Raw genomic sequence first — 56,890 nt, 5'->3', positions numbered from 1 at the left:
CCGGCGATGATGGAAATGAAGATAATATTGTCAATGCCGAGCACGATTTCCAGTGCGGTGAGCGTTACCAGAGCTATCCATGCTTCCGGTTGTGATAACCATTCCATAGTGAAAAGTTGTACGGTTTGTTGATACATTAAAAGAAAAAGCAATGTAATGAATGATCGCAGAGGTGCATAAGAGTCTTGTGGCGGTATTATAGCACAACTCGGTCGGGTCGCTTCTGATCAAGCGGGAAGTTTTCGATACCAGGTGGTATTACGGGACCAAATCTCTCGTTTATGAAAAACGATAAAGAAAGAGATATCGCTCGTCATGTTTCGGAACTGATGCATGAACTCCGAGAGTGTTTTGACAGTGGGACGACTCGTTCATATGAATGGCGCAAAAGTCAACTTCTTGGACTGAAGTGTTTTCTGGATGAACGTGAAAAGGATATTTACGATGCGCTGCAGAGTGATTTCCGTAAGCCTCGAGCTGAGGTGTTTTTTACAGAGATTCACTATCTGATGACCGAAATACATGTTGCACTGAAGCATCTGAAATCCTGGATGAGGACCCGAAAAGTCATTACCCCCTTTCGATATCAGCCGGGCAGAAGTTATTATTTCCACGAACCATACGGTGTTGTGCTTGTAATGGGGGCCTGGAACTATCCGTTGCAGCTTGCGATTGCACCGGCGATCAACGCGATCGCTGCCGGAAACTGTGTGCTGATCAAGCCTTCCGAACAAGCGCCGGCAATTTCGGGGTTGCTTGCAGAAGTTCCCGGACGGTATCTTGATGAGAGGGCGATAAAAGTATTTCTCGGAGGTGTCGAGGAAAGCAGTAAGCTTCTTGAAACATCGTTTGACTATATATTTTTTACCGGAGGAGGCAGTGTCGGTAAACAGGTTATGGAAAGGGCTGCGAAGCATCTTACCCCGGTCACCCTGGAACTCGGAGGAAAAAATCCCTGTGTTGTCGATCGGCACACCAATGTCCCCGTGGCGGCGAGAAGAGTTGTCTGGGCGAAGTTTCTCAATGCCGGGCAAACCTGCATCGCTCCGGATTATGTTTTAGTGCATCGGGATGTGGAAGAAGAATTGCTCGACTGCATGAAAGGTGCAATCGATGCTTTTTATGGAGCGAGGCCGGAGCTCAGTACGGATTATCCTGCGATTATAACTCCTGAACATCTTGAAAGGCTTGCTGGATATTTTGCCGATGGTGTCGTGGTGACGGGCGGTTTGATTGATCCCGAGCGTCTTTACTGTGCTCCAACGGTTCTGCGTGCGGTTTCTCCTTCTTCGCGGGTTATGAAGGAGGAGATTTTCGGCCCCATATTGCCGGTGTTGGGCTATTCAGAGCCGGATGAAGCGTTAGCTGTAATGCGTTCGTTCCACCACCCGTTAGCCGTGTATATTTTTTCCGGGGACCGTTCTTTTCAGCAGTATATGCTCAAAAATACCCGTTCCGGTGGGGTATGTATCAATGATCTCATGTTTCAGGCTGCAATTCCAGCTCTGCCATTTGGAGGAGCTGGAAAGAGCGGGATGGGCGCATACCATGGGGAAGCAGGTTTTGAAACCTTTTCCCGTTCGAGAAGCGTTCATGTAAAAAGAACGCTTCCCGAAAACATTTTGCGTTACCCTCCTTTCAGTGAAATGAAATTCAAATGGTTGCGAAAACTGTTTCGTTTGTTCGGATGAACTTTTCCCACATTGAGCACCGGCTCCGCAAGCGAAAGAAAGAGCGGGGAGATGAAACGAAGGCGGTGAACAGGTATGGATAAAAAAGCGTCAATCGGTCTTGCACTTGGAGGAGGAGCTGTGCTCGGAGCGGCACACGTCGGGGTATTGCGTGCACTTGACGAGCTTGCTATCGAGGTACATGCGTTATCTGGTACAAGCATCGGGTCGTTTATCGCTTCTCTTCGTGCTTTCGGTATGGGTTGGCGTGAGATTGAGAATATCGCTCTCGATCTTGACTGGCTTGATCTCAGCGGGCTTACGCTTTCACAGTTCGGTTTGTTGTCCAATAAAAAGTTTGGTCGTATTGTCAGGAAGCTTTTGGGGAAAAGAAGAATCGAAGAGGCTTCCGTCCCGCTGGCAATTGTTGCGACCGACATCGGTAGCGGTGAGAAAATTGTTTTGAAGCAAGGTGATGTTGCAGAAGCGGTGATGGCCAGTTCCTGTATTCCCGCTGTTTTCAAACCGGTTGAGATCAGTGAACGTATGCTGGTTGACGGAGTGTTGATGGAAAATGTTCCGCTTTCCCCTTTGCTTGAACTTGGACGGCGCCCTTTTGTTTGTGTGGATCTCATGGGCAGCCACATTTTCAGAAAACCGGATAATATTGTCGACCTGCTGCTTAATGCTTTCTACAGTACGCTGAAAGCGACAACCGCCATGCAAACAGAGGAAGCGGATCTGAAAATCGAGCTTGATTTGGGGGCGTTCAGCCTTGTCGATACCCGTCAGGTACCTCAGCTTATCGAAACGGGTTATCGTGACTCATTACCTTTGCTTAGGCAGTTGAAAGATGACGGAAACTCTTGATTTTCGGAGCTTTTTTGAGTAACATCGTTGATAGGAACACGTTCATTTGTTCCGGTTGTAACAGCTAATCAAACGGAGAAATACCATGAAAAAGTTTACGAGCCTATGTGTTGCTCTGCTGGTTTTTTTTGCATCGGCACCGCTTGCTCGAGCGGCAACCCCTTATGTGAGTGCTTCGGCAGGTCTTGCTCTGCTCAGTGATTCCGATATCGAAGAATGGGGTGTGACAACCGAGGAAGCCATTGAGTACAAAGCCGGTTTTGCGGTCAATGGTGCATTGGGCCTCGATGGAGGAATGTACCGTATTGAAGGTGCTGTAGGATACCAGGTCAATGATTGGGATGAGGTTAATGGAATCGAGCTTGCCGATAATGTGGATGCAGAAGTCTCCATTCTTTCTTTCATGGCCAATGGCTATCTGGATATCGAAATGCCGGTTTCGATAGTTACGCCATACCTGACAGCTGGCGCAGGTGTTGCAAACGTTAGTTTCGACTATGGAGATGATGACAGCGATGATGATACGGTGTTTGCATACCAGTTCGGTGCAGGGGTCGGCATCGCTGCGGTACCGAACGTCATGCTCGATCTTGGTTACCGGTACTTTGCGACAGAGGATGTAAGTCCTGCCGATGACGTCGAGGTCAGTATTGCGAGCCATAACATCATGGCTGGTGTCAGGGTGAATTTTTAAGGTTTTAAACGCATGGTTGCGGCTTTTTAAGAGGCTGCCTCATCAGTCCTGTAGTTTGTTGTTATGTAGTCATCCCCGGGCCGAGCCCGGGGATTCATTTTCCAAAGAAAGTCAGTATGGAGGCCGCATTCAGTGCGGCATGATTGTGGAGGTGGATGGTCTCTTCTTTTCGTGTTTGGCTTTTTGTGACCGCCCCTTTTTATTTCTTTTTAACCCGTTCTTTTAGGTTTTTTCCTCTGAGTACACGTAAATTATTGTCATTGCATGTTTTCTTCAGTGTGCTCGATGCGGTGTTTACCCGTTTCAGGTGCATAGGCTTGGTGGGAGACATTCATCAAACGTCAGAGGAGGAATAATTATGCCGATACGCAAGATCAGGGATTTTCTCGACAGTCATCACATCAGGTACTTCATTATCAGCCATTCGCCTGCCTACACGGCTCAGGAAATCGCGGCTGCCGCACATGTTCCGGGAAAGGAACTTGCAAAAACCGTTATGGTGACCATTGACGGTAAGCTGGCCATGGCAGTGCTTCCGGCCTCGAACAAGCTGGATTTCGACAAGCTCAAGGATGCTGCCGGTACAGGAAATGTGACGCTTGCTTCTGAAGAGGACTTCGCTGATATGTTCCCCGGCTGTGAGGTTGGAGCCATGCCGCCTTTTGGAAATCTTTACGGCATGAAAACCTATGTTGCCGAAGAACTTGCCGAGGATGCGGAAATTGTTTTCAGCGCAGGTAATCATAAGGAGCTTCTCAGGCTTTCATATACGGATTTCGAGCGCCTTGTCAAACCGGATGTTATCGCAATGTCTGTCTGATCTTGACGGGCTTTTCACTGTATAATCATAACCCCGTGGTTTTGGGTATATCGTGGGTTTTTACCCTGGAAATGTTACATTTTCCGGCAAAGGTTTGCGGCAGTGGGCTTTTTTACGGTTGAGTTCTCTTGGATGTCCTGCCGCTGATTCAGGAATTGTAACGATGTTTTGCAAAGGGTATGAAAATAGCTCTCTATGCCGGGACGTACGTAAAAGATAAAGACGGTGCAGTCAGATCCATGTATCAGCTCGTTACCTCCTTTCTCGAGGCAGGGCACGAGGTGATGGTATGGTCGCCGGATGTTGCTTCGATTGACGAGCGCCATGAAAAGGTAATTGCCATACCTTCGGTGCCTATTCCTCTTTACCCCGATTACAAATTGGGTTTTTTTACAGCCTCGACAGAAACGCAACTGGATGATTTCGGTCCGGATATTGTACAGATTTCAACACCGGATATCGTTGGAAACAGGTTCCTGAAATATGCGGAAAAGCGAGGGTTGCCTGTTGTCAGTGTTTACCACACGGACTTTCCTTCCTATCTTGATTATTACAAACTCGGTTTCACCAAAAATTTTGTCTGGAAGCATTTACGGAAGTTTTACAATGCCTGTGATGCTTTGTTTGCTCCTACCTACGAGATGAAGACCAGGCTCGAGTCCAAAGGGATGCATAGCGTTGATGTATGGGGTAGAGGTATCGACAGGACGCTTTTCAATCCTGACCGCAGGTCCGATTCACTGCGTAATTCCTGGGGCGTGGGGGAAAAGACCGTGATTGCGTATGCAGGAAGATTTGTATGGTACAAGGATATCCGGATAGTCATGGAGGTGTACGATGGTTTCCGCAGAAGCAGCCTTGCAGACGACGTATTGTTTGTCATGATCGGTTCCGGTCCCGAGGAGGAGGAACTTCGGCAGAGGATGCCAAACGCAGTGTTTCCCGGATACCTTGTCGGTACCGATCTGCCTGAAGCGTACGCAAGCAGCGATCTTTTTCTGTTTCCTTCTACAACTGAAGCGTTCGGAAACGTTGTTCTGGAAGGGTTTTCATCAGGGCTTCCTGCAGTTGTTTCCAATGTCGGAGGGTGTCAGGAACTTGTTCGGCATTCAGACGGGGGGTTTGTCGCTGAAGCAGGTAATCATGAGCAATTTTTTGATTTCTGTACGAAGTTGATCCTTGATAAAGGGCTTTACAGAAAGAAGCGGCAGAATGGTCTGGAGTTAGCGGAGAAAATGTCCTGGCCTGTTATCAACGGGGCTCTGATCGAAAAGTACGAGGAAATTATCAGGAGAAAGGCAAAGAAGAAAAGTTAAAAGTCAAAAACGTATAATCCCGATTCGCTCTCGTTTACTCCTGACAGTAATCCCCCTGGTGCTTCGCTTACATGGAAGACGACGGCACAGAAAGAAGATTCCCTTTGTTCGCTCTGCCTGTATTTTCCAGCTTCTTGCTGCTTATCAACGTTCGGTAAGCCTGCAACGTGTTAACCAATTCCTTATCGAAAGCCGGTTATCGTATTTGCTCATCGATCGGATATGGTTCCATGATGTAGCCGAAACAATCCTGGTGGATAATCGTTTCGTTTTTCGTGAACATCGAAGGGATAAGTTCTTTTCTGGTTACAATGTCGTGATTTTCAACACGGAAATACTGATCTGTTACATCTCTGCTGCTGTTATCCATAACCGTCAAGCAGCTGTGGTTTTTTCCTGAAATGCCAAGTCTTGTCCCTTTGGGTACGGAAGTGAAATTCAATTCTTCCAGGTCGTCTCTGAAGCATATGTCGACGTTCTGCTCACAGTTTCCGAATCCAAGATGCGAATTTTCGGGAACGGTTATTTTTGCAATGGTATGATAGATATCGTTGTGCTTGTTCGACGGCGGACCGAAAAGCTCTTCTGCAGGCATCGTGAGGCATTGAACAAGGTAGTTGTAGACATGATTGAAACCCTCGGTTTTACCTGAGAATCCACACTCGAGGGTGACGGAAGGGCAATGACGGGAGAGGGCCATTGAAATGACCTCGTGAGGCTCTGTAAAATAAACGATTGTTTTACTGAATCTGCGGGCTAGATGTATAAAAGCAGGATCTGTTTTGTTGATACAGGCGTAGTGAGGGTTTTTACCTGTGTTGTTGTGTATGTCAATGGCAGCATACAGTTGCTGCTGAGAGAGCTTTGCAAGAACAGCCTTGGCCAATTGGTGTTCCGGAAGGCTTTCACCATTCCAGATACGGTTATAGTCGGGTTCATTTTCAAGTCTGCGTACACCTTTTTTTGCCGCTGCAATATTTCCGATAAAAAGAATAATATCTCTCGGGGCTGGTTTGGTGGTGAGGTTCAGTTCTTTGATGAGATGCTGGATGGCAAGAAAGCCCGTTGTTTCATTGCCATGCAGCAGTACCGAAATGAAAATGGGTGGGGAGATATTGCCTTTGATTGAGATGAGCGATGGACCGGGAAGGATCGAATCTATTTCTTCGACCCGGATGTCGGCAAGGTATTCCGGGATTGTATTGTAAAGGTTAAGTTGAGGTTTAGCCGTTACTTGGTTTAGATTTTCCATGAGTGTACTGGTAGCTGTTTATTTTGGTTCTCATGATATGCATGGGTCATCTCCTGAAACTGCGGGCCGTGATGATCAATATACTCTTTTTGCCAGGTTGAGCCGGTTTTTCCGGTGATGACACGAGGTTTGAGTATTTCATCAATAGTATACCGTATCTGTTCAAGATCAATTCCTTTTTTCTCTAAAGAGCAGCTTGCTCCAATAAGGAGATCTTCCAGCAGAATTTCCCTGACAGTCGATCGCTTTCTTGATTTCCATACGATGTGGGCATCGAGTCCCTCTTTTGCAGCCAGATAGAAGTTTTTTCTTGCGTCTTCAAAGGGAATGTCCTGCTCAGGAGGCTTGTCCTCTTCGAGCAAGTAGCACATTGCCCCATAGAAAAAGAGGATGTTTGCTATGACATCCGGAATAGACGGGCCTGCAGAGGGGATGCGATGCTCGATTCTCAAGTGAGGCGTTCCTTTGTCGTTGAGACCAATCAATGGACGGTTCCATCTCCAGATAGTGCCGTTATGAAGTCTCAGATGATTCAACCAGTTGAAATCTTCATCGAATATTTCAGGAAGAAGTATGGGGAAGCCATCGAGATTTTCGAGAAATATTTCTTTTAGAGAGCTACGGACATAACCACTTCCGAATGTCACTCTTGAAATGACCCTGCCGGTCTTGTCGTAAAAGGACGGCAGCTTGACAGCCTGTTCGAAAAGCGGTATTCTGGTTTCATTCCAAAGCTTCTTGCCAAAAAGAAAGGGCGCGTTGGCCGTGAGTGCAACCATAGGAGCGGATAGTATCTGTGCTATATTGTATTGGCGGGCGGCAGTGGTGGGTGAAACCTGCAGGTGTATCTGCAACGATGTCGTTGCAGCCTCGGCCATAACATCATGATGTGTGGCATCGAGTGTTTCGAGTTCTCCCTCGATATGGATTTTCAGTGGCTTGCGTTCTCTTGAACGCAGTATCTCTCGGTTCAGGGCTGCATACCGCTGCAGATGAGAAATGTGTTGCAAGGTAAGCATTCGGTCCTCGATAGTTGGGAGAATACCTATCATGAGTATTTTGCAACCCATGGTTTCTGCATTGGAAGCACAAGATCGCCAGGTTTTTGACAGCTCTTGCCGCAAATAGACCGGGAGATTTTTATCGAAAGGTTGAGGAGTGGTATTTATTTCAAAATTATACTGCGATAGCTCCGGTACGACGAGGTGGCTTTTGACCCTTTTAAGAAACTCCTCGTTTCGAGGGGCAGGGGTGTAGTTTTCGTTTACCAACCAGCCTTCAAGCTCAAAACCGCACATGTCGCCTTTTTTTTCGAAAACATCCGAAGAAAACCAGTCCATCAGGATTTTTGTTTCTTTTCTCAGGTTTTCCCGGAACTGGCGAAAATCCGCGTCTTTGAAAACATCGTGGTCGATATTACTGCCCATAATCTATTACAGTTGAATACCTGTGAATAGAACACCGTAGATGCACCTCTCTATGAAAATCTCAACAATCGTTTAATGAGATGCAAATTTATTAGCGATGAACGAACTTTGTTGAGTCATTTATCCATATGTTTCACTGGAGCCATAATTGTTTTCAGTCGAGCGGTAACTGTAAAAAATGTCTTTTTCATTTCATGAGGTATAACCCTTTGGTTTCAGCAAAAATAGTAAAGAATGTGAGCACAAAGGAACTTGATGGTGAGCGATAGAAAAATGCAGCAATTTCATAACTTATTACCGTAGAGTGCAAGCTAACAATGCAGATTCAGGTCTCATGAAAGAAAAACGAATAGCAGAATCTTTTATACTGGGAGCTTTGCTTTGTGTCGGGCTCATTGTATCGGCATATGTCATTGCCGAAGGATTCACTCGCTTCAAGGCATATGAAAGAACAGTGAAGGTAAAAGGATTGGCTGAGCGTGAGGTTCATGCCGATATTGCTATCTGGCCCATTACTTTTTCGGTTACAGCCGATGAGCTTTCATTTCTCGTCGAGGCATTGACAGAGCAAAATGATAGTGTTAGGGATTTTTTGCTGCAAAAAGGTTTTTCAGAGAAAGAAATTTCAGTCTCTCCACCATCGTTTACCGACCGTCAAGCGCAGGGGTATGGTGATGCAAGCCGTTACAGGTTTCGTTATACAGGGCGGTCGACGGTGAGCGTTTATAGTGAGGATATCGAACGGATAAGACAGGCAAGGGGAAACCTCAGTGAACTTGGAAGCAAGGGAATCGCCATTGCCGGAGAGAATTATGAAGCCCGTACCGAGTATCTGTATACGAAGCTCAACGAAGTCAAACCTGCCATGATAGAGTCGGCAACGAACAACGCCAGAGCTGTTGCCGAAAAGTTTGCGGCTGATTCAGGCAGCCGCCTTGGAAAAATCAAACGTGCAAGCCAGGGGCAGTTTTCTATTACAGATCGCGACAGTAATACTCCCCACATAAAAAAAGTTAGAGTCGTTTCCACCCTGGAGTATTATCTGGTCGATTAGATATTACGTAATTGCACTTCCGTCCGACAGTTCTCTCAACGAAAGAATCAACGGTTCTCTGTTGGATTATACTGTATCCAAAAACGGTGTTATTTGATTCTTTTCAAATATCTCAACTATGCTTTTTGATTCTTATCTTCGGCTATTTTAGGGCTCGGCAAAGGTGGGAATAATGCATAAAATAAGTATTTTGCGTAAGCTAAAGTTTCCCCCGGTATCTCCAGGTATAGCAAGCAATCATCATTCATACGAGTTTTTTCTTGGATGAGAAACGGGATAGCTTATCCGCATGGGGGTAGGTTGAAATGCTCAACTGAAGTATCAAAAAAATGTCTGCATTAACCGTTGGTGTTGGGACGAGTCATCTTGAAAACTCTCATGATGCAGGTGCAGAAGCGTGCAAGCTCGCTTTTGAAAAAACAGAAGGAAAAGCAGATGTTCTGATTGTTTTCGGAGCAATGCGGTTTGACCATAAAGCTTTGTTGTCAGGGATTAATGCCGTAGCCGGAGAAGTTCCAATGGTTGGTGGAACAACTGCCGGAGAAATTTCGCCGGAGGGTTTTTCCGAAGGATCGGTTGTGGTTATGGCAATAACCTCCCCGATGTTAACATTTGATCCGGGAATCGGATTGCATATGAGCAATGATGAAGATGCCTGCGCCAGGGCGTTGATTGCTGATATCTGTTCCGGTGCCGTTATCGAAGAGGCGTCTTCTCTGCTGGTGTTTCCTAACGGAATGGGTGGTGATGGGTTGAAAGTGCTTAAAGGTCTTCAAGACGTTCTTGGAAAAAGCTTTGAGATTGTCGGAGGGTATCTCGGTGATGATATGCGTTTCAAGCATACGTTTCAATATTATAACGGCAGGGTTTACCGGGATGCCATTGTTGGTCTTCTTGTTTCTCTGAAAGGGGATTTTCGAACCGGTATAGGTGTGAGAAGTGGTTTTGAGTCCATAGGCAATAGTTTCTACTGTACTTCTTCGGAAGGGAACGTTGTCAAAGAATTCGATAATGTCAGCGCCTTGGGTTTGTATCGTGAATTTCTTGGTGAAGAGCGTTTCAAGAGACTGCCAGGGATCTGTATGGAGTATCCATTCGGGCTGATCGATGAAGATGCGGGTTCCTCTGGTGAAAGGTATTTTCAGCTTCGTTGCGGCTTGAACGTGGATAAGAAAGAAGGGACTATTACTTTCACAGCTTCCATACCTGAAGGCAGTGCCGTAACGCTTACATCCGGTTCAAGAGGAGATGTTATCAACGGTGCACGTGAGGCAGCTCAACAGGCAATGGGACGTCTTCGAGGCGTAAAACCGGAACTGATCGTCATGTTCAGCTGTGTTGGACGAAAACTTGTACTTGGCAGAAGAACTTCCGAAGAGGTTGAGGTCGTCCGGAAGTGCCTCGGATACGACGTACCGATTATAGGTTTTTATACTTATGGAGAGATCGGGCCAATCGATAGCTCTGTTGAAAAGCTCGCAGAAGCCAAGTTTCATAATGAAACCGTGGTTCTATGGGTGCTTGGATCGGCATAATCCTTTCTCAAACAAATGGATAGCAGGAAAACTAGAAAGCCTTCATATGAAGAACTTGAGCTGCAGTTGAATATTTTGCAGTATCAGGCTCTTGAGAGTAAAAAGATAGAGCAGGAACTGCTTGAAAAGCAGAATGCTCTCAGGGATCAGAATATAAACTTGATTAGAAAGTCCATAGAGTTATCTGATTTGAGAAGACAGCTCGAGGACAAAAACTATGAACTTGAGCTGTCGACAGAAAAACTCGATGCCACGCTCATATCGCTTCGTAAAAGTGAAAATACTCTGGGCTCGATACTTTCTAACAGTCCTGATACGATCGTTGCTGTCGATGCTTCCCACAAGATCATTTACCTCAACCGTGGTATGCCAGGTCACGGGAAGGGAATGGCGGTAGGAGAACACTTCTGCGAGCATATTGCCGGGGATCAGCGCGAGATTTACCATACTACGATTGACAGGGTTTTCAGGACGGGTAAACAGGCGAAGCTGGAAAGCAGAATCGAGCTACAGAATGGCACGGTTGTTGATGTCGAGTCACGGTTTGGGCCTTGTGTTCAAGATGGGAGCGTGACCTCGGTTGTGATGATATCTACCGATATTTCCGAACGGAAGAGAATAGAGAAGGAGCTTAAACGTTCGCTCGATGATCTCGAGCGATTCAATCGGTTTATGGTTGGCAGAGAACAGCGGAATCTCGAGCTTAAAGAAGAGGTTAACAGGCTTTGTGCCAAGCTTGGTGATCCCCCGCTTTACGCTGTAAGCAGAGAAGCCAGAAATAACAAAGGCGGTTATTCTGAAAAAAAGCAGCACGAAAAAAATGTGGATCCCGAGATCCTCAAGCGGCAGCAGAGGGATGCGCTTATAAATCTTGTCGAGGATGCTAACAGGGCAAGAAACGAGCTGATGACAGCGAACCGGAAGCTGGAGGAATCGATCTCTCGTGCAAACCGAATGGCAACCGAGGCAGAAGCGGCAAATCGGGCTAAAAGCGAGTTCTTGGCGAATATGAGCCATGAAATTCGCACACCGATGAACGGGGTTATCGGTATGTCTGAGCTCCTCCTTGAGTCCGGGCTTAATGCAGAGCAGAGAAAGTTTGTCGAAACGATCAATGCAAGTGGGAAAAACCTGCTTTACCTGGTAAACGACATTCTTGATTTTTCAAAAATAGAGGCTGACAAGCTTGAAATCGAGCAGATCGATTTCGACCTGCTGGATCTGTTGGAAGAGATCATGGAGATGTTTGCATATAGAGCCAGAAAAAAAGGGATCAACTATACTTTTCTACCTGATTACAATATTCCTTTTCGTTTAAAAGGAGATCCAAGCCGAATCAAACAGATACTTGTCAATCTCATCAGCAATGCTGTCAAGTTTACTCATGAAGGTGAAATTCTGGTGAACGTAGAGCTCGAAGAAGCATCCGGAGACCATGTACGGGTGCGTTTTACTGTGTCCGATACCGGTATCGGTATTGACGAAAGCCGTATAGAAGCAATTTTTGAACCTTTTGTGCAAGCTGATGGTTCAACTATCAGGAAGTATGGTGGAACAGGACTTGGGCTTTCCATTTCAAACAAGCTCGCCAAAAAAATGGGCGGGAGAATACACTTAAGAAGCGCTCTTGGCAAGGGCTCCATGTTTTGGTTTTCGATTGACCTTGTCAAGCAGAGTCGATCGGAAACGCATGCGAATGAGAAAAACGTCCAGCTTTCTGGTGTGAGGGTTTTTCTGATCGATCCCTGTATGGCTTCCAGAAAATTGATTAAAATATTTTTTTCGCTCTGGAACTGTTCTTTTGATGAGGCTGTGGATTGTGGCTCCGGCTTGAAGAAAATTAAACAGGATGCAGAAAAAGCTGTGCCCTGGGATATTGTTTTGATTGCCGTATCGAGCTATGATCGCAAAATAAAAGAGACCATTCAAACAATAGGAGGGGTGCTTAAAGAAAGCTCTCTTGTTGTCTTGACCCCTTCAGAGCCGACTGCAGATCTACAATGGATTCCGTGGAAATATGTAAGTGCGCATTTGCAGAAGCCTATACGAGGGAAGGAACTCTATGCATGTGTTCTTGAGATCATGAAGTGTAAGGGTTCTGTTCCGGAGCGTTCGGAGAGGGTTGTCAGAGGTGTTTCCGGAATTCCGAGAAAGAAAAGGCAGAAGTTCAAGATACTTTTGGTTGAGGATAGTCAGGTGAACCAGTTGGTGTTGCTTTCGATGCTTCAAAAAGAAGGATATAATGCCGATGTTGTGCACAATGGGGTCGAGGCTCTTCAGGCTATGGGTGCGGTTCGTTATGATCTTGTTTTGATGGATTGTCAAATGCCTGAAATGGATGGATACGAAACAGCGAAACGTACAAGGCAGGGAAAGCACAATGTAAAAAACCCGCAGGTGCCTATCATCGCGATTACAGCAAATGCAATGAAAGGCGATCGAGAAAAATGCCTTGATGCGGGGATGGATGACTACATGGCAAAACCGGTAAGAAAATCCGAGTTTACGCTACTGCTCGAGAAATATCTTGCGGAAAAGTCCTCATTCACGCTTTCTCTCACTACGACACATGAGAATAACAACTCCAATGATAGTATGATTGACGATAGCGCTATCTTTCAGGAAAAAGAAATGCTTGGGAGACTAAAAGAGGACAAGGATGTTGCTGGCGTTATTATTGAAAATTTTCTTGGCGATGTTCCCCGGCAGATTACGGTATTGAAAGCTGCCATCACAAAGAATGATGCTGAAAAAGCATATTTGACAGCCCATGCTATAAAGGGCGCAGCGCTTCTTGTTGGTGGACAGCTGTTTTCGAAAGCAGCAGCAGCGATAGAAACTGCAGCGAGGTCGGGAGATCTTTCTAAAGCATTTCGATTATTGCCGTATTTTGAGGAGCAGTTTACCACTTTAAAAGAAAAAATCGAATCTGCAGGATGGATGAAGAAAGGGAATGTAGAAAGCGGAGGAATATAATCGATGAAACTGGGGTTTGTGGGACTAGGGAAAATGGGCGAGAATATGGTAGAAAACATTCTTGCTCACCGACATGAAGTGGTTGTGTATGATCTTTCCGAAGAAGCTGTTGAAAAGCTTGCTGGAAAGGGGGCTTCTCCTGCTGAGTCACTTGAAAAAATGGTTGCTCAGCTTGCTGTTCCAAGGGTTTGCTGGCTTATGGTTCCATCAGGTGAGCCAGTTGATAGGACGCTAGATTCTCTTTTACCGTTACTTGAAGATGGTGATGTTGTCATAGACGGCGGAAATTCCAGCTATCATGACACTGTCAGAAGGAGTAAAACGCTTGCCGAAAGAGGGATCAGTTTTATGGATGTTGGCACAAGTGGTGGTCTTGAAGGTGCGAGAAACGGGGCTTGTATGATGGTCGGCGGAGATCGGGAGGTTTTTTTGTCGCTAGTTCCTCTTTTCAGAGATATGTGTGTATCCGGTGGTTATGGATATATGGGGGAAAGTGGGGCAGGACATTTCGCGAAGATGGTTCATAACGGCATTGAATATGGTATGATGCAAGCTATTGGAGAAGGGTTTGATGTTCTCCAGAACAGCGGATTTGTATTTGATCATCAGGAAGTTGCAAGAGTATGGGCGAACGGTTCGGTTATAAGAGGTTGGCTTATGGATCTTGTAGCGAGAGCTTTTGAGAAGGACGGAGAACTCGGTTATCTTTCCGGGGAAATTGCCGATTCCGGTGAAGGAAAATGGATGGTTGAGACCGCCCTTGAAAAGGGGGTTGCCATTCCTGTTATTGCAGATGCTTTGTTCCGGAGGTACCGTTCGCGATCGAAAGACAATTTTTCGGATAAAGTTGTGGCGGCTCTTCGTCATGAATTCGGCGGGCATGGATTTACTCCGAAAGAAAAATAGTATCGGAACTCATGGACCAGCAACTCGACAATTTCACCTTTGTTTTGTTTGGTGCCGAAAGCGATCTCTCGTCGAGAAAGCTTTTGCCGTCACTGTATCAGCTTGCCCGCTGGAAACAGTTGCCTGAGAAGTACAGGGTTATAGGCGTGGCCCGTTCAGCGATTGATCATAAAGGGTTTCGGGCTTATGCCAGACAGAGCGTTCAGGCACATGCACCTGATTCCCTTGCAAATACCGAAACTCTTGACCTGTTTTGCAACAACCTTTTCTATGTTCGTGCCGATTTGACCGAAACTGAAGGGTATATTCTCTTGCGGCATGAAATAGACAAGGTGGTTATGAGCGACTCTTCATGCAGCAATCTGCTTTTTTATCTTGCGACACCGCCCAGCCTGGCGCCACACATTATTGATAATCTTGAAAAAGCGGATCTCGGAGGTAAGAGTGAGGCTTGCAGGGGATGGCGCAAAATAGTGGTTGAAAAACCCTACGGGTTTGACCTCACGAGCGCTCGTGAGCTGAATACCATAGTTGGCCGGGTTTTTCATGAAGAGCAGGTATACCGTATAGACCACTATCTTGGTAAGGAACCGGTGCAGAACATTCTTGTGTTCCGTTTTTCCAACGGTATGTTCGAACCGTTGTGGAACAGGCAATATATAGAGAATGTCAGTATTACAATTGCTGAGGATTTCGGTATCAGAACCAGAGGAGCATATTATGAAAAATCAGGCCTGCTTCGAGACATCATACAAAATCATGGTCTTCAATTACTCGCGGCAATTGCTATGGAGCCCCCTGTCGATCTGAGTGCAGACGCTGTGCGTGATGAAAAAGAGAAAGTCTTCCGTTCGCTGCGGCCATTGACAAAAGACAATGTCCGGGATCATGTTATGCTTGGACAATATGACGGCTATAGAAATGAACAGAATGTGGCTTCTGATTCGACAGTTGAAACATTTGCTGCCGTTCGATGGTATGTCGATAACTGGCGGTGGAAAGATGTCCCTTTCATCATGAAGGCCGGCAAGAATCTTGCAAAACAGGTGACTGAAATAGTTATTACATTCAAGTGTCCCCCGCAAAACTTTTTCGGTCCTCCTCAAAGTTGCAGCTACACTGCAAATCAAATTATCATACAAATCCAGCCTGAAGAAACGATCGCTATTCGGTTTGGATCCAAAAGACCCGGTAAAGAATTGGTGACCGATCCGGTTTTTATGAAATTTGATTATAAGACATCTTTTGAGCACGAGCAGATGACGCCCTATCAGCATCTACTCCTCGATGCAATGGCCGGAGACCAGATGAATTTTATCCGCCAGGATGCAGTGGAGAGCAGTTGGCGTGTCATTGACGGCATCCGGGACTCATTCAAACATGTCGAGCCCGACCCCTATCCGGTTCATTCATGGGGGCCATATACCGAGTGGTGACAGCTTTTTTCCCATGATAGAGACTCTTACAAGCCTAACGTGATGAGGTCATGAATGTGGATAATTCCGACCGGGTGGTTGTCCTTGTCACAGACAAGCAGTTGTGTTATCCTGTGCGATTCGAGAATTCTTAAGCATTTTTCCGCTAGAGTGTCCGCAGTAACTGTTTTGGGACCTTTTGTCATAACGTCCTTTGCCTGTAATGAAAGAATGTCTTTTTTGCTTTGAATGAGTCTTCGAAGGTCTCCGTCGGTAAAAACTCCCGTAAGTCTTCCTGCATTGTCTGTTATTCCACTCATTCCGAAACGCTTCGATGTCATTTCAAGAATAATATCGGTAAGCAGGGCTGTTTCTTCGACAAGCGGTAACGCCTCGGCGGTGGCCATGATATCCGATACTTTCATGGTTAATCTTTTACCAAGAGATCCTTTTGGGTGGGTCACGGCAAAATCATGATGCGTGAACTGTTTCATTTTCATCAGACACATTGCCAGTGCATCACCCATGGCAAGCATGGCTGTTGTCGATGTTGTCGGTGCTAGGTCGAATGGGCAGGCTTCCTGCTCTACACTCACATCGAGAACGATATTGGCTTTCTCCGCAAGGTATGAGCGTTTGTTGCCGGTAAATGCCAGGATGGAAACCCCTATTTTTCTCAATGCAGGGAGAATGAAGTTCAATTCTTCAGTCATACCGCTTTTCGAAAGGCAGATGACGCAGTCCTCTTTCGAAACGACACCAAGGTCCCCATGCGCTGCTTCAGCAGGATGCATGAAGAGTGCGGTAGTACCTGTCGAAGAAAGCGTTGCTGCGATTTTCTGACCTATGATGCCGGATTTTCCCATTCCGGAAATAATGATTTTCCCCTTGCATTGGCTGAGAAGCTCTGTGGCATCATAAAAATTATGATCGAGCAGTTCAGCGATGCGGGAGAGTGCGTTCGCTTCTTGACGGATGGTTTGTTTTCCTGTGTCGATAACTTCGGTTTTCTCTTGAGAAAAGTCCATGGTCGGTATCTGTTATTTATGGATCTCTCCATCAACCAGCTTGCTTGCCGGGATGAGCTGCTACGGATTCCCGATACAGTAATGATTGATAGCGAGCTTTGCATGTGAAATATTTATAAAAACTACTTAATATTGATATTTTATTGCAATCAGGCTGATTGTAACTGATTTTGCGTTTTTTTCAAAAAAACATCAGGATTTATGAGTTGGCTCATCATTTTATCTTTTGCTTTGCCGATTTTTTTCGGTCTTCTTTTTGTTATGTCAAAGTTTGTCAAGCATATGAAAGAAGAGCAGAATATGGAAATCGAATCGATCAGGGACACGTTGATTGATGAAAATAACCCGGTTGGTTTGTCCGGCGAGGAGCTTGAAAAATTGAAGCAGCAGCAGGCTGAGGCTCAAAAGCATTTAAGAGATGTTATTTCAAAGATTCCCGTTGAGGAAAAAGATGGCAGGTTGCGGCCGGCTTTCGACAAGATGAAAAAACTTCAGGATGAACCTCCGGAGAAAGCTGTCGGTAACGGTAAGGGTGCGAGTAAGCGCTGAGCGAAAGGGGAGACAATAAAGCTGGAGTTCTATGCTCGACAAGCTGAAACTTCTGGCAAAAGATACCGCTATTTATGGTTCAAGCACGATTCTGGCTCGAGGTCTGAACTATGTGCTCGTTCCTTTGTATGCGAATCTTCTCAATACCTTTGACAACGGGGTGCATGCACTGATATACGCGAACATCGCCCTTGCAAATGTTCTGTTCGCTTACGGCATGGAGACCTCCTACCTAAAAGTTGCTTCAGATGATGCCCGGTCAGGAGGCGACAGTGCCCGGTGTTTTTCAACGGCAGTTATTTCACTTCTTCTGACTTCCACCGCATTTACCGCCTGTATTTTGTTTTTTGCTCCTGGAATTGCCGAGTTGATAGGCTTGTCGGCTAATCAAAAGGAATTTATACGCTATGCAGCGATAATTCTCTGGTTCGATGCGATGCTGGTTATTCCTTTTGCCGATCTCCGGTTGAAAAGAAAGGCCGTTCAGTTTGCAATCGCGAGGGTGTTCGGAGTCGTGGCTGTGGTTATCACGGCGTTTGTATTGATCGTGCATTTCAATGCCGGTTTGAAAGGAGCTTTTATTGCCAATATTGTGGGGTCATCGATCAGCCTGCTGATCGTTTTACCGGTGTTCAGACAGTTCCGGCGTTTTTTTTCTTCCAACACGCTACGTGAGATGCTGAGAATCGGGTTGCCCTATGTTCCTACAGGGATTGCCGGGTTGCTGGTTCATCTTATAGACCGGAACGTTCTTATACGAATGAGGCTGGAAGACATTGAAAGAATTTACGGATCAGGATACGCCCAGTCCGATATTGTCGGGATTTACGGCCGCGTTGCAGCATTCGGTATTCTACTTCAACTTTTCATTCAGGTATTCAGATTCGCGTGGCAGCCTTTTTTCCTGCAGCATGCCGAGGACCCCGAGGCAAAAAAACTTTTTCGTTACGTGCTGAGCATTTCGACCGTATTTGCCATGGTTATCGCTCTTGCCGGGACTTTTTATGTTCCGGATCTGATACGGTACCAATATTTTGATCGGTTGTATATTCTGCCTCCTGCATACTGGATAGGGCTTTCAATTCTGCCCTGGATATTTTTCAGTTACATTTTCGATATGATCTCGACCAACCTTACTGCCGGTATCCTGATTACCGGGAGCACCAGATATCTGCCGGTCGTTACTTTCGCTGGAGCAGGTGTTACAACGGTGGTTTGTCTTTGGCTTGTGCCGTTGATGGGAATGGAGGGTGCCGCGGTCGCAATACTTGCTGGCACGGTTGTGATGAGTATTTGTATGGGGTATTTCTCGTTGAAAGTGTACCCCAACAGGTACGAGTGGAGGAAGTTGCTGCTTTTGTTTGTGATCGGGGTTGTTTGTACGCGTCTCCCGGTTATTGCAGGAACGCAGGATATATGGTTTGAGACCGTTTTGACGATCTGCTATTTCGGGGTTATTCTTGTTGTGTTCAGGAATGAAGTGAACTATGTTCTCAAGCTGCTCGGTTCAAAGGTGAAAAGCAAAGCCAACAATGAATAACTAATCACAGATAAAAAGGGTAGGCACAATATCAACCGTAAAATCCAGGTTGATGCTGTAATGCTCGGTATAGCCGCAGACTGCAAGGGACTTTCAGGGTTATTGCAACCAGAGAGAAAGCCGAAAGAACGGAAAAGAGTCTTTCTCGGGAGTCGATACGTCACCGTCTGTTTTTTCCCTGCCCTTTTCCCATACCGGGTTTCGGGGAGGCGTTGATGCCTAACAGTTCGTATACTTTTTGTGCTGACGTATTGTTTTCACGTGCTATGCTTTCAAGCGTCTGGTCCAGAGACGGGGCGGCAATACCAGCCATTTCAAGTTTTTCTTGCAGTGATTCAGGGCTTTGGCCTCTGGTGAATCTTTCGGCGACTTCCCTCAAAGTCATTCTTTCCGTATGAGGCACCGGAGGACTTTGTTGCGGCTCTTCCCACGATGCCGAGAGAAATTCACCGAAATCGATTACTGCCGAGAATGGTTGAATTTTCAGTTGTGTGCCGATTCCAAAAAGCAGCGCAAGAAAAAGAATGCTGAAGATTTCGATAGGCCTGCCGAGTCCATCGTGGGTTTTTGTAATGATATAGGACCAGAAAGCTTTCCAATTAATGGAAAAAAGGTGAAAGATAGAGAGGATGATAAATGCAAGACCGAATAACGTATGCTGATTTTGCCAATCCGGCTTGCTGAGCCCGAGTATTTGCCAGTTTGTCCAGTTTGCGACTCTACCGGGAGGAGCAAAAAAGAGCACGATTCCTGAAACAAGTAACATGAGAAATGCTATGAAAAGACCGATACTGATGAATGCTCTCCAGCTGAATGGTTTCTTTTTCATTGTGGCGTTGCCTCTGATTGTTTGCCAGGATCTTTGCCCATAGTTGTATCTTGCTCTGCGACGTTTTTATCCTTGATCGGGGTAAGTCGTATTCGTTTGAGAAACAACCTGCTCTTCAATTTATACGGCTTTGCTGTTACTTTTTCAAGGACGCTTTGCAGTGTATCCCGCTGTTCGGGTGAGCATACGTTTGAAAGACCGTTGAAATGCCATGCGAGCCTGTACTCTATGACTGCCTGTAATGATCCGATGCGTTCGGCAAGGGCTTTGATTTCGAGTGTATCAGGCTCATTCTTGATCGCTTCCTGAATCAGCTTGCGCTTGAGGCTTGAGATCGTTACGAGAGCTGGTAACGTTCCCTGAAAATGCTGCTGTCTTAGTGCCTTGAACTCCTTGCTTTGTTCGTCGGTCAGGTTCAGTTCTTTTTCGAAAAACGACTGTTTTTTTGTGTCTTTAAGGGCTTTGACCGCTTTTTCGTTTTTCGTTGGAGCTTTGACGTTTTGCCACCAGAGCGTTCCGAGCAGGGCAAGATTTAAAACGATCAGTATTGCGAGCGTAATTGAGATGAAACGTTTGGATGAAAGAAAATCCATACGAAAATTGTTTGGTTCAAACTTGTATGTGCATGTGATGTCAGCTTCTCATTGCAGAACGCGTATCGGTTGAAGTCAGATGTTTATTCATTAGGATCCTCAACGCTATTGTCGTTATCCAGGTAATATGAAAGGGCGGGATTGCTGTATTCGTTCGTCAGGCTTTCCAGAGGGTCTTGCTTACTGAATGTTTGCTCTGTATCGTTCGAAAGCATAAGAACAAGTGCGGATCCGATATTGATAATCAGCAGAAAAGCCATCAGCGCAAATTTTACACTTCGCATGGCGGGGTTGGCTTGCTGCGGGTGCGTCAAAGCTTCCTGTGAAATTCGTTCCATTACCTTTGCCCTGAAAAGGTAGTGCGCTTTCAACTCAGGCAGGTTGTCAAGCGCTTCGATGGTTTTCTGGACTTGGGTATCTATGTGAGCTTTTTGGTTCATCATAGTCATAGTTTGTTCCATTTACTTTGACGTTCCTGAGTTGAAATCCTTGCACAGCAGGATGAAAAAAGTAGTTGTCCCTCGATTTGTTGCTACAGGACATGAACGATGTACTGAGAAAATGTTAAAGATACCATGAATAGCCATTATTTTTTATAATGTTTTTGGAGCTTTTTCTGGAGATTTTTTTTTGCTCTGTGAACAAGAGATTCGACCGCGGACACCGTAGTGTGCAGCACCTCTGCAATTTCCTGGTTGGAGTAACCGTCGTATTTACTGAGGAGAAAAGCGGTTTTCTGGTTTTCAGGAAGGGTGTCAAGGGCATGCTGTAGAACCTGTGTTTTTTCACTTTCGGTAAGTACTTCTGCAGGGCTTTCTTGAGAAGAAATGGGGAGCTCTTCCACTGGATCATTGACTCCTATAACCCGTTTCAAAGAAGAAAATCTTTTTTTACGTTTTTTCTTTCGAAGATGGTCGAGGGACTTTGTTACAGCGATCCGGTAAATCCAGGTGGAAAGCTTGGATTCCTGTCTGAAACTCCCGAGAGAACGATAGGCTTCAAGAAAAACCTCTTGTGCAATATCTTCGGCATCCTCTCTGTTCAGCACGAAACGGTAACAGGTATTGAGCACCATATCCTGGTGTTCGGCGACGATAGTACTGAATTCATCTTCCTGTATTGAATGCCCGTTTTGCTCCAAGCTTTGCTCTCTTATGTGTAAAGATTAAATGCTTTATCGTTTTTGTTCGTTCCATGCAAAAGTATAATGACCTTTTGTCTATAGTCCTAACGTGATTGTATCCAAATAGTTATTTCGGGTTTTCCAAAAATGAAGGATTTGAGCGGTAGTACTTTGCAGAGTAACGGTTTTCTGTATTTTCGCATACAATGTTCCGGGGGTTGGACGCTTTTTTCGAGAGAATCTTGTGCCTGCAACTGTTTTTTTGAACGATCACCAGGTTTGAAGTTTTTTGCCGATTTTAAGAATGATCGGCCAGATTATCTTTCTTGATAATGAGGGATGCCCCCATGCTGAAAGCAGTTTTGGAACAATCCGTTCGACCGGGTTTTTACCATACCGTTCTCTGTAAGGGTCCAATGCAGACCATGTTTGAAGGTAGCCGATCAATTGGTCTAGAGACCAGCTTGTTTTCATACTGAAAGACGGTGAGGGGAGTATGGTAAAAGGAAAATAAAGTTCTCGGTATTCCGAAAGAATGTGTGAGATCTCTTTTTCCCAGAATTGGCCCAGGATTTCGGAATAGAGGGTTTGAAAGATGCCATCAATTTCCAGGTCTATTGTCGGGAGATGATATGCCCATGCGGCAACAATTCCATCTTTTTTAAGAACCCGGCAGACTTCGCGGTAAAAGCGTTCGTTGTCAAACCAGTGGATTGCCTGCGCTACAGTTACCAGGTCAACGGAGTTGTCAGGTAATGGCGCTGAGTGAGCCGGAGATACGGAGTAGATGATATTGGGCTTCTGTATTGCATGGGTTATTTGTTCACGGCTTGCATCGGTAGCATAGACCTGTTTAAAGAATTTGGAGAGACAGATTGCAGACTGGCCATTTCCCGTTGCGCAGTCCCAGGCGCTTTCCCGCATCGGTGCCAGTGAAGCAAGGTGCTCGAAAAGCGCAGCAGGGTAGAGTGGGCGATAAAGACGGTATGCTGAGGCGTGATTCGAAAATCTGTCTTTGAAATTGCTCATTATCTGGCTGCTTTTTTCCATGGGCTCTGAAAAAGGTTGCAACTCTATTAAAAAGGAGCGTTATTCAGGATTCCGGTGGCAGTTGTTCGAGAAATCTTGCCTTTATTTCCCCTGTTGGTATCATACAGCTGTCCTTTTTGCCGAACCATTTATATCTGTTTCTTGCGATGAAAGCATAGAGTTGGTCGCGTATTGCTGAAGGTATCAATGAAAATAGCTGAAGGCCATTCCAGGGAGGATCCAGTTCGGATGCTATTTTCAGCGCAGCTGTGCTGCGTGAATAGAGCTTGTTGTTTGTAACCAGAACAACCGTGTCAAGACTGTCAGCGTTTATCTGATGCTGCTGCAGGAGCATTTTGCCGAGAGGTGACTGCGAGGGTGTAAAAGTAAACTTTCCGGTTCGGTCTCTTTCATAGATGAAGTTGACCGAGAATTCACACAGGTTGCATACTCCATCAAAAATAACGATTCTTTCCGGTAAGGGGTTTTGTGTCATGATATCTTCTGCTTCGAATTGAACGTTACGATTACCAACGGCGGGTTGATCGATCATGATGTTTGCCGCTTTGTCGCCTGCAGAACCTCACAGTCATGCCATTCCGTGTAAGTTAAAGCATCTGTTTCACAGGGCTGGTCCGAAGATGACCGGCAGAAAAATGTCAGGCGAGATTGGCTGCAAAATGCAGAACGGCTGTAACTTTTTCCGGAGAATCGGCTTCGCAATACAATCGCAGAACCGGTTCTGTACCGGAGGGTCGTATCAAGACCCATCCACCTTCAAAATGGTATTTATAACCGTCAAGATTATTGAAATCGTCAACCTTGTAACCGGCAATGGTTTTTAGATCACCTTTCGAGGCTCGGGAGATGATAGATTTTTTTTGTTCTCCGTCGATATGAAGGTCGATTCGATTATAATAAAAGCGGCCATACTCGTTAAAGAGTTCCTGGACCAGTTGGGAAAGACTCTGGTTTTTCATGGCCATGATTTCCACCATGAGAAGGCCGATGAATATACCGTCTCTTTCCGGCAGATACGAGGTGATTCCTATGCCACCCGATTCTTCACCTCCCATAAGAATATCATGGGTTGTCATGAGTTTACTCACATGTTTGAATCCCACCGGAAGGAGGTGCAGGGGGAGGCTGTTTTTCCTGCAAATCCTGTCTATGATGTCGGTGAGGGCAAATGTCTTGGCTACCTCGCCAGCTTGCTTTTTTTCTTCTGCAAGGTATTTGAGGATGATGGAGAAAAGCTTGTGTGAATCTATGAACGAGCCGTTTTCATCCAGCATCCCTATTCGGTCGGCATCACCATCGTTAATGATGGCCACATCAGCGCTTATTGCTTTGAAGAAATTGACAAAATCACCAATGTAGCGCGGTATCGGTTCCGGATTGATTCCCTCGAAGCTCGGGTTGCGGCTGCAGTGGTAACAGTTGACAGCCGATTCATCGAAAAGCCGGGTTACAATGTTTTGTCCGGCCCCGAACATTGCATTGTGAGCGATTGTACGCTTTGATCGGCTGATGGCGTCGAGGTTGATATGTTTTTTAATATGATTGAGATAGGTGCTTATGATATCTGCTTTTTCAATCAGCTTCTTTTCAGGCCGGATCGGTTTTCGGGGATTTATCCCAGTGAGGTTTTTCTCGATGAGAGCGATGGTTTCCGGCAGGGCAGAGCCTCCATAGGATGCTTTTACTTTGAATCCATTATATATCGGAGGGTTGTGAGATGCGGTAATCATAATGCCGCCGGCAAGCTGTTTTTCCCTGCAATAGAGTGATACGGCAGGAGACGGTACGAAGCTGTCCGAAAGAAAAACATGAAGTCCGCAGGAAGAAAGAATCTCTGCCGTGTAGGTTGCAAACTCTGAAGACATGAAGCGGGTGTCGTAGCCTACGCAAACACCATTTTTGCAGTCAGGATGATCGAGAAAATAGGCCGCGGTGGCCAGTGTTGCGAGCTTGAGGTTATCAAACGTGAAATCCTTTGCTATAATTGCTCTCCACCCGTCAGTGCCGAATTTAACTTGCATTCTCTCTGTAATTTGATATAATTTGAGCGGGACAGGATTATTGCCTTGGCATAGCGTAACAATAACAAATGACCTGTGTAATTCATCATCTATCGGAATATTGCGAAACGTTTAGACAGGGTTCGGAGAAGTTATTGTAAAATATGAAATTATGGAGACACCCCTCTTTCTAAGATACAGTTTGCCGTTTGATGTTCCAATTGAGTTGACTTATGCGAGATAAGAAACTGTTTGTTCTTGCAGGAGAGGTTTCAGGCGATCTCCACGCTTCGGAAGTGGTGAAGGTTGTTCATGAGCAGTGTGCTGGACTGAGAGTTTTCGGCACAGGAGGTAAACGATTACGTGCACTCGGTGCCGATTTGCTCTATGACGTCGATGATCTCAGCATTATGGGCTTTGTTGAGGTTCTCAAACAGGGTTTTTTTCTTCGAAAGGTAATGAGCGATTTGAAGCGGAAGATTTCGGTGGAAAAACCTGATGTGGCGCTGCTCGTGGATTATCCGGGAATGAACCTCGTCATGGCCGAGTATCTTCATCGTCTCGATGTTCCTGTTATCTATTATATTTCCCCAAAGGTCTGGGCATGGAAAGAAAAGCGGGTCAGGAAAATCAGGGAGTATGTCGATCACTTGATGGTGATTTTCGGTTTTGAGGTCGAGTTCTATCGACGTCACGGTATGGAAGCGGAGTTTGCCGGTAACCCTGTTGTAGAGGAAGTCGAAAAGCATCATCTCCCACCGAAAGAAGATTTTCTTCGTAAGCATGGTATAATGGAAGAACAAATGCTTATCGGTCTTCTGCCCGGTAGCAGAAAGCAGGAGATAGCGTTTGTATTTCCCGAAATGCTCAGGGCGGCAGAGATGCTGCAGAAAAAATACAATGTGGTGTTTTTACTCGGCAAGGCCTCCCATGTCAATGGTCGTCTCTATGATGACTATTGCAGGGATTCCCGGGTTCGGCTTGTCGATTGTTCGGCATATGAGGTAATGAAATATAGTAATCTATTGCTGGTTACATCCGGAACTGCAACGCTTGAGGCTCTTTGTTTCGGAGTACCGATGATCGTTCTCTATAAAACAGGTTGGTTGAATTATGCTATCGGAAAGCGTCTTGTCCGCTTGCACAGCATTTCTCTTGCGAATCTTGTAACGAAAGGGTTGTATCTGAGGGAACAGGTTGTTCCCGAGTTGCTGCAGGATGATATGACCGCTGAAAAAATTTTCGAAAAGGCATCGTATCTCCTCGACAACGATAAAGCTGCTTGGGAGATGCATCAGGAACTGCTTGCAGCAAAGGAGAGGCTGGGAGTGGCATCTCCCTCGAAGAAGGTTGCATCTGCAATCTGCAGATACGTATAACATTCTTTACACGATATATATGGAACAGGTTATCTCGTTGCTGGTTGAAAATCCACTGTATCTTGTCATTGCGGTTATTCTCTCTATCGTGGTGCTGCTGCTGTTTTTGAGAAAAATTCTGAAACTGCTTGTCATCATCGCAGCTGTCGGTATTCTTTACGTTGCTTACCTGTACTGGTCGGGTGAAAATATTCCGGAAGTTGTTAAAGGCATTGAACAGGTTCTTGATCGAGCGCTTCAGAAAGGTGTCGAGTTTTTAAAACAGTTTGCCGATCAACAATGATTTTTTAGGTTTTTAGTTTTTTTTTCTGAAAAAATAAGGTTTTTCATTTTTCTTTTCTCTTTTTTTTATTTATTCGTTATGTTCTTTTGGGAATAACGAATAAGCGGATTATAAATTTTTCACGGTCACCGTTATGGAGAAGAAAAACGGTTTCATGCTGTTCACATTATTGCTTGCATTCGTGCTGATGCTTTCATGTGCAGGCGAGGAGCGTAAAAAGGTTAAGCAGGATGTTCTGCATATCGCTGCAGCGGCAAACCTAAGCTATGTTATCCCCGAGCTTGTTGATGTTTTCGAGAGAGAGTATGGTGAAGGTGCAGGCATGGATATCCGGGTGACGAAAGCATCGAGCGGTAGTCTGACGGCGCAGATTCGAAACAGTGCACCGTTCGATCTGTTTCTCGCGGCAGATACCGGTTACCCTCGGGCACTCTACAGAGATTCACTCACAGTTGGCGAGCCAGTAGTCTATGCGGCAGGGATTCCTGTAATGGTGTATCGGCCGGAGGTCGAGGGTGATGTCGGTGTCGCATGCCTGACAGATCCATCGGTTGAAAAAATTGCAGTTGCACAACCCGATCTTGCTCCTTACGGTAAAGCGGCAATCGAGATTCTTTCAGGTTCAGGTGTTTTGCAACAGGTGGAAGGCAAGCTTGTATATGGAATATCGATAACCCAGACTTTTCAGCATGTCATTACAGCAGCCGATGCAGGTTTCATTGCCGCTTCCCTGCTGCATGGAGAAGGTGGCCGGGAGTTGAAAAAAGCCGGTATGGAATGGATCGAATTTCCACTGGATGCATACGATCCGGAAGGATTGCAGCAGGCAATGGTTCTTCTGGATCCCTCCAATGCGACTGCAGTTGCTTTTTTCAAATTTATGCAGGGAGAGAAGGCGGAGGAGATACTGAAAAAAAACGGATACCGGATCGAATGAACAGTATACGGGCGAAAGTGGTCGGGATAGAGTCCAGTGAAAATCTGCACAGGGTGATGCTGTCGGCGGGAAACCAGATTTTTACCGTAATAACCCTTGAGCTTGCAGATGACTATACGGTCGGTGCAATGGTCGATATTCGTTTTAAGTCGGCACATGTTGCGCTCGCAAAAAACATTACCGGTGAGGTGAGCATTGCAAACCGTCTGCAGGCAACGGTGCATGATATGCAGAAAGGGAAGATACTTGTCGACATGCAACTCGAGAGTGACGCGGGAAACTTTTATGCTCTTACAACAACTGAAGCGGTTGAGCGGATGCGTATTGTGCCTGGAGATGTTGTGACTGCTCTCATGAAAGCAAGCGATCTTTATCTTTCAAGGGTGGAGGGTGCATGAATTCGGGGTTTGACATACAACCTTTTCTGCTTTCGTTCAGGTTGGCAGCCATAACTACGGTAATGTTGTTCATCATTTCCGTTCCACTTGCCTGGAAACTCTCTCAAACCAGATCCAGGTCAAAGCCTTTTGTCGAGGCACTTGTCAGCATGCCCATTGTGCTGCCTCCCACTGTGCTTGGTTTTTATCTTCTTGTTTTTCTGTCCGATAGATCGCCTCTTGGTGGATTCATCAAAGAGATACTCGGGCTTGATCTTGTTTTTACTTTCGAAGGAGTTCTTGTCGCTTCCTGCATTTACTCGTTTCCGTTTATGCTGCAGCCTCTTCAGTCGGGAATGGAGCAGGTGCCGGTGAAACTTCTGGAGGCATCATATACGCTGGGAAAGTCGAAGTTCAACACGTTGTTTCATGTGATATTACCGAATATCAAACCATCGCTGTTAACCGGACTTATTATAACGTTTGCTCATACCGTAGGGGAATTCGGGGTAGTACTTATGGTTGGGGGCAGTATACAGGGAGAGACAAGGGTTGCCTCGATAGCGATCTATGAACTCGTCGAACTGTTGGATTACCGAACGGCGCATATCTATTCTCTTATTCTGATCGCGTTCAGTTTCATTGTACTGATGAGCGTCTATATCCTCAATCACCGAAAAAAGAGCACTGGTTGACGCGTATGATCGTCGCTTCATTGAAAAAACAACTCGAAGGTGCTGGTGGGACGTTCGTGTTGGAAACCGATGTTACCATCGAGCAGGGGGGAATAACTGCCATTGCAGGTCCTTCGGGGAGCGGAAAAACCACATTTTTAAGAATGCTTGCGGGGCTTACTTCTCCAGATGAGGGGCTGTTGGAAGTGGTCGGCGAAGTTTGGTTTCGAAAGGATACCGGGAAAAAAACGCAGGTGAACCTGAAACCGCAACAGCGAAGGGTAGGGGTTGTTTTTCAAGGGTATGCTCTTTTTCCGCACATGACTGTTCTTGGAAATCTGCTCTATGCATCCAGGGACAGGGAAATGGCTGAAAAGCTTCTGAACATGGTCGGTTTACTACAGCTTAAACATGCAAGGCCGTCCAATCTGTCGGGTGGTCAAAAACAACGGGTGGCCCTTGCCCGTGCGCTAATGCAGCGGCCTCGCATTCTTCTGCTTGACGAGCCACTGTCCGCGCTCGATGAGTCCATGAAAACACTTTTGCAGGATGAACTGTTGAAGGTTAACAAGGAGCTTGGAGTAACGATACTTATCGTCACGCACGATTCAAGCGAAATGTACAAGCTTTGTGATCGTGTTCTTTTGTTTGAGATGGGGCGCATTGCTGCCGATACTTCCCCCCGAAAGCTCTTTGTTGAAAGACAGACAACCCAGAAATTCGCATTCAAGGGCGAGATTCTCGAAATAAGAGCGGTCGATGCCGTGTATATCGCTGTTGTAGCAATCGGTAACAACCTCGTCGAAGTCGTGATCGACTCGGATGAAAAAGAAGGGCTTCAGTCAGGAGACAGTGTTATTGTCGGTACGAAAGCGTTCAATCCAACTGTGAGAAAGTTTGCTTCGAAGGATTTTGACATTTCGAGGCTTTGAGGTGAAAAAAAGTATTATCAAAGAGTGCTGCGGAAGATTGTCAATCAGCTCAGCGCTCCGGTCGGGCAACGCTCCACAAGGAGCTTCATAGCGGTCGTTTCCTCCTGGCCGATTTCTTCGAGTGTTCGTACACAGATGCCGCAATCGACGCATTTTTCCCTTTCAAACCTTACTCCAGCCCCCCGGTCGACCGAGAAGTCCTCATGTTCTTCTTTTCCGCATTCCTGCGAGATGTCATAGGCCGAGGCAAGTTCACGCAAACGGCAATCGTTTTTGCTAACGCAACTGCAACGCAAGCATCGTTGAGCCTCTTCTCTTGCCTGTTCTTCTGAAAAACCAGCAGAAACTTCGTCGAATCCACTGACTCTACGATGCATGGAAAGCTCAACAGCCATCGCCCTCGATGAAGGGGTTGCCCGCCGGTAAAATCCTTCTGGTGCAAGGTCTCTGGGGCCGTAACTTGAGTGGAAAGACTTGGCTGGTACTTCCTGCGGCTTTTTACTGAGAAACCCGTCGATCGTCTTTGCAGCCAGTTTCCCTTGCCTGACGGCGTTCACGGCTGTATCGGCACCGGTTACGCAGTCCCCACCGGCAAAGACCCACGGTATTGATGTTCGTAACGTTGCCGGATCTACAAGTACCGTTCCGTTTTTTGTCGAGGTTAATCCCTGTTTTTCGTGAACGGACTTGTCAACGTTCTGCCCGATGGCGGTAATGACCATGTCTGCAGAAAGGGAGCACTCCGAATTTTCAAGTGGAACAGGACGGCGTCTTCCGCTTTCATCGGGTTCACCCAGGGTCATTTTTACAGTGCTGACCAGAAGATTGTTCTCTACATTTTTTATACCTGTCGGTGCAGTAAGGATGTCGATTGAAATACCTTCATGCAGTGCTTCCTCAATTTCTGTACGATTTGCCGGCATTTCCTCCATGGTTCTGCGATAAAGAATACGCACCGATCCTGCACCTAACCGGAGTGCTGTTCTTGCCGCATCTATGGCAGTGTTTCCGCCGCCTATCACGAGCACTCTGTTGCCTGGATTGACAGTACCGCCCGAAGCAAAGCTGTTGAGAAAATCAATGCCGGACAATACTCCTTGGGTTTCTTCACCCTTTATGCCAAGGCTGCCGGGCTGCTGTGCGCCAACAGCAAGAAACAGTGCATCAACCCCATCTTGTTTCAGGCTATCAAGGGTGATGTCCTCCCCAAATACAGTGTTGCAGATAAAATCAGCACCCATGGATCGGATGGGTTCGATATCCGCCTCTATGGTTGCGACGGGTAACCTGAAGGGGGGAATGCCATAACGCATCATTCCGCCAGGGGTATCGTGAGAATCATACACTGTTACATCGTGACCTTCTTTCAGCAGATAGTATGCCGCAGTGAGCCCTGCCGGTCCGGACCCTATTATCGCGACTTTCTTTCCGGTTTTCGGTTTGCAGAAAGGAAGGTGGCGATCTCCGGATTCGATGTCCTTGTCGGCGGCAAAACGCTTCAAGGTACATATGGACAAGGGCTCGTCGACGCCGTGACGTCTGCATTCATCCTCGCAGGGGGCGTGGCATACCCTGCCGAGGATGCCCGGGAGAGGAATGTCGTTCTTGATGATTGCTATGGCTTCGCTGTCGTTGCCTTTTGCTATAGCCGATACGAAAGCTGGAATGTCACAGCCGGCCGGACACGAGATCTCACATGGACCGCTGCAATCGCCACAGTGATGTTCGAGAAGACGTTCAAGATTTTTCTTGCGGATCGCATAGAGTTCGGGGGTGTCGGTTTCGACAGCTATGCCCGGAGTGATATCGGTGCTGCATGCAGGGACAAAACGATGTTTTCCCTTGATTTCAACAATGCACATCCAGCATGAGCCGAGAGCATGGAGCGACTCATGATGGCATAAGGTGGGAATGGTTGTGCCGTTTTGCCTCGCTGCTTCAAGAATGGAAACCCCGGCTTTAGCGGAAACTTCTGTGCCGTTCAGAGTGAAAGTGACAGTATTCATGATGATAAACAAATATCGTGAGGCATTCAGGAAGCGTAGTGTTTTTCAATGAACCGTGCAACTTTTTCCAGAAGCCACATCGGTGTTGACGTCGCTCCGCAGACTCCTACATTTTCAACAGTGCTTCCATTGTCAGAAAACCATTCGTCCTGAAGGTCATTTTCATTTTCGATGAAATAGCTGCGAGAGTTGGACTGTTTGCAAATGTTGAAAAGGACCTGCCCGTTGGAGCTTTTTTTCCCGGCGACGAAAATAATCATGTCGTTTGCCGCTGCGAAATCATGCAGCTTGCTGTTTCTGCTCGAAACCTGGCGACAGATGGTGTCTTTGTAAACAAGGCGGGGCAAAGGACGCACTCCGGTCATTTCCGCCGTAAGGTCGATATCCCGGATATCTTTCCATGATAGAGCATCACTTCGTCCGGATGAATCCACCTTTTCACTGAAAAGATGTTCAAGATTTTCTTTCAGTGTATAAAACCCGGGTACATCCATCGTTGTCTGTGATATCAGTGCGGTTCTGCGGGTGAAGTCAATGGGAGCTGCTTCTTCGGGAACCGAGAGATCCGCATGCTTGATGATGATTGCTTGATTGTCACACTGGCCGTTGATACCGATAACTTCCGGATGTGCTTTTTTTCCATAAATGATGATTTGAAACCCCAATTCGTGCAGTAGCCTTGCCGTGCGTTGCAATTTCGATACAACCGGACAGGTAGAGTCTGTAATCGAGAGTTCGTTGATTTCCGCTGTTGTATAGGTGGATGGGGGTTCTCCATGTGCTCTTATAAGCACAGGAGCATTCCTGAGCCGGTTGTACTCATCGTTGTCTATGGTTATCAGGCCAAGATCTTCAAGACGTTTTACCTCAACTTCATTGTGGACAATGTCTCCGAGGCAGTAAAGTTTGTTATCGAGTTCCTGGAGTTTTTCTTCGGCAAGGTGTATGGTTCCCTGTACTCCTATGCAGAAGCCCGACGATGTTCTGTCCAGATTTACTTTCACAGTCTGCTTTGTATTAATGGTGTGCTCTTGAGTGATTCGAATATAGCAAGTGCAACATCAACTGCCAACTGTTGGTCGGTTACCGCTTTCAGTTTGTTACCGGGCTTGATAACGACTTTTCTCACGTATCTTTGCCGGGCTTCATCTTGCTGTCGAGGTAGTGTTTCAGGTAGCTGAATGCCAGGTCTTTGCTTGAACGCAGAACATCTATACCGATCGATGCGACGGCGCTTTTCAGTTCGGATGGCTCGTTTTTTGACTGTGCAGCCGGTTCGGCACTGGCATGAGAGGGGTGGGAAACAATGGCGCGAATAATTTTTCCGGAGAAAAAACCAAACAGCAGTGATGCTCCGGTTGTTTGCAGAGGGTATTTTCTTATCAACTCGGTAGGGGAGAGTTCCGCCTGAAGCTCTTTTTTAAACTGCCCTGCTCTTTCTTTGAGCTGTCGTTCTCGTTCATGAATGCTGTTTTCAAGTTCGTGAATTCGCGCTTCTATGTTTTTCAGTGGTTCAGCTTTTTTTTCCATGAGAGGAGAGGAGAATATTGTGAATTACATTTTTCAAGAGTTCGGGTCGTATTTTTGCAAACAGCAGGAATGTGAAAAGGAAAACGGAACTGACAATGAGATAGCCGAGATAATAATGACCGAGAAGTTCGCCGATAAACAAGGCAATGGTTGTAATCAAATAAACCAGGCCGGCGATAAAAAGGATTGCGATGATGACAAGTGCCGCGACCATGGCGAGTTTCTCGGTAATTTCGATTTTGATGAGTTCCATCCGGGCTTCGATAATTGCCAGAAGATCTTCGTAGCTCGATGTTACCGTACTATCGATCAGTTCGGTGATGCCTTTTCCTGGCTCTTCTCGCTGTTCGTCGGTCCTGTTTTGTTCTCTGGGCATAAGGTTCGCTAATTGGCCGGTTATTATCGTTTCCTGTGGAATAACAATCCGAGAATGATGCCGGTTCCAAGAGAGATCAGTACAGAGGGAACCGGATTTTCTTTTATGTATTCTTTGACCTTTGAGGCTTTGTCCTGAATTCCCTCGTATTGTTCGCTTTCTTTGAACTGGTTGTACATCTTGGAGATGTTGTCACTGATAACTTCAACCTGTTCGGGGATATGAGATTTAACGGAGCTGTTTGGTTCGGATTCTCCGTTTATGTTTTGATTGCCCGGTATTTCCTGCATCATGATACTTGCGTTGTAGAGCACCTCGAGTCATTGTAATCGATACAGAGGTGTTCAAGTGTTAAGGTGATGTTATTGTAAAATAAAATATATACAAATCAGCTCTCATGGTTAAATCAGTTTAGCAAACGGCCTCCTTCAACATTGATTACCTGCCCGGTTACATAGTTGCTTGCTGTCAGGAACAGTATTGCTTCCATGATGTCAGCTGGCTGTCCAATGCGTCGCAGCGGTATGTTTTTGGCAAGTTCATCTTCAGGGCCGTTATTCCATTCAGGGTTGATTGTCACAGTTCCGGGCGCAATGGAATTTACCAGAATGTCCGGTGCAAAAGCTTTCGCAAAAACTTTTGTAAGATGCTGAACAGCGGTTTTCGAGGCAGTATATGGTGCGAAACCTTGCCATACAAGGTCTGCAGAAATATCGGTCATGGTAATGATTCGCGATACGAAAGGCTGATTTCTCATGATTCTCGCTCCAGCCTGCATTGTAAAGAATGTACCTTTCAGGTTTGTGTCGACGAGGCTTTCCCACTCTGATTCGGTGATGTCGGGCAGCGTTGCGCTGTAAAAGTTCGAGGCGCTCGGAATCAGAAGATCAAGTCTTTTGAATTGCCCTGTGAAAGTTCTGAACGCCTCCTCGATATTGGCTACTTTCGAAACGTTGCATTGCACCATTGCCGATTCAGGGGCGAATGTGCGAACAGTGTCAAGGACGTTCTCCGCTTTTCCCTGTGACATGTTGTATGTAAAGAATATAGAATAACCCTTTCGGGCCAGTGAAATCGCAATTTCACTGCCAAGGCGTCCCGTTCCGCCGGTAATAAAGCACACTTTTTTTTCGGAGGCAGCCATCAGTCGGATAAGAGGTTTTCTGGAATCACCCTATATTGTACGGTTATTCGTTTTTTTCTGTAGTACTTAAAAGAACAGGTAAGGTCTCATATTTTTTATGGTTGTGCAATTCGAAAACAATTTGAAACGTTCAGTCAAGAGTGTTCTATTGAACGATACCAAGACATAAAAAGTTGTTGCCGGTCTTAAAAAAGCATTTTCACAACCAGTCCCTGCAGGAACCGTTTTCGTGGTTCGCGTAAGTTTTTTTGCTTATTATAAGAGCCGGTCAGCCGGCTTTTCCGGAAGCGATAATACCTGATTCCGCCAGGCTGCGCGGAATCAGGCACTGTCAATGTCAATCAGCATGTTCGATACCCCTTGGCGATGAACAAACCTGCCATTCTCAAACTTATTTCTGTCAGAAGGGAGCTCGAACTGTCCCGTGACATTCGTCAAACCATTATTCCCGGACTTTCTCTTGAGATTGAAGAAGGAGAATTCATTTCGATCACCGGTCCGTCCGGTTCAGGTAAGTCGACACTTCTTTATATTATGGGCGGACTGGACAAGCCGACATTCGGGGAGGTTTGGCTCGACGGCATGAACATTACCGATAAAAACGAGAATGAGATGTCGATAATTCGGAATCGGAAAATCGGATTCATCTATCAGTTTCATTTTCTGCTTCCGGAATTCACCGCTCTCGAGAATGTCAGTATGCCGATGATGATCAACAATAGCAAGACAAGGGCACAGATACGTGAGAGGGCTGAAATGCTGCTTGAAAAGGTAGGTTTGAAAGACCGCCGTGATTACAAGCCCAGCCAACTTTCAGGCGGACAGCAACAGCGGGTCGCCGTTGCCCGTTCCCTTGCCAACAATCCGAAAATCGTTCTTGGTGACGAGCCGACCGGTAATCTCGATTCAAAGTCGGGGAACCAGGTGTATGAGCTGTTTGAACAGTTGAACCGGGAGTTCAATCAGACGGTTATTTTTGTTACCCACGATGAAGAGTTCGCCCGCAGGGCCAGGCGGCGTATTCATCTTGTTGATGGAAAAATAGAAAGTGATACCCGAACGGAGGGGTAGTATAAAATCGAGGAGCAGCGACAATGTTTGACAGAATAAGAACTTCTCATCCTTTGGTGTACAGGTATTTCTCCAAACTCGAGGATGGTGAAAAACACTTGAGACGAGTTATCGAACTCGATCGCTACTGGGAGCATCTTCAGAAAGGGGTCCCGAAGGAAGTAATTCTTCCCGGAAGCTCGCTTCCGGACGGAATAACCTTGGATGGAGAGTATGATATTTTTTACGTCGGCGGTACTCTTGGCTTGATGCATGCAGCGGTCATGGCGGGACGCTATGGCTACAAGGTTATGCTGATAGACCGGCATGTTTCAGGGAAATCCACCAGAGACTGGAACATATCACGCAGCGAGCTGGACAAACTCGAAGAGACCGGGGTTTTTTCTGCCGAAGAAATTGAAGCGTTTATCGTCCGCAGATACAGAACCGGCTGGGTTGAATTTTATGTCGAAGAAAAGCGCCAAAAAAAGCTCTACATGGATGACGTGCTGGACTGCGCAGTCGATACCGATCGGCTTCTGAGTGCGGCCAAACAAAAAATACTCGCTAAAGATGGGTGCGATGTTGCTGACCAGTCAACCTTCAGATGTTGTTACCAGTTTCCCGACCATATTGTCATAGAAGTCGAGGGAGCGGATGGCAAACCTCTTTTTTTCAAAGCCAGGGTGCTGGTGGATGTAATGGGGATTCTTTCCCCGATAGCCATGCAGCTTAACAAAGGACGTCCTCAAACCCATGTCTGTCCGACCGTGGGTACTGTTGCGAGCGGTTTTCGGGATGCCGATTACGAGGTAGGGGAAATACTTGCAAGCAACGAACATGCCGATACTTCCGCCGGGAGCAGCCGGCAACTTATCTGGGAAGGGTTTCCCGGTTCAGGAAAGGAGTATATTACGTACCTCTTCTTCTACGATGCAATTGATTCCGATAATGACAAGAGCCTTCTCGGCCTTTTTGAAACCTATTTCCAAAAACTGCCCGACTATAAGGCCCTTTCGGATGATTTTCAGATTCATCGTCCTGTTTTCGGAATCATTCCGGCCTATTCTCACAGAGGATTTACGCGAGAGCGGGAAATCGCCGATGACCATATTCTTCTTTTCGGTGATGCGGCGAGTCTCGGTTCACCGCTTACCTTTTGCGGCTTCGGTTCAATGGTGCGTAATCTGCCGCATCTTACAGGTGCTCTCGACAGGGCGTTGGCCGCTGGGTCACTTTTGCGTGCCGATCTCGAAAAGATCAGCGCTTACGAGCCCAATGTTGCATCGATGGCAAACCTCATGAAGTATATGTGTTACGATGCGCAAACCGATGCACCCGATTTCGTCAATGAGCTGATGAACGAAGTGATGATCGTGCTTGACGGTTTACCGCAGCGTTATAGACAGACCATGTTTCGTGACGAGATGCGTCTGGATGATTTCGTGACCGTTCTCCTCAAAGTTGCCTGGCGTTACCCGAAGGTATTGAAAGCGACCTACGATAAACTGGGGGTTGGCGGTTCGGTTTCTTTTATCAGTAATCTTGCAGGTTGGGCTTTGTCTGCAACCAGAAGCAGGGTATAGGGGGGAAATATATGCATAAAGAAAGCGCGGTTGCGGAAGCGGAGCGTTTGCGTAAAGAGCTCGACCGTCATAACTACCTCTACTATGTACTTGCCAAACCGGAGATTTCGGATTATGAGTTTGACAAGATGCTTGAAAAGCTTATTACGCTTGAAAAAGAGTTTCCGGATCTGAAAACCTCCGATAGCCCCACCCTGAGAGTAGGAGGGTGGATTACCAAAGAGTTTCCCACTGTCAGGCACCGTGAACGTATGCTTAGTCTTTCCAACACCTATTCGGTAGAGGAAGTTGGTGATTTTTACAAAAGAGTGCTCAGGCTTTTGCCCGATGGTTCAGCGCATCAAAATGGACCTGCATTTGTCGCTGAACTGAAGTTCGATGGTGTTGCGGTCAGCCTGATATATCGTGATGGCAAACTGATGCAGGCCGCAACGAGGGGTGATGGGGTTCAAGGTGATGATATCACGCCCAACATCAGGACGCTTCGCTCGGTGCCTCTCCACCTCGGTTCGTTTACCGGAGGAGCGTTGACTTCCGCCGAAAGTGATGCAGAGATAGAGGTTCGAGGGGAAGTGTTTATGCGCAAGGAAGATTTTAAGGCTCTCAACGAAACTCGCCAGGAGGACGAGCAGTTTGCCAATCCGAGAAATGCCACGGCCGGAACCCTCAAGCTACAGGATTCGGCTGAAGTTTCACGTAGAAAGCTATTTTTTGTGGGCTACTATCTGAAAGGGACTCCTTTTGACGATCTGACGCATCATGAACGATTGGAAAAGCTGGAGACGCTGGGCTTTTATACCGGCAAGCACTATCGGTTATGTTACAATCTCGAAGATATCCACAAATTCATCGACAGTTGGCATGACCAACGCTGGGGTCTTCCTTACGAGATAGACGGTGTCGTGCTCAAACTCAACGAAGTTTCTCTCTGGGAAGAACTGGGGGCGACATCGAAGAGCCCGAGATGGGCCATAGCCTATAAATATCCGGCTCAGAGAGCCAGAACCGTTCTTAAAGATGTTGTATTCCAGGTCGGCAGGCTTGGGACCGTTACTCCAGTAGCCCACCTTGAGCCGGTGAGGCTGGCTGGAACAACCGTTTCACGTTCGACGTTGCACAACCTCGATGAAATAGAGCGTCTTGATGTACGGCTGAGCGACACGGTGGAGATTGAAAAGGCAGGTGAAATAATACCTAAGGTGATCAGCGTCGTCAAGGAAGAGCGCCCGGAAGACGCCAGGATTATAACCGTTCCGGAGGTTTGTCCTTCCTGTGGTGCAGTCCTTGAAAGACCGGCTGACGAAGTGAACTTCTACTGCCCGAACGAGGAAGCGTGTCCGGCACAGGTTAAAGCTCGTCTGGAGCATTTCGCTTCACGCAACGCAATGGATATCAACGGGCTGGGTAAGGCGATCGTAGACCAGCTTGTCGACAGCAAACTGGTCTATGATCCAGGAGATCTTTACAGTCTGACACTCGAAGATGTGCTGAAACTCGAGCGTCAGGGTGAAAAATCAGCGGCAAAACTCTTGAACGCGATTGAAAAAAGTAAAAAGCAGGGATACGACCGCTTATTGTTTGCGCTGGGAATCCGTCACGTTGGCCTTGCGACAGCTCGTGAACTGTCGGTATCATATCCTTCTCTGGAAAAACTGCGTGCCGCTACGGTCGAAGAGTTGGCGAATGTTCCCGATATCGGGCCGGTGATTGCCGAAAGTGTCCACGCATTTTTCAAAAAGCCTTATGCACAGGCAATGATCGAAAAGTTCAGAGCTGCGGGCGTGAAATTGATGACAGATGCCTCAACGACATTGGTAAACCGGATTTTTGATGGCATGAAGGTGATTTTTACCGGCGGGTTGGAACGCTATACCCGAAACGAGGCTTCAGAGCTGGTACTGGAGCGGGGAGGGAAGATAGTTTCGTCGGTCAGCAAAAACACCGATCTGGTTGTTGTGGGAAAAGAGCCCGGCAGTAAACTGGAAAAGGCCCGGAAACTTGGAGTGAAAGTGGTCTCCGAGCAGGAGTTCGAGGAATTGCTGAAGCGGAATGAATATGAAACCCAGGAGGGCCACATTGATGCAGCGACGAAATCTGTATAACGACAGAAAGGGCAAAACAATGGATCCGCATTATCGTGTGGCGATTTTCGGCTCTGCCCGCATTAAAAAAGGCGATCAGGAATACAAAGATGTCTTCACCATCGCAAAGGCCCTTGCTGAATCGGGTTTCGATGTTGTTACCGGTGGTGGGCCGGGACTGATGAATGCAGCCAATTCAGGTCACAAGAGTGCCAATTCAGCTACTCATTCCATCGGTTTGAATATCAAGCTACCGCATGAGCAGGTCGCTAATCAGTATCTCGATATCAAGCATGAATTCGATCGTTTCAGTAATCGGCTCGATACATTCATGTCGTTGTCGGATGCGGTTATTGTCGCTCCCGGTGGAATCGGAACACTGCTTGAACTGTTTTATGCATGGCAACTGGTCCAGGTAGAGCATATTTGTGAAACTCCGATTATTTTGTTTGGGCCCATGTGGGGGCCTCTGCTTGAATGGCTCAGGACGGAAGTGCTTTCCAGGAAAATGATCAGTGAAAGCGATATGAGAGTGATTTTTTATATCAACGAAGTCGAAAAAATCATTGCGCTTATCAGGAAAATACACAGCGACCGCTCGGCAGGCGGTCATGTTTGCGACAATTTTGAAAAATACAAAGTTGATTTTGACCTGCGGGATATGCCGTAAAATCGGGGGAAAAAACCGAGTTTATTTCTTTGCTATGTAAAGTATCGATGTTTCAAAAGTCATCGGACGGTATTCGGCTTCACGGAATCCGGCATCTTTTAGAATCGACAGAAAAGCCTCATCCTGTGGGAATTCCTCGACCGAATGCGGTAAGTAGTCATAGGCGAAGCTTGATTTGCTGAAAAGCCCCGCTATTTTCGGAAGAACTTTTTTGAAATAAATCAAATAGAGCTTTTTCAACAGAGGGTTTCTGGGGATCATGGGTTCGATGATGAAGGCATGCCCGCCAGGTTTGAGAATTCTGTGAAATTCTTTGAGTCCTTGCAGCAGGTTCTCGAAGTTTCTTGCGCCGAACCCTGCACTGACGATATCGAACGACTCGTTTTCAAAGGCAAGATTTTCTGCATATCCTTCGCTGAAGGTGATGGATTGATATTTTTTTCTTGCAATTGCCAGCATGTTTGGTGAAATGTCCACCCCTGTAACCATCGATCCGGGAATACCGGACATGGCATGCGCAAGATCGCCGGTGCCTGTCGCGACATCGAGGATTTTCGGGTTTTGGTTTTCTTTCCCTACCAGCAGTTTTGCTTGTTTGGCTGTATAGGACCGCCAGTAATTGTCGATACCAAGACTCAGGAGATGATTGAGAAAGTCATACGTGGGTGCAACATCATCGAACATGTGCTGTATCGAGGCGCGCGACTTCGATCTGAAAAGAGACTGTGCGGCTTCTTCCGGCCGGTGAATCGGCTTTTCAGCTTTTTTTACCATAAACGTCATCAGGATTGAACATCAAAGTATCGCAGATTTCCAGAGAAAGATCTTTTTTTACCTTACGGTAGAAGCAAGAGTGATACCCTACATGACAGGCCCCTCCCTTCTGGGAAACCTTGAGAAGCAACGTATCTCCATCACAGTCGATAAGTATATCGTGGATCTCCTGCATGTTGCCTGATGATTCCCCTTTGAGCCAAAGTTTTTGACGGCTTCGGCTCCAATAACAGGCCTTTCCTTTTTTTAAAGTCATTTCAAGACTTTCGCGGTTCATCCAGGCCATCATCAGAACCTTACCGGTTTCATGGTCCTGAACAATAGCCGGAACCAGCCCGTTGGTATCAAATTTGACACTTTCCAAAAAGTCCTTTTGAAGATCTTGAGGATTACTCATAAACTCGGTAGGTTAGTTACAATTACCGGTGTTTTCATACACCGATACCCGTTTACGTATATTTTTTCGTCCTAAACCAAGCATATTCAATAGATGCACCTCTTTTGTCCTTTCGACTAGCTCATGCATTCGATAACCGCTCGATGTAGGTTGCATAGACCCTAAAGATTGATAAAAATATGGAAAAACCAAGGTTGGTAAGGAGAAAAATTTTGAAACTCTTAACTTCCACATCAGCATTTTAAAGCTTTCCTGGCAGATATGCAGACATTACAGAAGATATTGCCCAAGTATACCGTTGTATTGGGGATTGTTTTTCTTGTAACGGTTATCTATCTCGTTACAAGGGGAAATACCGTTGTTGTAGAGGTTTCTACCGTAAAAAAGATGGAGCTTGCAGAAGCAATTTATGCAACCGGTTATGTCGATGCTGATGCGATGGCCGATCTCCGTAGCGAGATATCCGCGACGGTGGGTTTTATCGGGGCATATGAGGGGGAGTGGTTGGAAAAAGGCAGTGCAGTCCTTGCGTTCGATGACCGCCGGTTGCAGCTTGCTGTGGAGGAGGCAGAGGCAGCGTATGCGGAGCAGAAGGCGAAAGCTGACGATTTACAGGTAAAGCTGAAGAGAAATCGCAATCTTTTTAAAGCAGGGGCTGTTTCAGTGCAGGAATTGGATGACGCTGAAAGGGAATACACACAGGCGAAAAGAAAATTGCAACAGCGGGATGTTCAGCTGAAAAGTCGCAAGGATGATCTGAAAAAGCAGCAGGTCAATGCTCCTCTTGCAGGTGTACTGGCCCTGCTCGACGCAAAAGTTGGGGATTACATTGTCGAGAACACACTTGTTGCGAGAATTATCGATACAAACAGTTATGTCATTAACGTTGAAGTTGATGAACTTGATGTTCCCCGCCTGAAAAAAGGTCAGATTGCAACTGTGGCGTTGGATGCATTGCCGGAAGAGCGTTTTTCTGCCGTTGTTTCCCGGATAGTTCCCGAGACGGACAGGATCACCAAGACATCGAAGGTGTACCTGGAACTCGATGAACATATCGAGGGTTTGCAGGTTGGGATGACGGCGACGGCAAACATAGTTTATAATGTTCGCGAAGGAGCGTTACTGGTCCCGAAAAGTTCCGTACTCGAGCAAATGCAGCAGAACTATGTATGGAAGGTAGAAAAAGGAAAGCTGCAGAAGCAGGCGATAAAAAGCGGTGCCGAAGATAGTCGCTTCGTCGAGATACTCGATGGCCTGATTCAAGGGGACAGTGTTGTTGTCAAACCCGAAGAGAAGTTCAGGCAGGGAATGGATGCGAAAGTTGTTGGAAATGTCAATGATTGAGGGGGATAGAAAGCATTGTCGGATTTGACCCGCAAACCTGTCGTTTGTCCCGAAATAATAAGACATTCAGCGCCAATGGCGAAAAAAGTTGCTGTTATCATTGTTGCTCACGGAGAAGCGGAAACTGACGGTTTTTTGGATAACTTTTCCATGACTCGTCATACCTTGGCTCACGCATCCGAAGTCATGAAGCTTCCCAGACCTCTTCAGTTGTTGATATCCATTATGTCGGGCCTGAAAAACAGGGCGAGGTTTGCCAAGTTACGCTATGTATCTCCTCATAATCAGGTTACCCGTAAACAGGTTGCAAGGATTGCCGATAAGCTTGCCCGCTATCGGGACGCATCGGGATCGTTGTCATTCGATGTTTTTCCGGCATTTTCGGTAACTGTTCCATTTATGGAGGATGTTATCGATGACACCCGGCATTACGATGCTCAGATCATGCTTTACATGTCGCCTGTGGATAACCGGCTTGCCTGTGGATCGATCTGCTGGTTTCTTAACGATAGGTGTGAGGAATATGATCTTTCCGGTGTAAAGATTGTCAGTCGCTTATGGAGAGACAAGGGACTTTTGGCGGTCTATCTCGATCATATTTTTCAGCATGCGGAACAGACCTGGAAAAGAGAAAGGGATGAACCGGTTCTTGTTCTTTGTTTTCATGGCACACTTATCGCTGATGCTCAGGGAAATCCTCCGCTCTTTCATACCGGACAACAGGAAACAACCGTTTTTGGTGAAACATTGCGGGCGTTGATTATGAAGGATACAAGAAATCCTTTTCGGGATGTTTACAGCGCCTATCTTAATCACGATGTCGGAGGAACGTGGACATCTCCTTCTCTCGAAGAGACACTTGAGATGTTGAAGAAAGAGCCGCCGAAACCTGTTGCTCTTTTTAACGCCGGTTATTTTGCCGAAGGGAATGAAACTATCCTGAATGCAATGAATATGCTTAAAGGAAGCGGGTTATCTGCAACGACCTATATTCCTTGCATCAACGATGCCGAGATTTTTACAGAATTTCTTGCTGATAGGATAGTCTCAGCTGCTGAACAGGTGATAGGCCTGAAATTTTCATAGCGTAATAGTTTTTGCCGATAACCACAAACTGTAAAAGGAGGTTCCCATGCAGGGTAAGCAGGACGATAACGTAGTATTCACGTTTGATTCCATCGTTGTTTCTGGAGGAAATCCTGAGGCTCTTGCCGTGAATCTGGCGCGTCAGTTTTACCAGCAGATGAGAAAACAGGAGTTTGATCAGAAGCAGATATTGCGCGTTGCAACGGAACTTGTCAGTTGCCTGACGGCAAGTTTGGATGAATACAGGAAAAAAGTTATGCGTTAAGCCTTGGCAAGAAAAGTAGGGGTGGAACGATACCGGGATTTGCTGAAGAAAAGAGCGATGTGCATTGAGAATGCAAACAGCGAAACTATTGGGTTTGCTGCCTTTTCGAGAGAAACGAAGTCAATTGAATGGCTTAAGGGCAAAGAGGATTATATTCGCAATATGGGTTTGTTGATTACAAGAATGCCGGAACAGTGATCATGGTAAAGATGTCAATAGCAAAAAAGTAACAGAGGGAACCCTTCATTTTTCAAGCACATGCACAATCTTTTGCTCCTTATTGTCTGCTTTCTCGCAGGAGGACTGCTCCGGGGTTTCGGAAAACTTCCGCAAACAACCCCGTCGGTACTCAACGGTTTCATAATTCATGTTTCATTACCTGCAGTGACGCTGCTGTACATTCACGATCTCAGCTTTTCGGCCGATGTCTTGTACATGGCGGCCATGCCGTGGTTGCATTTCGGACTTGGAGCATTGTTTTTTCTGCTTCTCGGAAGATTTTTTAACCTTCCGAGAGCAACTGTCGGAGCTCTGATTCTGACTGGTGGACTCGGGAATACCTCGTTTCTCGGTTTGCCGATGATCGAAGCCTTTTACGGTGAAGCAGGAATCGGGAGCGGCATCATTGTCGATCAGCTTGGTTCTTTCATGGTGTTGTCGACTTTTGGGATAACCGTTGCCGGAATTTATTCCGACGGCAAACCATCTGCCGGAGATATTCTGAAGAAAATAGTTTTTTTCCCTCCCTTTATCGCCCTGCTTATTGCCGTTATGCTGATCCCGGTTGATTATCCATTATGGTTCAGCGCAGTTCTCCGTCGTCTGGGTGATACCTTGGCGCCGCTTGCTTTGTTTTCAGTGGGTTACCAGCTCAATCCTGTTCACTTCAAGGGAAACGCTTTCAACCTTTTTCTCGGCTTGGGGTTCAAGCTTTTGCTTGCGCCCTTTCTTCTCTATGTTCTCTATGTTCACTTGTTTGGACTCGACGGGCTGCCGATAAAGGTGACCCTGTTCGAGGCGGCAATGCCGCCAATGATCACGGCGGGAATTATCGCGACGGAGCATGGTATTGATCCTCCTTTGGCCAACATGATGGTTGCGGTAGGAGTCGTGCTTTCTTTTCTGACGTTACCGCTGTGGTGGATGATACTATGATGTCTTATTCGGAAAAAAGGTATGTATTTTTCAAAAATCAGGGCACTTTTTAAGGCGTCGTGTACTGATATTATTCGAGCGAAGAGTGCCGGACAAAGGAAAAATTCCAAACAATTCAAACCAAGGACAATGAGCTATGGATATAGTGAACGATGCTTTGAAAGCCGTGACAAATACCGTTTCCGGGTTTTGGCCGCAGCCTTCGGAAAAACCCCGGCTGGCGGAAGGAAAGCTAAGGCCCTGTCCTGGAACACCAAACTGTGTGTGCAGTGAAAATCCTGACAGCCAGGAATGGGTAGAGCCTATAGCCTATGAATCGATGAATCATGACAAGGCATGGGAGCTTCTGAAAAAAATCATTGACGATATGGGTGGCGCTGTGCTGAGTGAGGAAAATGAGTATCTCTGGTCGACGTTCACTGTGCCGCTGTTCGGGTTTGTCGATGATGTTGAATTTCGTTTGGACAAAGCCGGCAAAGTGATCCATGTGCGTTCGTCTTCGAGGCTCGGTTTTTCCGATCTTGGCGTCAACCGAAACCGTGTGGATGATATTCGCCGAAGGTTTATCGGAAAACAATAATGGTTCTTCATCTTTCTGAAGTTATTTTTTTGAATCACCGTTATTTTCTCTTATCATAAGAATTTTGACCTTCTGCGGCTGTGATGGGGGGATTTTTCTCCCTGGAGCATAGTCATCGATGATTGAACAAAACATTTGCCTGTTTCATTTCTGCCGGTCTTTTTTTGCTTGAGCGATGGAAATGAGTGGGCATTTATTGTTCTGAGTCAAGAGAGTTATTGCGAACCACTAACAAGGAGGATATTTCGTGGAACAAAACTCCCTGGTAGCTACCGTCGATAAAGCATTGGTAATGAAGTGGATTGCTGAAAACGGAAGCGATGCTTCTGCGGCGGTTCCTTTGCTCCAGGCTGTTCAAAACGAGTACGGTTATTTGCCCAGAGAAGCAATGGATATCATTGTATCCGAAACCGACATCAGTGCCAGTCAGCTTTTTGGAGTTGCAACATTCTATTCCCAGTTTCGCTTGGACCCTGTCGGGCGACATGTGATTAAAGTTTGTCATGGGACGGCCTGCCATGTCAGCGGTGCTGATCGTTTGAATACAGCGCTTCGTCAAAGCCTTGGAATAACCGAGGAAGAAGAGGATACAGCTTCCAATGGAAGCTATACCATAGAAGATGTAGCCTGTATTGGCTGCTGCAGTCTTGCTCCGGTCATGGTTATCGGAGAAGAGACGTTCGGAAACCTCAAAGGAGCCGATGCACAGAGAAGTCTGAAAAAGCATGCGCGCAAGCATGGAGAGTTTCTTCCTGGTCATGGAGAAGAAAAGGGCGAGGCTGATGCTCCTCAAAAGAAGTCGTCCGATAAAAAGAAAAAGGAGGTTCAGCAATGAGTTCACAGCCAGGAAAGCCATTGACGATCATTGTTGGTGAAGGGACATGTGGTATAGCGGCAGGGGCCAAAGAGGTGTACAATACATTCAGGAGCCTGGTGCCCGATGCCGAGATGAAAACCGTAGGATGTGTCGGGATGTGTCATCAGGAGGTGATGGTTGAAATCATCGATGACAAAGGAGACGCATTTCTTTACGGAAAAGTCGATAAAAAAAATATTCCTTCGATTCTCGGCTTTCATCAGGGAGATGGTGACCTTCAGGCCGATTACCTGCTTCGTTCAAGTATGTCGATGAATGGAGCGGATTATCTTACACGCCAGACCAGAATTGTGTTGCGCAACGTTGGGCAGATTGATCCGAAATCTTTCGAAGAGTATCGGAAGCGGGGTGGATACAATGCAGTTGAAAAGATGCTCGAGGACGATATGTCTCCGGAACAGGTCATCGAAGAAGTGAAAACCGCGGGTATACGCGGCCGGGGCGGAGCAGGGTTTCCTACAGCAGTGAAGTGGAACTTTGCACGTTCGGCGGAAGGGGACGAGAAATACCTTATATGCAACGGTGATGAAGGAGATCCGGGTGCGTTCATGGATCGCTCATTGCTTGAGGGAGATCCTCATAGCGTTCTTGAAGGAATGCTTATCGCAGCGTATGCTATCGGGGCCACCAAAGGGTATGCATATATCCGTGCTGAGTATCCTCTTGCCGTTGAGCATTTCGGTAGAGCGATCGAGGATGCCCGTGAAGCAGGATTTCTCGGTAAAAACATCTTAGGGTACGGCTTTGATTTCGATGTTAAAATCAAGCAGGGGGCCGGAGCTTTTGTTTGCGGTGAAGAAACTGCTCTGATCGCTTCTATCGAAGGTAAGCGTGGTATGCCCCGTATTCGTCCGCCCTTCCCGGCGGTTAAAGGCTTGTTTGGAAAGCCGACGATTATAAACAATGTCGAAACGCTTGCCAACCTTCCATGGATTATTGAAAACAGCGGTTCGGCATATGCGGAAATCGGCACCGAGCAATCCAGAGGAACCAAAGTGTTTGCCCTTGCGGGAGCTATAAAAAGGGGGGGACTCGTTGAGGTTCCGATGGGTATGACCATTCGGCAGGTACTCTATGATATCGGCGGCGGTTCATCTACAGGGTTTCCGATTAAAGCGGTTCAGCTTGGTGGTCCCAGCGGGGGATGTATTCCGGAATCGCTGTTCGATACACCGATCGAGTATGAAGCTTTGAATGCAACAGGTGCAATCATGGGATCGGGTGGTATGATCGTCATGGATACCAAATCCTGCATGGTCGATATAGCCCGGTATTTCCTTGAGTTTACCCAGATTGAATCGTGTGGTAAATGTACATTCTGCAGAATAGGAACTCTTCGCATGAAAGAGCTGCTCAGCAGAATTTGTGATGGAGAAGGAACGATGGAGGACATCGATACGTTGGAGGAAGTTGCCCACCAGGTAAAATCGTCCAGCCTTTGCGGTCTTGGACAGACCGCACCGAATCCGGTCCTGACGACGCTGAAGTATTTCAGGGATGAATACATCGCACATGTAGAAGAAAAACGATGTCCTGCCGGCGTCTGTAAGGGGCTTATAACCCATACCATCATGCCGGAATCCTGCACGGGTTGTTCAATTTGCCAACGGTACTGTCCGGTGGATGCGATAACCGGTGTTGTTAAAAAGCCCGAGACCTGGGTGATTGACATGGAACTTTGTATTAACTGCGGTATGTGTGTCGAGGTCTGTAACTCTGACGCTATTCGGGTTCAATAAGGCCTGAACCCTTGAATGCATATACAAACGCTATCTGAAACGACCAATTAAGGTGATTAATCATGAGTGATATCGTTACCATTACCCTTAATGATAAAGAAGTACAAGCTTCTGCCGGGGCTACGATTCTTGCTGTTGCAAAGGCAAACGGCATTCACATTCCGACGTTCTGTCATGATGACCGGCTGAAGCCATACGCTTCCTGTTTTCTCTGTGTGGTGGAAGTTGAAAAAGCGCGGGGGCTGTTGCCTGCCTGCAGTACACAGGTCATGCCGGGAATGGTAATCCGGACAGACAGTGAAAAAGTCAGAAAGGCAAGAACAATGGCTCTCGAGCTGATGCTTTCCGACCATGTAGGAGACTGTGTCGCTCCTTGCGAAGCTACCTGCCCGGCGCACATCGATATTCAGGGGTATATAGCCCACATAGCCAACGGCAATCCTGAGGCAGCGGTGAGGCTTATAAAAAAATCGAATCCGTTGCCGGTTGTTTGTGGCAGGATCTGCCCTCACCCCTGTGAATCGCAATGCCGCAGGGGGCTGGTTGACGAGCCGGTATCGATCAATCCGCTGAAGCGTTTTGCAGCAGAATACGAGCTGCAAAACGGGGCGTTCCTGCCTGAAACAGCTCCGGATACAGGAAAACGTGTCGCAATTGTCGGTGGTGGACCTGCCGGGTTGAGTGCTGCATATTATCTGCGCCAGATGGGGCATGCTGTTGTACTTTTCGAGGCGCTTCCGGAGCTGGGCGGCATGGTGCGGTATGGAATACCCAGGTTTCGGTTGCCCTGGGATCTGCTCGATAATGAAATTCAGGCGATTCTTGATTTGGGTGTCGATGTACAAACCGGGAAAAAACTTGGAGAAGATTTTACCATCGCCAGTTTGAAAGAAGATGGTTTCGATGCCGTTTTGCTGGCTATCGGTGCTCATCTGGCAAAGCCGATGAGGGTCCCGAATGATGAAGCCGAAGGAGTAATCGGGGGGATAGACTTTCTGCGGAAAGTTGTGCTGAAAGAGCCTGTTGAAGTCGGCAAGAAGGTCGCGGTCATCGGAGGTGGTGATACAGCGATGGATTGTGCCCGTGTAGCACGTCGCCTCGGTGCGGAGGTAACCCTGCTTTACAGGCGGACTCAGGCTGAAATGCCCGCTTTACCGATGGAACAGGAAGAGACCATGGAAGAAGGGGTTGAATTCCGTTTTCTGACAGCTCCGACCGAAGTTGTTCTCGACGACACTGGTCGGGCTTCTCTTCTTCGGGTTATTTCGATGAAACTGGGAGACCCTGACGAGTCTGGGCGGCGACGTCCAGTCCCGATCGAAGGATCTGAAGAAGATCTGCCTTTCGATCTGATTATCAGTGCAATCGGTCAGGATCCGGATATATCGTGTATTCAGAAAGACTCTGAAAAACCGGAGACTACCCGCTGGAACACTTTCGTTTACGATGAAAACACAAACGTGACCACTCAGGAAGGAGTTTTTGCAGCTGGCGATTGTGCATTTGGTCCCAATACGGTTATACGGGCGGTTGGAGAAGGGCAGCGGGCCGCAAAAGCAATCAACCTTTATTTGGCAGGTGCGGATGTAGAGCTGAAAAACGAGTACGCCATTTCTCTCGGCAGAATTGAAGAACTGGAGATGGAGGATTTCGCTCCCCGCTACACGCATAAGAAAAGGGTCGAGGACACGGTCTTTCCATCCGAAGAACGGTTGAAAGACGGGGGATGGGACGCTATCAACAAAGGTCTGGATGAGATGCAGGCAATGGCCGAGGCGTCACGCTGTATAGAGTGCGGTTGTAATGCCCGTTTTGATTGTGATCTGAGGAAGTATGCGACCGAATATGGTGCAGATGAGAAGCGTTTTACAGGTGAAAAAAGAAAATACAACGACGACACCCGCCACCCACTCATAAAAATCGAGGGTGATAAATGCATTACCTGTGGAAGCTGTGTGAGGGTCTGCCTCGAAGTCAGGGGTATAGGCGCATTGAGTTTTATCGACCGGGGTTTTGGAACGAGGGTTGGTCCTAATTTCGATGATCCCCTGCAGTTGACCGGCTGTGATGCATGCGGTATGTGCATCGATGTCTGTCCTACGGGAGCGCTTGCGCCGAACACCGGCAAAGAAGCTGGGCCGTGGGTGGCAATGGAGACCATAACCACCTGTACCTCTTGCAGCAGAGGGTGCGGCCTGAACGTGGGTACAGCTGAAGAGCGGGTAGTCAGGGTGACAAGTGTTGATGGAGATCCGGTCAACAATGCGGTCATCTGTGCAGAAGGACGATTCGGCTATCAACTTCTCGGAGGCAAAAAGAGTCAGGTAGACCAATCGTCGGTAGAAGAAGCAAGGGAGATTCTTGCAGCAGCAGGAGAGCTCGCTGTTGTGATATCACCGAGGCTTACCATAGAGCAAACTTATGCAGCAGCACGTCTTGCAAGAAGTTTCGGCGGAAAACTTTTCTATCTTCTCGGTGAGGATACAGCGCTCGAAACTCAGGAACGAGGAGAGTACGGCAAAAAAACGGGAGAGGCCAATGTCGCACTTCTGGAGCGACTGCAGGCAACGGGCTTGAAAAAAGGAGAAGCGCTGAGCGCGGATACTGTGCTTCTTGTCGGGACGGAGATTGAAACAACGGATGGCAAGAAAGTGATCGAGGTCAACCCTTCAAAAGGAAATGCCGATGCATATTTTGTGCTTTCCCATCCTTTACGGACAGAGGGCATGATGATCAATCGGGACGGTGATCTTGGTATAGTTCGAGCAGTTCTTCCCAAATCCGATCACGAGCATGATTGCCACATGCTGCTTGTCGAACTCGCGGGAGAGGAATCGTTAGCCGGACTCGATGCTTTGCGCAATCAGCTGGCAGATGAGATCGAAGAGTTGTCAATGATCAGAACCCCTGAAAAAGGAGAGCGCTTATGCAAATCGGGTCTGGAGCCTGTACTGAAAAGCGTGATGCCGGATAGCAGGGAAGGGGTCTTTGCCGAACATTTGAAGGCTATCGGGATGTATGAACACAAATGTCAGTGCAGTTGCAGTTGAGCAATTGTGCGAGCACATATTTTTCTTGTTGGATAGATGCGAAAGTTTTTTTACAGTCCAGTTGTAACGATATATGAGATTTTATGATTTTTATTGCTGACTACGGCGCCGGGAACCTGCGTTCTGTACAAAAAGCATTCGAGTATCTTGGAGTGAAAACAGTAGTGAGCAGTGATGCATCACTGTTGGTGAACTTTGAGAAAGTTCTTGTTCCCGGTGTTGGAGCATTTGGTCATGCTATACGTTCATTCAACGCTTCAGGTTTCAGCGAGGCTCTTTTCGAGCATATCGATAAAGGTCGCAAGGTGCTTGGTATATGTCTCGGGATGCAGTTGTTTCTGACACAGAGCGAAGAGAGAGGGACACACAAGGGGCTTGATTTTGTTCCGGGAAAAGTTGTTCGTTTCAAAAGTGACTCCGAAAAGGTTCCGCAGATAGGATGGAATTCGGTGGCTTACAGCAAAGAAAGTGTTTTGTTCGAAGGCATACCGGATAACTCTTTTTTCTACTTTGTGCATTCCTTTTACTGTGAACCTGAATGTGAGGAAGACATTGCGGCAACGACCTTGTTCGCCGGAAAGAATTTTTGTTCAGCCATAGAAAAAAATGGTATTTTCGCTTTACAGTTTCATCCTGAAAAAAGCTCAGGTGTAGGGCTGAAAGTGCTTGAAAACTTTGCAAAATGCTAAGTTGATTGATTGTCAAGCGTCGATGAGATAAGGCTAAAGGGGGCGTTAAAGCGCTCGGTTTAGATAGTAATTAATTGGTAAATGTTCAGAGAGAAGTAATATGTTGATTATCCCGGCTATAGATATAAAGGATGGAAAATGCGTCAGACTTACCCGAGGGGAGTTTGATAAAAAGAAGATTTATCTTGACAACCCGTGTGACATGGCGATTATCTGGCGAAAGCAGAACGCTAAAATGATCCATGTCGTCGATCTTGATGCAGCATTGACCGGTAAACCGGTAAACTTCGAAAAGATAAAGGAGATTGTCACGACACTTGACATTCCCGTGCAGGTGGGCGGTGGAATCCGTTCTTTCGAAACAGTTGCACAATACCTTGAAATCGGTGTCAGCAGGGTTGTTATCGGATCCGCTGCTGTAACGAATCCTGAGCTTGTCGAAGAGCTGCTCAAAAGATACTCATCTTCTCAGATTGTGGTGGGTATCGATGTTCAAAACGGCGTTCCTAGAATCAAAGGCTGGACCGAGAGTAGCGGAATGAAAGATTATGAGCTTGCTCTTGAAATGAAGAAACGTGGTGTTAAAAGGATTATATACACCGATATATCCTGTGACGGCATGATGCAGGGCGTCGGTTTCGACAGCACCAAGCGTTTTGCAATGAAAGCGGGAATGAAAGTTACAGCATCGGGTGGCGTTACAAATTCTGAAGACTTGAAGAAGCTTCGGAAACTCGAGCAATACGGGGTAGACTCGGTCATTATCGGCAAAGCCCTGTACGAAACCAATTTTCCATGTCAAAAGCTCTGGTACAATTATGAGAAGGGCATGGACATCGATAGTAACTTTTCATCAGCCTTGAAAAAAGAGTGCTGTTCCTGATCTGTTGTTAATCTGCTGGCTTTCGGGAACACAATCATTTCGGAAGCGACATGCCGCAAAAAGATCCTTCCACTGAACAAAAGATAGAGGCGGTGATCTTTGCCTCTGAAGAGTCGGTTTCCTCACAGGAAATCATGCAGGTGCTTGATGAAAAGCTCTCTGCTCCAGAAATTGAAGCATGTGTCGAGAGACTGAATGAAAGCTATGCCTCTACCGGAAGATGTTTCAGAATTGCCGGAGTGGGAGGTGGATTCCGTTTTTTGACGCTCTCCTCTCTCGAGCCCACCCTGAAGAAAATGCTCGCTCCGAAAATCCAGAGAAAACTTTCACAGTCGGCCCTGGAGGTTCTTGCCGTTATTGCCTACCAGCAACCGGTAACCAGAGGAGAAATTCAGCAGGTTCGCGGTGTAAGCCCCGACTATTTCGTAAACAAGCTGCTTGAACGCGGTTTGATCGATGTTCGGGGTAGAGCGGATACTCCCGGAAAACCTCTTTTGTACGGGACAACAAAAGAGTTCCTTGATTTTTTCAATCTTCAATCACTCAAGGATCTTCCCAAACTCAGGGAGATCAAGGAGCTTGTTCAGGACAAGGAGATACAGGATTACCTTTCGTCATCAGAAGAAACAACATTTAATGAAGAAACATAGTACTCTCACTTCCGAAACGAATTCCAACGCAGCAATACGAATCAATAAATACCTTGCACTGTGCGGGGTAGCATCGAGGCGTGCCGCTGACCGGCTTGTCGAGAGCGGACAGGTAATGGTGAACGGTACTGTCGAGAGAGCGCTGGGAATTACTGTACGTCCGGGGATAGATGAAGTTGTTGTGGGAGGGAAGATTCTTGCTTTGCCTGAAGAAAAAAAAGTGTATATTTTGTTGAACAAGCCCAGGAATTATATCACGACGAACCGTGATGAGAAGAACCGTGAAAAGGTTCTCGATCTGGTGGATGTCAGGGAACGAGTGTTTCCGGTCGGTCGACTGGACAGGAAAACTACAGGGTTACTCCTCCTGACTAATGACGGTGAGCTGGCGCACCGCTTGATGCATCCTTCGTCGGGTGTGGACAAGGAATACCTTGCCGAGCTGGATACACCCTTTCAGGCAAAACAACTGCCTGTTCTTACCGGAGGAATGCGTTTGAAAGATACCGGTGAAAAAACGAATCCATGCAAGGCAAAGATTCTTCAAGGTGGCTTGCAGGTCGTTGTAACCTTGCATGAGGGCAAGAACCATCAGGTCAGAAGGATGTTTCGTTCACTGGGCTATGAAGTAAAAAAGCTTGATAGAACGGCCTATGCAGGATTGCGGGCCGGAAAACTTCGCAGAGGGGAGTGGCGTTATCTCACCTCCGGTGAAGTTGAACAGCTCAAGCAGGGAGGCGCTTCACCTTGAGCGGTTGTTAACGTACAAGTATTTCTTTGGTTATGAGTTTATCTTCTTTTCTTTCGCGGCATCATGTAGTTGTCGCGCTTTTTTTTATTGTTTTTTGCAGTATACCCCACTTTTTACCTGCTTCTGTGTTTGCCGAAGATGATATTCAGGCTCTTTTTGATCAAAGTGATATGCCCGGCGATATCGAGCAGCTTCTTTATGAGCTCGAGCAACTGAAAAAGCAAAAGATTCCGGTTAATACGGCGACCGCTGAGGATCTTCTCCTGATACCTTTTCTCACGCCCGATGATGCCCGGAGCATTATACTTTTTCGTGAAGAGAACGGGCAACTGACAGCAGTGGAACAGCTTGCCGAAGCTATAGGGACAGAGATGGCAAAACGGATAGCACCATATCTTTCGTTCACAACAGTAAAGACGGAAACCCAGGAAAAAAAAGCTGGAATAAGCGGTGCCTGGTACGGCAGATATTTCAGTGAAATCCCGGAAAGGAAAGGGATTATTGCCGGAAAATACCGAGGAGATAATTATAAACTGTATAACCGGTTGTCTGTCACCTATGACGAGATTACCCTCAACGGGGTTATGGAGAAAGATATCGGAGAGCCTGAGATCGATGATTTTACCTCATTCAGCATGATCTATAACGGTTCAGGAGCAGTCGAGCAGTTTATCGTAGGAAACTACACCGTTGCAATAGGTCAGGGGTTGCTGTTCGGTCAGAGCAGATACTTTTCAAAAGGAGTCGACCCTCTCGGGGTAAAACTATCAGGACGTCGGCTGAAGGCTTATGCTTCAAGTGCAGAGAACGGGTTTATGCAGGGAGCAGCGGTATCGCTCGATCTCAAGCCGTTCAGCCTTACGACCTTTTATTCCAGCAATGAGATCGATGCCACGATAAAAGACGGGGTGGTGACGACAATTCGAACATCGGGCTATCACCGAACGGACAGTGAAATCGACCACTGGGATAATGTGACAGAGAAGGTGCTGGGAGTGAACCTGCTCTATACCTTTCGTTCGGGCGAAACCTTCGGCAAGGTCGGCGGAACATGGGCTCAGTACGACTATTCCGTTCCGCTTGAAGCAACCGGTGGTAACACGGGATGGGAGGATATGGGAAGCATTGAAGCGGATATACTGATAGGGAAGGTCAATGTTTTTGCAGAAGCGGCGATAACGGGAAGGGATGGTAATATCTCCTGGATCGGGGGTGTAGATTACCCTATAACTCCTGGTATTCGGACCGTGCTGGCAGTCAGAGACTATCACAATGTCTTTTTTTCACCTTTTGCCGGTGCTTTTGCCGAACGTGCTGATGATGCTGCGAACGAAGAAGGGTATTATATCGGACTCGAAGCTGATATTCTGGAAAACCTGCATGTAGGGGCTTACTATGATATCTTCAGGTTTCCCGAACTCAGCAGCCGCTACAGGTTACCATCGACAGGTGATGAATCGAAACTGTTTCTGACCTGGAAGCAGTCGCCGGTTTTCACGACGGAATTGCTCCTCCAGAACCAGTACAAAGAAGAGGCCAAGAAGCTTTTTGACGGAAGCGGACTCGAATATTATCAGCCGGTTCCGTTCACCTCGAACAAAGCCCGTCTCGACCTGATCGGAAAAGTATCTCGTATCCTGACGCTCAGGACAAGGGGAGAGATCAAGTTTGTGGAAGGAGAGTACCCTGCCGGTAACGAAAACTCGGATGGCTGGTTACTCTACCAGCAGGCAGTCCTGAAAAAAGGGCCTCTTGCCTTGAAAGCAAGGTATGCACGTTTTGAAACCGATGATTACGACTCGGCGATCTATGTCTACGAAGATGACCTGCCGCTTGTCTTTACCCTGAAATCGTACTACGGCAAAGGAGAGGCATTCTTTGTGCTGCTATCCTATGATCTCTGGAAGAATTTCGAGCTGACCGCCCGATATGCGAAAACCTGGTACGACGATCGTGATGCTTACGGCAGCGGTAACGATAGGCGGGACACCAACGCCCCTGCATCGTATCACCTGGGCTGTGCTTTGAGGTTTTAAACACTGCCGAACAGCTTTCTTCATCGACCAGGAGGTTTGACTGAGGCCGATGTTTTTTTGCGCTAAAAAAATGCAAATTATTTACAACGTCCCCTAGTATGTGTTTTTTGAGGAGTACACGAAAACAAAGTATATTTTTTAAAGGCTTATGGGTAAGCCGGTATTAAAGAGCCGATGATGTTAAACAGGAGGAGGTTTATGAGTCTTGATAAAATAGCAAGTGAAGCATTGCGGTTGAATCCAAGAGAGAGAGCAGTCCTTGCAGAAGCTATATGGGAAAGTCTCGAGGACCCCTATTTTATTCCGAATGAAATGTCGGAAAAAGAAGCCCTGGCCTTGGCGAAGCAGCGTGAAAAAGAAATCGCACAAGGGGAAGCTGTACCGCTGTCACATAAAGAACTGATGGATCGGCTGCGGAAATGAGAGTAGAGTATCATCCGGCAATCGAGATTGAGTTACGTGAGATAGTCAAGTATTATAATGCCTGCTCCAAAGAGTTGGGAAGTGCTTTCCTCGATGAATTCGAAAAGCAGGTACTGAGAATTGCTGCCATGCCTACCCGTTGGATGATTGTCGAAGGTGATATAAGACGATCATTGATGAGGCGCTTTCCCTACATTATATATTTCCGCGTGTTGGAATCCGATACGATTCGAGTCACGGTGATCAAACATCAGCGAAGACGCCCTGAATATGGTTGAAGCAGGAGTTAATACTATACAATAGTGGTTCAAAAGACTCTCTCCATCGGCCAGATGATCAAATTCTAACTACTTTTTATAAGGCGCTCGAGAAGAATATCCTCCACATTCTGTCGGCTGTCGTGAACAGAAAGAACGTTGAACTGTGTATCTTTGATCCGATAGATTATTCTCCAGGGGGAGATAAGGAGCTCTCTGTAAAGAAAAATGCCTTGGGACTGTAATTCAGGAACAATTCTTC

Annotated in this window: 57 protein-coding genes (1 of these 57 cut by a window edge); 38 read left to right on the top strand and 19 right to left on the bottom strand. The window is 46.7% G+C overall.

Going from position 1 to position 56,890, the window contains the following annotated elements:
• Positions 1-107, bottom strand: the start of a protein-coding gene (locus CR164_RS04525) for a TerC family protein (RefSeq protein ID WP_110022756.1). Its footprint begins 649 nt before the window's first position; only the first 107 of its 756 coding nucleotides appear in the window; it begins with the start codon at positions 105-107; its stop codon lies off the left edge, out of view.
• Positions 108-281: 174 nt separating this feature from the next.
• Here CR164_RS04525 and CR164_RS04520 point away from each other — a divergent pair, with 174 nt between their 5' ends.
• From CR164_RS04520 to CR164_RS04500, 5 genes are all read left to right on the top strand, one after another.
• Entirely contained in the window at positions 282-1,691 is a 1,410-nt protein-coding gene (locus CR164_RS04520) for an aldehyde dehydrogenase family protein (protein WP_110022755.1), read from the top strand.
• 75 nt (positions 1,692-1,766) lie between these two features.
• Positions 1,767-2,540: a patatin-like phospholipase family protein gene (locus CR164_RS04515; RefSeq protein ID WP_110022754.1), complete on the top strand. Its 774-nt coding sequence runs from the start codon at positions 1,767-1,769 to the stop codon at positions 2,538-2,540.
• An 85-nt stretch (positions 2,541-2,625) separates the two neighbouring features.
• Positions 2,626-3,234: an outer membrane protein gene (locus CR164_RS04510; RefSeq protein ID WP_110022753.1), complete on the top strand. Its 609-nt coding sequence runs from the start codon at positions 2,626-2,628 to the stop codon at positions 3,232-3,234.
• Positions 3,235-3,592: 358 nt separating this feature from the next.
• Positions 3,593-4,054 (top strand): aminoacyl-tRNA deacylase, encoded by a 462-nt coding sequence (locus CR164_RS04505; RefSeq protein WP_110022752.1) that lies wholly within the window; start codon positions 3,593-3,595, stop codon positions 4,052-4,054.
• A gap of 179 nt (positions 4,055-4,233) precedes the next feature.
• The gene (locus CR164_RS04500; protein WP_110022751.1) at positions 4,234-5,370 is read left to right on the top strand and encodes a glycosyltransferase family 4 protein; all 1,137 of its coding nucleotides are present in this window, start codon (positions 4,234-4,236) and stop codon (positions 5,368-5,370) included.
• Between the two features lie 196 nt (positions 5,371-5,566).
• On the opposite strand, the gene CR164_RS04495 is transcribed toward CR164_RS04500, so the two are convergent.
• Both CR164_RS04495 and CR164_RS04490 read right to left on the bottom strand, forming a co-directional pair.
• Positions 5,567-6,622, bottom strand: coding sequence for a M14 family metallopeptidase (locus tag CR164_RS04495; RefSeq protein WP_110022750.1), 1,056 nt, complete (start codon positions 6,620-6,622; stop codon positions 5,567-5,569).
• Positions 6,610-8,049 (bottom strand): glutamate-cysteine ligase family protein, encoded by a 1,440-nt coding sequence (locus CR164_RS04490; protein WP_110022749.1) that lies wholly within the window; start codon positions 8,047-8,049, stop codon positions 6,610-6,612. The genes CR164_RS04495 and CR164_RS04490 overlap by 13 nt, the downstream gene beginning before the upstream one ends.
• A gap of 334 nt (positions 8,050-8,383) precedes the next feature.
• On the opposite strand from CR164_RS04490, the gene CR164_RS04485 reads away from it, so the two are divergent.
• From CR164_RS04485 to zwf, 5 genes are all read left to right on the top strand, one after another.
• Positions 8,384-9,103: an SIMPL domain-containing protein gene (locus CR164_RS04485; RefSeq protein ID WP_110023037.1), complete on the top strand. Its 720-nt coding sequence runs from the start codon at positions 8,384-8,386 to the stop codon at positions 9,101-9,103.
• A gap of 329 nt (positions 9,104-9,432) precedes the next feature.
• Positions 9,433-10,638, top strand: coding sequence for an FIST signal transduction protein (locus CR164_RS04480; RefSeq protein ID WP_110022748.1), 1,206 nt, complete (start codon positions 9,433-9,435; stop codon positions 10,636-10,638).
• A 15-nt stretch (positions 10,639-10,653) separates the two neighbouring features.
• The gene (locus tag CR164_RS04475; protein ID WP_110022747.1) at positions 10,654-13,614 is read left to right on the top strand and encodes a hybrid sensor histidine kinase/response regulator; all 2,961 of its coding nucleotides are present in this window, start codon (positions 10,654-10,656) and stop codon (positions 13,612-13,614) included.
• Between the two features lie 3 nt (positions 13,615-13,617).
• Positions 13,618-14,520: a phosphogluconate dehydrogenase (NAD(+)-dependent, decarboxylating) gene (gnd, locus tag CR164_RS04470; protein WP_110022746.1), complete on the top strand. Its 903-nt coding sequence runs from the start codon at positions 13,618-13,620 to the stop codon at positions 14,518-14,520.
• Between the two features lie 11 nt (positions 14,521-14,531).
• A complete protein-coding gene (gene zwf / locus CR164_RS04465) occupies positions 14,532-15,956 on the top strand; it encodes a glucose-6-phosphate dehydrogenase (protein ID WP_110022745.1) in 1,425 nt (474 codons plus the stop codon).
• Between the two features lie 26 nt (positions 15,957-15,982).
• On the opposite strand, the gene CR164_RS04460 is transcribed toward zwf, so the two are convergent.
• On the bottom strand, positions 15,983-16,963 hold the full coding sequence (locus tag CR164_RS04460; RefSeq protein ID WP_110022744.1) for a KpsF/GutQ family sugar-phosphate isomerase: 981 nt from the start codon (positions 16,961-16,963) through the stop codon (positions 15,983-15,985).
• 201 nt (positions 16,964-17,164) lie between these two features.
• Here CR164_RS04460 and CR164_RS04455 point away from each other — a divergent pair, with 201 nt between their 5' ends.
• Together CR164_RS04455 and CR164_RS04450 are read left to right on the top strand one after the other, a co-directional pair.
• Entirely contained in the window at positions 17,165-17,512 is a 348-nt protein-coding gene (locus tag CR164_RS04455) for a hypothetical protein (protein ID WP_110022743.1), read from the top strand.
• Between the two features lie 31 nt (positions 17,513-17,543).
• Positions 17,544-19,052, top strand: a complete 1,509-nt coding sequence (locus tag CR164_RS04450; protein ID WP_110022742.1) for a lipopolysaccharide biosynthesis protein — start codon at positions 17,544-17,546, stop codon at positions 19,050-19,052.
• Between the two features lie 160 nt (positions 19,053-19,212).
• Here CR164_RS04450 and CR164_RS04445 read toward each other — a convergent pair whose 3' ends face one another.
• The 7 genes from CR164_RS04445 to CR164_RS04415 form a co-directional block, all read right to left on the bottom strand.
• Entirely contained in the window at positions 19,213-19,881 is a 669-nt protein-coding gene (locus CR164_RS04445; RefSeq protein WP_110022741.1) for a DUF4405 domain-containing protein, read from the bottom strand.
• Entirely contained in the window at positions 19,878-20,474 is a 597-nt protein-coding gene (locus CR164_RS04440) for a Spy/CpxP family protein refolding chaperone (RefSeq protein ID WP_110022740.1), read from the bottom strand. The genes CR164_RS04445 and CR164_RS04440 overlap by 4 nt, the downstream gene beginning before the upstream one ends.
• A gap of 83 nt (positions 20,475-20,557) precedes the next feature.
• Entirely contained in the window at positions 20,558-20,917 is a 360-nt protein-coding gene (locus tag CR164_RS04435) for a hypothetical protein (protein ID WP_239994460.1), read from the bottom strand.
• 143 nt (positions 20,918-21,060) lie between these two features.
• Entirely contained in the window at positions 21,061-21,615 is a 555-nt protein-coding gene (locus CR164_RS04430; protein ID WP_416143547.1) for an RNA polymerase sigma factor, read from the bottom strand.
• 252 nt (positions 21,616-21,867) lie between these two features.
• On the bottom strand, positions 21,868-22,626 hold the full coding sequence (locus CR164_RS04425; RefSeq protein ID WP_110022738.1) for a class I SAM-dependent methyltransferase: 759 nt from the start codon (positions 22,624-22,626) through the stop codon (positions 21,868-21,870).
• Positions 22,627-22,690: 64 nt separating this feature from the next.
• Positions 22,691-23,179, bottom strand: coding sequence for a thiol-disulfide oxidoreductase DCC family protein (locus CR164_RS04420; protein ID WP_322113277.1), 489 nt, complete (start codon positions 23,177-23,179; stop codon positions 22,691-22,693).
• A 106-nt stretch (positions 23,180-23,285) separates the two neighbouring features.
• Positions 23,286-24,668, bottom strand: coding sequence for a phosphoglucomutase/phosphomannomutase family protein (locus tag CR164_RS04415; protein WP_110022737.1), 1,383 nt, complete (start codon positions 24,666-24,668; stop codon positions 23,286-23,288).
• A 212-nt stretch (positions 24,669-24,880) separates the two neighbouring features.
• On the opposite strand from CR164_RS04415, the gene lpxB reads away from it, so the two are divergent.
• The 6 genes from lpxB to CR164_RS04385 all read left to right on the top strand — a co-directional run bounded on the left by lpxB (position 24,881) and on the right by CR164_RS04385 (position 29,229).
• Positions 24,881-26,026 (top strand): lipid-A-disaccharide synthase, encoded by a 1,146-nt coding sequence (gene lpxB / locus CR164_RS04410; protein WP_110022736.1) that lies wholly within the window; start codon positions 24,881-24,883, stop codon positions 26,024-26,026.
• A gap of 19 nt (positions 26,027-26,045) precedes the next feature.
• On the top strand, positions 26,046-26,309 hold the full coding sequence (locus CR164_RS04405; RefSeq protein WP_110022735.1) for a hypothetical protein: 264 nt from the start codon (positions 26,046-26,048) through the stop codon (positions 26,307-26,309).
• A gap of 133 nt (positions 26,310-26,442) precedes the next feature.
• Entirely contained in the window at positions 26,443-27,246 is an 804-nt protein-coding gene (modA, locus tag CR164_RS04400; protein WP_110022734.1) for a molybdate ABC transporter substrate-binding protein, read from the top strand.
• Positions 27,243-27,644 (top strand): TOBE domain-containing protein, encoded by a 402-nt coding sequence (locus CR164_RS04395; protein ID WP_110022733.1) that lies wholly within the window; start codon positions 27,243-27,245, stop codon positions 27,642-27,644. Before modA ends, CR164_RS04395 begins: the two co-directional genes overlap by 4 nt.
• On the top strand, positions 27,641-28,318 hold the full coding sequence (modB, locus tag CR164_RS04390; protein ID WP_110022732.1) for a molybdate ABC transporter permease subunit: 678 nt from the start codon (positions 27,641-27,643) through the stop codon (positions 28,316-28,318). Before CR164_RS04395 ends, modB begins: the two co-directional genes overlap by 4 nt.
• A 5-nt stretch (positions 28,319-28,323) precedes the next feature.
• Complete coding sequence (locus tag CR164_RS04385; RefSeq protein WP_110022731.1) at positions 28,324-29,229, top strand: sulfate/molybdate ABC transporter ATP-binding protein; 906 nt, start codon at positions 28,324-28,326, stop codon at positions 29,227-29,229.
• Positions 29,230-29,273: 44 nt separating this feature from the next.
• Here the strand turns inward: CR164_RS04385 and CR164_RS04380 are convergent, their stop codons facing one another.
• From CR164_RS04380 to CR164_RS04355, 6 genes are all read right to left on the bottom strand, one after another.
• Positions 29,274-31,235 (bottom strand): FAD-dependent oxidoreductase, encoded by a 1,962-nt coding sequence (locus CR164_RS04380; RefSeq protein WP_110023034.1) that lies wholly within the window; start codon positions 31,233-31,235, stop codon positions 29,274-29,276.
• Positions 31,236-31,261: 26 nt separating this feature from the next.
• Entirely contained in the window at positions 31,262-32,239 is a 978-nt protein-coding gene (locus tag CR164_RS04375; protein WP_110022730.1) for a 4-hydroxy-3-methylbut-2-enyl diphosphate reductase, read from the bottom strand.
• 121 nt (positions 32,240-32,360) lie between these two features.
• On the bottom strand, positions 32,361-32,765 hold the full coding sequence (locus CR164_RS04370; RefSeq protein ID WP_110022729.1) for a hypothetical protein: 405 nt from the start codon (positions 32,763-32,765) through the stop codon (positions 32,361-32,363).
• Positions 32,749-33,141 (bottom strand): phage holin family protein, encoded by a 393-nt coding sequence (locus tag CR164_RS04365; RefSeq protein WP_110022728.1) that lies wholly within the window; start codon positions 33,139-33,141, stop codon positions 32,749-32,751. The genes CR164_RS04370 and CR164_RS04365 overlap by 17 nt, the downstream gene beginning before the upstream one ends.
• A gap of 23 nt (positions 33,142-33,164) precedes the next feature.
• Complete coding sequence (locus tag CR164_RS04360) at positions 33,165-33,434, bottom strand: hypothetical protein (protein ID WP_239994459.1); 270 nt, start codon at positions 33,432-33,434, stop codon at positions 33,165-33,167.
• Positions 33,435-33,547: 113 nt separating this feature from the next.
• Complete coding sequence (locus CR164_RS04355; protein WP_110022727.1) at positions 33,548-34,285, bottom strand: SDR family NAD(P)-dependent oxidoreductase; 738 nt, start codon at positions 34,283-34,285, stop codon at positions 33,548-33,550.
• Between the two features lie 366 nt (positions 34,286-34,651).
• On the opposite strand from CR164_RS04355, the gene CR164_RS04350 reads away from it, so the two are divergent.
• Genes CR164_RS04350 through CR164_RS04335 form a run of 4 tightly spaced genes read left to right on the top strand, consistent with a single transcriptional unit; the run spans position 34,652 to position 39,672 of the window.
• Positions 34,652-35,356 (top strand): ABC transporter ATP-binding protein, encoded by a 705-nt coding sequence (locus CR164_RS04350; RefSeq protein WP_110022726.1) that lies wholly within the window; start codon positions 34,652-34,654, stop codon positions 35,354-35,356.
• 23 nt (positions 35,357-35,379) lie between these two features.
• On the top strand, positions 35,380-36,921 hold the full coding sequence (locus CR164_RS04345; protein ID WP_110022725.1) for a hypothetical protein: 1,542 nt from the start codon (positions 35,380-35,382) through the stop codon (positions 36,919-36,921).
• An 11-nt stretch (positions 36,922-36,932) separates the two neighbouring features.
• The gene (gene ligA / locus CR164_RS04340) at positions 36,933-39,023 is read left to right on the top strand and encodes an NAD-dependent DNA ligase LigA (RefSeq protein WP_110022724.1); all 2,091 of its coding nucleotides are present in this window, start codon (positions 36,933-36,935) and stop codon (positions 39,021-39,023) included.
• Between the two features lie 19 nt (positions 39,024-39,042).
• Complete coding sequence (locus tag CR164_RS04335; protein ID WP_110022723.1) at positions 39,043-39,672, top strand: LOG family protein; 630 nt, start codon at positions 39,043-39,045, stop codon at positions 39,670-39,672.
• Between the two features lie 21 nt (positions 39,673-39,693).
• Here CR164_RS04335 and ubiE read toward each other — a convergent pair whose 3' ends face one another.
• The gene (ubiE, locus tag CR164_RS04330; protein ID WP_110022722.1) at positions 39,694-40,446 is read right to left on the bottom strand and encodes a bifunctional demethylmenaquinone methyltransferase/2-methoxy-6-polyprenyl-1,4-benzoquinol methylase UbiE; all 753 of its coding nucleotides are present in this window, start codon (positions 40,444-40,446) and stop codon (positions 39,694-39,696) included.
• A complete protein-coding gene (gene hisI / locus CR164_RS04325; protein WP_110022721.1) occupies positions 40,430-40,843 on the bottom strand; it encodes a phosphoribosyl-AMP cyclohydrolase in 414 nt (137 codons plus the stop codon). The genes ubiE and hisI overlap by 17 nt, the downstream gene beginning before the upstream one ends.
• 261 nt (positions 40,844-41,104) lie before the next feature.
• Between hisI and CR164_RS04320 the strand changes: the two genes are divergently transcribed.
• From CR164_RS04320 to CR164_RS04245, 16 genes are all read left to right on the top strand, one after another.
• Positions 41,105-42,187, top strand: a complete 1,083-nt coding sequence (locus tag CR164_RS04320) for an efflux RND transporter periplasmic adaptor subunit (protein WP_110022720.1) — start codon at positions 41,105-41,107, stop codon at positions 42,185-42,187.
• Positions 42,188-42,262: 75 nt separating this feature from the next.
• Complete coding sequence (locus CR164_RS04315) at positions 42,263-43,273, top strand: ferrochelatase (protein WP_110022719.1); 1,011 nt, start codon at positions 42,263-42,265, stop codon at positions 43,271-43,273.
• A 46-nt stretch (positions 43,274-43,319) separates the two neighbouring features.
• Positions 43,320-43,538, top strand: a complete 219-nt coding sequence (locus CR164_RS04310; protein WP_110022718.1) for a hypothetical protein — start codon at positions 43,320-43,322, stop codon at positions 43,536-43,538.
• Between the two features lie 3 nt (positions 43,539-43,541).
• A complete protein-coding gene (locus CR164_RS04305) occupies positions 43,542-43,736 on the top strand; it encodes a hypothetical protein (RefSeq protein ID WP_110022717.1) in 195 nt (64 codons plus the stop codon).
• Between the two features lie 60 nt (positions 43,737-43,796).
• On the top strand, positions 43,797-44,693 hold the full coding sequence (locus CR164_RS04300; protein WP_110022716.1) for an AEC family transporter: 897 nt from the start codon (positions 43,797-43,799) through the stop codon (positions 44,691-44,693).
• A gap of 136 nt (positions 44,694-44,829) precedes the next feature.
• Positions 44,830-45,273 (top strand): DUF1499 domain-containing protein, encoded by a 444-nt coding sequence (locus CR164_RS04295; RefSeq protein ID WP_110022715.1) that lies wholly within the window; start codon positions 44,830-44,832, stop codon positions 45,271-45,273.
• Between the two features lie 247 nt (positions 45,274-45,520).
• The gene (locus CR164_RS04290) at positions 45,521-46,108 is read left to right on the top strand and encodes an NADH-quinone oxidoreductase subunit NuoE family protein (RefSeq protein ID WP_204901787.1); all 588 of its coding nucleotides are present in this window, start codon (positions 45,521-45,523) and stop codon (positions 46,106-46,108) included.
• The gene (gene nuoF / locus CR164_RS04285; RefSeq protein ID WP_110022714.1) at positions 46,105-47,889 is read left to right on the top strand and encodes an NADH-quinone oxidoreductase subunit NuoF; all 1,785 of its coding nucleotides are present in this window, start codon (positions 46,105-46,107) and stop codon (positions 47,887-47,889) included. Before CR164_RS04290 ends, nuoF begins: the two co-directional genes overlap by 4 nt.
• Before the next feature lie 62 nt (positions 47,890-47,951).
• Positions 47,952-50,939 (top strand): NAD(P)-binding protein, encoded by a 2,988-nt coding sequence (locus CR164_RS04280; RefSeq protein ID WP_110022713.1) that lies wholly within the window; start codon positions 47,952-47,954, stop codon positions 50,937-50,939.
• An 83-nt stretch (positions 50,940-51,022) separates the two neighbouring features.
• Positions 51,023-51,628 (top strand): imidazole glycerol phosphate synthase subunit HisH, encoded by a 606-nt coding sequence (gene hisH / locus CR164_RS04275; RefSeq protein ID WP_110022712.1) that lies wholly within the window; start codon positions 51,023-51,025, stop codon positions 51,626-51,628.
• Positions 51,629-51,728: 100 nt separating this feature from the next.
• Positions 51,729-52,511 carry a 1-(5-phosphoribosyl)-5-[(5-phosphoribosylamino)methylideneamino]imidazole-4-carboxamide isomerase gene (gene hisA, locus CR164_RS04270; protein ID WP_110022711.1) on the top strand — a complete coding sequence of 261 codons (783 nt, stop codon included), beginning with the start codon at positions 51,729-51,731 and terminating at the stop codon, positions 52,509-52,511.
• Positions 52,512-52,561: 50 nt separating this feature from the next.
• Complete coding sequence (scpB, locus tag CR164_RS04265) at positions 52,562-53,161, top strand: SMC-Scp complex subunit ScpB (RefSeq protein WP_110022710.1); 600 nt, start codon at positions 52,562-52,564, stop codon at positions 53,159-53,161.
• Positions 53,148-53,912, top strand: a complete 765-nt coding sequence (locus tag CR164_RS04260; protein ID WP_110022709.1) for a pseudouridine synthase — start codon at positions 53,148-53,150, stop codon at positions 53,910-53,912. Before scpB ends, CR164_RS04260 begins: the two co-directional genes overlap by 14 nt.
• A 32-nt stretch (positions 53,913-53,944) precedes the next feature.
• Positions 53,945-55,948: a ComEA family DNA-binding protein gene (locus CR164_RS04255; RefSeq protein WP_110022708.1), complete on the top strand. Its 2,004-nt coding sequence runs from the start codon at positions 53,945-53,947 to the stop codon at positions 55,946-55,948.
• Between the two features lie 198 nt (positions 55,949-56,146).
• Positions 56,147-56,371, top strand: a complete 225-nt coding sequence (locus CR164_RS04250) for an addiction module protein (protein ID WP_110022707.1) — start codon at positions 56,147-56,149, stop codon at positions 56,369-56,371.
• Complete coding sequence (locus tag CR164_RS04245; protein WP_110022706.1) at positions 56,368-56,649, top strand: type II toxin-antitoxin system RelE/ParE family toxin; 282 nt, start codon at positions 56,368-56,370, stop codon at positions 56,647-56,649. The genes CR164_RS04250 and CR164_RS04245 overlap by 4 nt, the downstream gene beginning before the upstream one ends.
• Positions 56,650-56,890 lie beyond the last annotated feature (241 nt).

The organism is Prosthecochloris marina (assembly GCF_003182595.1).
In the GTDB taxonomy this organism is placed as follows: domain Bacteria; phylum Bacteroidota; class Chlorobiia; order Chlorobiales; family Chlorobiaceae; genus Prosthecochloris; species Prosthecochloris marina.
This window is presented reverse-complemented; position numbering and strand designations above follow the sequence as displayed.

What these genes read in the sequence shown, in the direction of transcription:
- zwf (WP_110022745.1), top strand. Translation starts at nt 14,532, where the DNA reads ATGGACCAGCAACTCGACAATTTCACCTTTGTTTTGTTTGGTGCCGAA.
- CR164_RS04360 (WP_239994459.1), bottom strand. Translation starts at nt 33,434, where the DNA reads ATGATGCAGGAAATACCGGGCAATCAAAACATAAACGGAGAATCCGAA.
- CR164_RS04450 (WP_110022742.1), top strand. Translation starts at nt 17,544, where the DNA reads ATGCTCGACAAGCTGAAACTTCTGGCAAAAGATACCGCTATTTATGGT.
- CR164_RS04245 (WP_110022706.1), top strand. Translation starts at nt 56,368, where the DNA reads ATGAGAGTAGAGTATCATCCGGCAATCGAGATTGAGTTACGTGAGATA.
- ubiE (WP_110022722.1), bottom strand. Translation starts at nt 40,446, where the DNA reads ATGGTAAAAAAAGCTGAAAAGCCGATTCACCGGCCGGAAGAAGCCGCA.
- CR164_RS04255 (WP_110022708.1), top strand. Translation starts at nt 53,945, where the DNA reads ATGAGTTTATCTTCTTTTCTTTCGCGGCATCATGTAGTTGTCGCGCTT.
- ligA (WP_110022724.1), top strand. Translation starts at nt 36,933, where the DNA reads ATGCATAAAGAAAGCGCGGTTGCGGAAGCGGAGCGTTTGCGTAAAGAG.
- lpxB (WP_110022736.1), top strand. Translation starts at nt 24,881, where the DNA reads ATGCGAGATAAGAAACTGTTTGTTCTTGCAGGAGAGGTTTCAGGCGAT.
- CR164_RS04385 (WP_110022731.1), top strand. Translation starts at nt 28,324, where the DNA reads ATGATCGTCGCTTCATTGAAAAAACAACTCGAAGGTGCTGGTGGGACG.
- CR164_RS04485 (WP_110023037.1), top strand. Translation starts at nt 8,384, where the DNA reads ATGAAAGAAAAACGAATAGCAGAATCTTTTATACTGGGAGCTTTGCTT.
- CR164_RS04415 (WP_110022737.1), bottom strand. Translation starts at nt 24,668, where the DNA reads ATGCAAGTTAAATTCGGCACTGACGGGTGGAGAGCAATTATAGCAAAG.
- CR164_RS04345 (WP_110022725.1), top strand. Translation starts at nt 35,380, where the DNA reads ATGTTTGACAGAATAAGAACTTCTCATCCTTTGGTGTACAGGTATTTC.
- CR164_RS04320 (WP_110022720.1), top strand. Translation starts at nt 41,105, where the DNA reads ATGCAGACATTACAGAAGATATTGCCCAAGTATACCGTTGTATTGGGG.
- CR164_RS04280 (WP_110022713.1), top strand. Translation starts at nt 47,952, where the DNA reads ATGAGTGATATCGTTACCATTACCCTTAATGATAAAGAAGTACAAGCT.
- CR164_RS04365 (WP_110022728.1), bottom strand. Translation starts at nt 33,141, where the DNA reads ATGCCCAGAGAACAAAACAGGACCGACGAACAGCGAGAAGAGCCAGGA.
- CR164_RS04405 (WP_110022735.1), top strand. Translation starts at nt 26,046, where the DNA reads ATGGAACAGGTTATCTCGTTGCTGGTTGAAAATCCACTGTATCTTGTC.
- CR164_RS04515 (WP_110022754.1), top strand. Translation starts at nt 1,767, where the DNA reads ATGGATAAAAAAGCGTCAATCGGTCTTGCACTTGGAGGAGGAGCTGTG.
- CR164_RS04395 (WP_110022733.1), top strand. Translation starts at nt 27,243, where the DNA reads ATGAACAGTATACGGGCGAAAGTGGTCGGGATAGAGTCCAGTGAAAAT.
- CR164_RS04460 (WP_110022744.1), bottom strand. Translation starts at nt 16,963, where the DNA reads ATGGACTTTTCTCAAGAGAAAACCGAAGTTATCGACACAGGAAAACAA.
- CR164_RS04445 (WP_110022741.1), bottom strand. Translation starts at nt 19,881, where the DNA reads ATGAAAAAGAAACCATTCAGCTGGAGAGCATTCATCAGTATCGGTCTT.
- CR164_RS04370 (WP_110022729.1), bottom strand. Translation starts at nt 32,765, where the DNA reads ATGGAAAAAAAAGCTGAACCACTGAAAAACATAGAAGCGCGAATTCAC.
- CR164_RS04480 (WP_110022748.1), top strand. Translation starts at nt 9,433, where the DNA reads ATGTCTGCATTAACCGTTGGTGTTGGGACGAGTCATCTTGAAAACTCT.
- CR164_RS04520 (WP_110022755.1), top strand. Translation starts at nt 282, where the DNA reads ATGAAAAACGATAAAGAAAGAGATATCGCTCGTCATGTTTCGGAACTG.
- hisI (WP_110022721.1), bottom strand. Translation starts at nt 40,843, where the DNA reads ATGAGTAATCCTCAAGATCTTCAAAAGGACTTTTTGGAAAGTGTCAAA.
- CR164_RS04435 (WP_239994460.1), bottom strand. Translation starts at nt 20,917, where the DNA reads ATGATGAACCAAAAAGCTCACATAGATACCCAAGTCCAGAAAACCATC.
- CR164_RS04500 (WP_110022751.1), top strand. Translation starts at nt 4,234, where the DNA reads ATGAAAATAGCTCTCTATGCCGGGACGTACGTAAAAGATAAAGACGGT.
- CR164_RS04420 (WP_322113277.1), bottom strand. Translation starts at nt 23,179, where the DNA reads ATGATCGATCAACCCGCCGTTGGTAATCGTAACGTTCAATTCGAAGCA.
- CR164_RS04310 (WP_110022718.1), top strand. Translation starts at nt 43,320, where the DNA reads ATGCAGGGTAAGCAGGACGATAACGTAGTATTCACGTTTGATTCCATC.
- modB (WP_110022732.1), top strand. Translation starts at nt 27,641, where the DNA reads ATGAATTCGGGGTTTGACATACAACCTTTTCTGCTTTCGTTCAGGTTG.
- modA (WP_110022734.1), top strand. Translation starts at nt 26,443, where the DNA reads ATGGAGAAGAAAAACGGTTTCATGCTGTTCACATTATTGCTTGCATTC.
- CR164_RS04335 (WP_110022723.1), top strand. Translation starts at nt 39,043, where the DNA reads ATGGATCCGCATTATCGTGTGGCGATTTTCGGCTCTGCCCGCATTAAA.
- CR164_RS04355 (WP_110022727.1), bottom strand. Translation starts at nt 34,285, where the DNA reads ATGGCTGCCTCCGAAAAAAAAGTGTGCTTTATTACCGGCGGAACGGGA.
- CR164_RS04440 (WP_110022740.1), bottom strand. Translation starts at nt 20,474, where the DNA reads ATGGATTTTCTTTCATCCAAACGTTTCATCTCAATTACGCTCGCAATA.
- CR164_RS04475 (WP_110022747.1), top strand. Translation starts at nt 10,654, where the DNA reads ATGGATAGCAGGAAAACTAGAAAGCCTTCATATGAAGAACTTGAGCTG.
- CR164_RS04300 (WP_110022716.1), top strand. Translation starts at nt 43,797, where the DNA reads ATGCACAATCTTTTGCTCCTTATTGTCTGCTTTCTCGCAGGAGGACTG.
- CR164_RS04250 (WP_110022707.1), top strand. Translation starts at nt 56,147, where the DNA reads ATGAGTCTTGATAAAATAGCAAGTGAAGCATTGCGGTTGAATCCAAGA.
- CR164_RS04260 (WP_110022709.1), top strand. Translation starts at nt 53,148, where the DNA reads ATGAAGAAACATAGTACTCTCACTTCCGAAACGAATTCCAACGCAGCA.
- CR164_RS04510 (WP_110022753.1), top strand. Translation starts at nt 2,626, where the DNA reads ATGAAAAAGTTTACGAGCCTATGTGTTGCTCTGCTGGTTTTTTTTGCA.
- CR164_RS04505 (WP_110022752.1), top strand. Translation starts at nt 3,593, where the DNA reads ATGCCGATACGCAAGATCAGGGATTTTCTCGACAGTCATCACATCAGG.
- CR164_RS04455 (WP_110022743.1), top strand. Translation starts at nt 17,165, where the DNA reads ATGAGTTGGCTCATCATTTTATCTTTTGCTTTGCCGATTTTTTTCGGT.
- CR164_RS04425 (WP_110022738.1), bottom strand. Translation starts at nt 22,626, where the DNA reads ATGAGCAATTTCAAAGACAGATTTTCGAATCACGCCTCAGCATACCGT.
- CR164_RS04490 (WP_110022749.1), bottom strand. Translation starts at nt 8,049, where the DNA reads ATGGGCAGTAATATCGACCACGATGTTTTCAAAGACGCGGATTTTCGC.
- gnd (WP_110022746.1), top strand. Translation starts at nt 13,618, where the DNA reads ATGAAACTGGGGTTTGTGGGACTAGGGAAAATGGGCGAGAATATGGTA.
- hisH (WP_110022712.1), top strand. Translation starts at nt 51,023, where the DNA reads ATGATTTTTATTGCTGACTACGGCGCCGGGAACCTGCGTTCTGTACAA.
- CR164_RS04350 (WP_110022726.1), top strand. Translation starts at nt 34,652, where the DNA reads ATGAACAAACCTGCCATTCTCAAACTTATTTCTGTCAGAAGGGAGCTC.
- scpB (WP_110022710.1), top strand. Translation starts at nt 52,562, where the DNA reads ATGCCGCAAAAAGATCCTTCCACTGAACAAAAGATAGAGGCGGTGATC.
- CR164_RS04315 (WP_110022719.1), top strand. Translation starts at nt 42,263, where the DNA reads ATGGCGAAAAAAGTTGCTGTTATCATTGTTGCTCACGGAGAAGCGGAA.
- hisA (WP_110022711.1), top strand. Translation starts at nt 51,729, where the DNA reads ATGTTGATTATCCCGGCTATAGATATAAAGGATGGAAAATGCGTCAGA.
- nuoF (WP_110022714.1), top strand. Translation starts at nt 46,105, where the DNA reads ATGAGTTCACAGCCAGGAAAGCCATTGACGATCATTGTTGGTGAAGGG.
- CR164_RS04295 (WP_110022715.1), top strand. Translation starts at nt 44,830, where the DNA reads ATGGATATAGTGAACGATGCTTTGAAAGCCGTGACAAATACCGTTTCC.
- CR164_RS04495 (WP_110022750.1), bottom strand. Translation starts at nt 6,622, where the DNA reads ATGGAAAATCTAAACCAAGTAACGGCTAAACCTCAACTTAACCTTTAC.
- CR164_RS04380 (WP_110023034.1), bottom strand. Translation starts at nt 31,235, where the DNA reads ATGAATACTGTCACTTTCACTCTGAACGGCACAGAAGTTTCCGCTAAA.